We start from the raw sequence: 57,377 nt of genomic DNA on the forward strand, positions 1-57,377 counted from the left end.
CTCCGGCGGGTTGTGACGGGTGGTTGGTCGTTGTTTGAGAACTGCACAGTGGACGCGAGCATCTGTGGCCAAGTTTTTAAGGGCGCACGGTGGATGCCTTGGCACCAGGAACCGATGAAGGACGTGGGAGGCCACGATAGTCCCCGGGGAGTCGTCAACCAGACTTTGATCCGGGGGTGTCCGAATGGGGAAACCCGGCAGTCGTCATGGGCTGTCACCCATACCTGAACACATAGGGTATGCGGAGGGAACGCGGGGAAGTGAAACATCTCAGTACCCGCAGGAAGAGAAAACAACCGTGATTCCGGGAGTAGTGGCGAGCGAAACCGGATGAGGCCAAACCGCAGGCGTGTGAGACCCGGCAGGGGTTGCGCATGCGGGGTTGTGGGATCTCTTATTTCATGGTCTGCCGGCCATGAGGCGAGTCAGAAACCGTTGATGTAGGCGAAGGACATGCGAAAGGTCCGGCGCAGAGGGTAAGACCCCCGTAGCCGAAACGTCAACGGCTCGTTGAAGAGACACCCAAGTAGCACGGGGCCCGAGAAATCCCGTGTGAATCCGGCGGGACCACCCGTCAAGCCTAAATATTCCCTGGTGACCGATAGCGGATAGTACCGTGAGGGAATGGTGAAAAGTACCCCGGGAGGGGAGTGAAATAGTACCTGAAACCGTGTGCCTACAAGCCGTGGGAGCGTCGCGTCGGATGACTTGTCATCCGGCGTCGTGACTGCGTGCCTTTTGAAGAATGAGCCTGCGAGTTTGCGGTGTGTTGCGAGGTTAACCCGTGTGGGGAAGCCGTAGCGAAAGCGAGTCCGAACAGGGCGACGCAGTAGCATGCCCAAGACCCGAAGCGGAGTGATCTAGCCATGGGCAGGTTGAAGCGGAGGTAAGACTTCGTGGAGGACCGAACCCACCAGGGTTGAAAACCTGGGGGATGACCTGTGGTTAGGGGTGAAAGGCCAATCAAACTCCGTGATAGCTGGTTCTCCCCGAAATGCATTTAGGTGCAGCGTCGCGTGTTTCTTGCCGGAGGTAGAGCACTGGATAGGCGATGGGCCCTACCGGGTTACTGACCTTAGCCAAACTCCGAATGCCGGCAAGTGAGAACGCGGCAGTGAGACTGTGGGGGATAAGCTCCATGGTCGAGAGGGAAACAGCCCAGAGCATCGACTAAGGCCCCCAAGCGTACGCTAAGTGGGAAAGGATGTGGAGTCGCACAGACAACCAGGAGGTTGGCTTAGAAGCAGCCACCCTTGAAAGAGTGCGTAATAGCTCACTGGTCTAGTGATTCCGCGCCGACAATGTAGCGGGGCTCAAGCGTACCGCCGAAGTCGTGTCATTGCAGCTATAGGGCCAACGCCCGCTGTGATGGGTAGGGGAGCGTCGTCTGCCGGGTGAAGCCGCGCCGGAAGGCAGTGGTGGACGGTTGACGAGTGAGAATGCAGGCATGAGTAGCGATACACACGTGAGAAACGTGTGCGCCGATTGACCAAGGGTTCCTGGGTCAAGCTGATCTGCCCAGGGTAAGTCGGGACCTAAGGCGAGGCCGACAGGCGTAGTCGATGGATAACCGGTTGATATTCCGGTACCCGCTGTGAAGCGTCAAACATTGAATCGGGCGATGCTAAGTCCGTGAAGCCGTTCCGGACCCTTCGGGGAAAGGAAAGTGGTGGAGCCGACGAACCCAACCCGTAGTAGGTGAGTGATGGGGTGACGCAGGAAGGTAGTCCAGCCCGGGCGGTGGTTGTCCCGGGGTAAGGGTGTAGCCCGTCATCCAGGTAAATCCGGATGGCATAAGGGTGAGACCCGATGCCGAGCCGATTGTGGCGAAGTGGATGATCCTATGCTGTCGAGAAAAGCCTCTAGCGAGTTTCATGGCGGCCCGTACCCTAAACCGACTCAGGTGGTCAGGTAGAGAATGCCGAGGCGTTCGGGTGAACTATGGTTAAGGAACTCGGCAAAATGCCCCCGTAACTTCGGGAGAAGGGGGCCATGTCCGGTGATGAGGTTTTCCCTCTGAGCTGGGTGTGGCCGCAGAGACCAGCGAGAAGCGACTGTTTACTAAAAACACAGGTCCGTGCGAAGCCGTAAGGCGATGTATACGGACTGACGCCTGCCCGGTGCTGGAACGTTAAGGGGACCGGTTAGTCACTCTTCGGGGTGGCGAAGCTGAGAACTTAAGCGCCAGTAAACGGCGGTGGTAACTATAACCATCCTAAGGTAGCGAAATTCCTTGTCGGGTAAGTTCCGACCTGCACGAATGGCGTAACGACTTCTCGACTGTCTCAACCATAGGCCCGGTGAAATTGCACTACGAGTAAAGATGCTCGTTTCGCGCAGCAGGACGGAAAGACCCCGGGACCTTTACTACAGTTTGATATTGGTGTTCGGTTCGGCTTGTGTAGGATAGCTGGGAGACTTTGAAACTCGGACGCCAGTTCGGGTGGAGTCGTCGTTGAAATACCAGTCTGGTCGTGCTGGATGTCTAACCTGGGTCCGTGATCCGGATCAGGGACAGTGTCTGATGGGTAGTTTAACTGGGGCGGTTGCCTCCTAAAGAGTAACGGAGGCGCCCAAAGGTTCCCTCAGCCTGGTTGGTAATCAGGTGTTGAGTGTAAGTGCACAAGGGAGCTTGACTGTGAGACCGACGGGTCGAGCAGGGACGAAAGTCGGGACTAGTGATCCGGCGGTGGCTTGTGGAAGCGCCGTCGCTCAACGGATAAAAGGTACCCCGGGGATAACAGGCTGATCTTCCCCAAGAGTCCATATCGACGGGATGGTTTGGCACCTCGATGTCGGCTCGTCGCATCCTGGGGCTGGAGTCGGTCCCAAGGGTTGGGCTGTTCGCCCATTAAAGCGGTACGCGAGCTGGGTTTAGAACGTCGTGAGACAGTTCGGTCCCTATCCGCTGCGCGCGCAGGAGTCTTGAGAAGGGCTGTCCCTAGTACGAGAGGACCGGGACGGACGAACCTCTGGTGTGCCAGTTGTCCTGCCAAGGGCATGGCTGGTTGGCTACGTTCGGGAGGGATAACCGCTGAAAGCATCTAAGCGGGAAGCCTGCTTCGAGATGAGGACTCCCACCCACTTGATGGGGTAAGGCTCCCAGTAGACGACTGGGTTGATAGGCCGGATATGGAAGCACGGTAACGTGTGGAGTTGACCGGTACTAATAGGCCGAGGGCTTGTCCTCAGTTGCTCGCGTCCACTGTGTTGGTTCTGAAACCACGAACGACCCCATGTGCCACACATGGTGCGGTTGTCTGTTTCATAGTGTTTCGGTGGTCATAGCGTAGGGGAAACGCCCGGTTACATTCCGAACCCGGAAGCTAAGCCTTATTGCGCCGATGGTACTGCAGGGGGGACCCTGTGGGAGAGTAGGACGCCGCCGAACAATTCTTGCAGAGAAAGCCCCGTGCCATTGGCACGGGGCTTTCTGCGTTTAGGGTCGGGGTCATGCGCTATGACCTGGTTGTTTTCGACAATGACGGTGTCCTCGTCGACAGCGAGCCCATTTCCAACCGGCTCCTGGCCGGCTACCTCACCGAGCTCGGGCATCCGACGTCCTACGAGGAATCCATCCGGGACTACATGGGGTCCGCCATGCATCGGGTGCACGACCTGGTGGAGGAGCGGACCGGGCAGCGGTTGCCGGACGACTTCGACTCCGTGTTCCATGCACGCGTCTTCGCCGCGTTCGAGCGGGAGTTGAAGCCGGTGGCCGGTGCCGCCGATGTGCTGGAGGCGCTGGCGGCCGATGGAGTGCCGTACTGCGTGGCCTCGTCCGGGAGCCATGAGCGGATCCGGGTGGGGCACCGTACGACCGGGCTCGACCGGTGGTTCGACGACGAGCGGATCTTCAGCTCCCAGGATGTGGGGCGGGGCAAGCCGGCACCGGACCTGTTCCTGTACGCGGCGGAACGGATGGGCGTTGCGCCGGCGCGGTGTGTCGTGGTCGAGGACAGTCCGCTGGGCGTACAGGCGGCGGTCGCGGCCGGGATGGACGTGTACGGGTTCTCTTCGATGACACCCGCGGAGAAGCTGGCGGGGGTCACCCGGCTCTTCGCGGATCTGCGGGAGTTGCCGGAGTTGTGGGCGGGGTGACCCGCGTCCGCGGCTGACAAATGTCATGCGGAGCAGCGGACGTTCGTTTCTACCGCCGGGCCGGGGCCGGCCACGAGGCTGGGCGCATGACGACGCACTCGGTCACTCCCAGCAGCAGGCGCCGGACCTTTCTGCCGATCGTCCTCGACGTGGCGGCGCCGATCGGGGCGTACTACCTCCTCAGGAACGGGTTCGGGGCGAGCGAGTTCGTCTCGCTCGCGTGGAGCAGCGTCATACCGGCCGCGCGGACCGGGTGGGCGGCGGTGACGGAGCGGACGCTCAACGCCTTCGCCGCGCTCATCCTCTTCGTGAACGTGGTCTCGCTGCTGCTCGGCTTCGTCTCCGGGGACGCCCGGCTGATGCTCGTCAAGGAGAGTGCGGTGGGCAGTGTCATCGGCATCGGGGTGCTGGTGTCCGTGATGCTGGGCAAGCCGATGATGACCACGGGCATGAAGCCGTGGGTGACCAGGGGGCAGGCCACGCGGGAAGCGGCATGGACGCGGCTGGAGTCCGGGTCGGAGGCGTTCCGGCGAGCCGAGCGGAGGTTCTCCGTGGTGTGGGGCACGGCGCTGCTCGGCGAGTGTGTGGTGCGGGTCGTCGGGGCGTACTCCCTGCCGGTGGACACCATGGTCTGGCTCGGCACCGTCATCATGATCGTCACGATGGGCGGGGCGTTCCTGGTCGGTGGGGCGCTGGGGGCCGGTCCCATGCTGGCCATGGTCGCCGCCGAGGCGAAGACGGCCGGGGCTTGTGCACCCGCAGCCGATCCCGCCGTTGTTACCGCTCCCGTCGCCATCGACTCTCCCGAACTCCGTTGAAACTGAGCACAATTCACCTTCGGCCGGACCTACCCACCAGTACACCGGGGCCCTACGCTCGCCGCCATGACTGATGTGCTGCGGCGCGGCAGGGCCTCGCTGGCGTTCGCCTTCCTGGTGCAGGGAGTCGCCTTCGCTCTGCTCGTGACGCGGATCCCGGCCATCCAGGACCGGTACGGGGTTTCCGACGCGCTGCTGCCCGCCTTTCTCGCCGCGGTGCCGGTGCTCGCCGGTATCGGGAGCGTGGCGACGGAGCGGCTGGTGAAGGCGGTGCCGCCGAGCCGGGTGCTGCGGTGGTCGCAGCCGGTCGTGCTGCTGGCGCTGCTCGGGGTCGGGGCGGGGGAGCACATGGCCGGGCTGGCCGTGGCGCTGGCCGTGTTCGGGCTGGCCGTGGGGGCGCTGGACGCCTCGATGAACATGCTCGGGGTGAGCCTCCAACGGGCATACGGGCGCAGCATCATGCTGAGCTTCCACGCCGCCTACAGCCTGGGCGGAATCGCCGGGGCGTCGCTCGCGTGGGTGGGGGCGCACGGGCAGCTGGCGCTGTGGGTGTCGTATCTGCCGGTGGTGCTGGTGCTGATGCCGGCGGCGCTGATCGGGAGCCGGTGGTACGTGGACCAGGAGCAGCGGGAGGGCCGGGGCAAGGACCGGCATCAGGGTCATGTCTCCGGGCCGGCCGCCGAGGGTGAGGACAGGACCGGGCCCGTCGCCTTCAGGCTGCTGCTGCCGTTGTGTCTGGTGATGACGGTGGCGTACATCGGGGACTCGACGGTCTCGAACTGGAGCGCGAAGTACCTCCAGGACGTGCTGGGGAGTTCGGAACAGATGGCGACCGTTCCGTACAACGTCTACATGGTCACCACGCTGGTGGGGCGGACGATCGGGGACTTCGGGGTGCGGCGCTTCGGTGCTGTGGCGGTGGTGCGGGCCGGGGCGCTGGTGGCGGCGGCGGGGTTCGCCGTGGTCGCCGGGGCGTCGGGGGAGTGGGCGGGGATGCTGGGGTTCACGCTGCTGGGGCTGGGGCTCTGTGTGCTGGTGCCGCAGACCTTCGCGGCGGCGGGGCGGTTGTTCCCGGGGGCGTCGGACGCGGCCGTCGCGCGGCTCAACGTCTTCAACTATGTGGGGTTCCTGATCGGCTCCCCGCTGGTCGGAGTGATCGGGGACGTCTGGAGCTATCGCGGGGCGATGCTTGTGCCGATGGTGTTGGTCCTGGTGGCACTCGTGCATGCCAGGTCGTTCGCTCCTGAACCGGACCGATACGGTGGCGGGCATGAGCGGCCGCACACAGCTGATGTGGGACGAGGCAGTCACGGGCTATGACTTCGGCCGGGACCATCCGATGGACCCGGTCCGGCTCGTGCTGACCCGGAGTCTGGTGGACGCCCTGGGGCTGGACCGCGAGGTCTCGGTGGTCGCCGCGAAGACGGCCGGTGAGTCGACGCTGCGGCTGGTGCACCGCGAGGACTACATCGGCGCGGTCAGGGCGGCGTCGGCGGATCCGGCGTCCGCGGACCAGTCGTACGGGCTGGGGACGACGGACGATCCCGCCTTCGCCGGGATGCACGAGGCGTCGGCGCTGATCGCGGGGCAGTCGGTGGGCGCGGCGGAGGCCGTGTGGCGCGGGGAGGCGCTGCACGCCGTGAACTTCGCGGGCGGGCTGCACCACGCGATGCCGGGGGCGGCCTCGGGGTTCTGCGTGTACAACGACGCGGCGCTGGCCATCGCCCGGCTGCTGGAGCTGGGCGCCGAACGCGTCGCGTACATCGACGTCGACGTGCATCACGGGGACGGGGTGCAGGCGGCGTTCTGGGAGGACCCGAGGGTCCTCACGGTGTCGCTGCACGAGCACCCCCGGACCCTGTTCCCGCAGACCGGGTGGCCGGAGGAGACCGGGGCGGACAGCGCGCAGGGCAGCGCCGTCAATGTCGCCCTGCCTGCCGGGACCGGCGACGAGGGGTGGCTTCGGGCGTTCCACGCCGTGGTGCCGGAGCTGCTCGCGGACTTCCGGCCGCAGGTGCTGGTGACGCAGCACGGGGCCGACACGCACTTCGAGGATCCGCTGGCCCATCTGGCGGTGTCGCTGGACGCGCAGCGCGCGGTGCAGGTGGCGTGCCACGAGCTGGCGCACGAGTACGCCGACGGCCGGTGGGTGGCGCTGGGCGGCGGCGGTTACGCGGTGGTGGAGGTCGTCCCGCGGTCCTGGACGCATCTGGTGGGCATCGCGGCCGGGAAGCCGGTGGATCCGGTGACGATGATCCCCGAGGGCTGGCGGCAGGAGGTGTACGCCCGGACCCGGCAGCTGGGGCCGGTGCGGATGACCGACGGCCGGTGGCCCGTGTCCTGGGCCTCCTGGGAGGACGGCTACGACCCGGCGGACCGGCTGGACCAGGCGGTCCTGGCGACCCGGCGCGCGGTGTTCCCGCTACGAGGGCTGCTGCCCTAGGCCGTACCGGGCGGAGACGCTGCCTCAGGGAGTACCGGGCGGGGACGCGGCCCTGCTTCGTCGCTCCTGTGGTGTGGCTCCGGCGGTGCCGACGCCGCGCCCGGTGTTCGCTCCTGCGTGGTTACGCCGACCGTGCGGTGTTTCCCGGGTTCCCGGGGTGGCCCGGGACCGGATCGCGCACCATCGCTGCCGTGCCGACCACGACCGACCCGCCCGCCGACCCGCCCCTCGGCCTGTCCGCTGACCCGCCCCTCGACCCTTTCGCCGGTCTGCCCGCTGCCTCTCCCGCCGACCCTTTCGCCGGTCTGCCCGCCGCCCCTCCCGCCGACCCTCCCCCCGGCCTGTCCGCCGATCCGCCGGCAGGCCCGCCCGTCGTCCCGAGTGCCGCCGGTCTCCGTGCGCATCTGCTGGCCGCCCGGCTGTCCGGGACCGTGGCCACCACGAGGGAGGAGAGCCTGCGGAGCTACCGGCTCTTCGCCGCCCGGGACCCGCGCGCACTGATCGGCCTCGAGCCGGAAGGGACGTGGGGACAACGGGAATTGATCGAGCTGATGGCGGCCAGGTGTGGTGTTTCGGCCGATCCTCGGCACGTTTCCGGGCATGATGTGATCGACCCGGAGCGGACCCTGGTTGCCCTGGACGCCTGTTCGGAGCGGATCGCGGCCGCGGCCCGGAGCGGTGCGCCCGTGCTGCTCGGCACCGGTCACCCGCACCGGCTGCTCGGTTTCTACGCAGCTCTGGCAGACGCTCTGTCGGCGGCGGGATGTGAGGTCCTCACCCCCGCGCAGGGTCGCTGTGTCGACATAACGACCCGGTTCGGTCTACGCACGCACCACCTCGACTACGTACGAGGAGTCGCGCTGGTCCGGGGCGCACGTCCCGAACGTCCCGGTGGTGAACCCGGCGCACACACGCACTCCCCGCTCCCGGTTCGGACCGTGCTCGCCGCGGCCGCCGAGGCCGGCGGGCCGCTTCCCGAGCTGGTGATCGGAGATCACGGCTGGGCCTGCGGGGCAGGTCAGCTGGGGTTCGAGGCCATCGCGCTGGCCGACGTGAACGACCCCGCCCCGTTCGTGGGGGAGGCCGAGGGGTGCCTCTCGGTGGTCGTTCCACTCGATGACGGTGCGCGGTCCGCTTACTACCTGCCGCTGGCCCGCTACGTACTCAATCGAGCGTGTCTGTCACAGTAGGCCGCCGATGGGTGCACCTCTTCCCCACTCGCATCACCCGCCCCTACATTGGGGAGTGAGCACGCAACGACGAAGAGTCACCGGAAGGGGAAGCCGGTGCCCGTCGAGTGCGGAAGGTTCAGGTGTGTCATGGCTGCAGCTGGCGAGAGGCCTCTGAACGAGGTTCAGTTCCTTACCGTGGCGGAAGTCGCCTCGGTGATGCGAGTGTCGAAGATGACCGTGTACCGCTTGGTGCACAGTGGTCATCTGCCCGCGATCCGGGTGGGGCGGTCCTTCCGCGTCCCGGAGCAAGCGGTTCACGAGTACCTCCGCGAGAGCTATGTGGGGGTGGAAACAGCCTGACGGTGGGCCGGGGAGATCCGCACCAAGACACTCACGGGCCTCCCCGGCCGCCTCGATTACGACCTCAGCGCTCGGGCGGGTAGGCTGGCCCCTCGTAGGTCGTGTGGGCCCATGGCGCCCAAACACCGAGTGATGAGAAGTGAGCGAGGGTAGTCGTGGGCTCTGTTATCAAGAAGCGGCGCAAGCGGATGGCCAAGAAGAAGCACCGCAAGCTGCTCAAGCGCACGCGCGTTCAGCGTCGCAACAAGAAGTAAGCGACGACGCGGAAGCGTGTTCAGTGGCCCCCCACCGATGCGGTGGGGGGCCACTGTCATCACATGGGTCGGACTCGTGGCGAAGGCAACAGGAAGGCGCTCTCGTGGGGAAAGTCGTGCTGGTGACCGGAGTGGCCCGCCCGCTGGGGGGCCGTTTCGTCCGGAGGATCCAGCGTGATCCGGACGTGGACCGGGTCGTCGCCGTGGACGCGGTCAGGCCCGCGCACCACCTCGGTGGCGCCGAATTCGTCCAGACCGACATCCAGCAGCCCACCGTCGCGCGCGTGCTCGCCGAGGCCGGCGCCGACACCGTCGTCCACCTCGACGTCACGGGCACGCCGCTCGGCAGCGGCAGCAGCCGGACGGCGCTCAAGGAGACCAACGTCATCGGCACCATGCAGTTGCTCGGTGCCTGTCAGAAGTCCCCGACCGTCAAGCGGCTGGTCGTGAAGTCCAGTACGAACGTCTACGGCTCCGCGTCCCGCGACCCGGCGGTCTTCACCGAGACGACCCCGCCCAAGTCCCTGCCCAGCGGCGGCTTCGCGAAGGACGCCGTCGAGGTCGAGGGCTATGTGCGCGGCTTCGCGCGCCGCCGGCCGGATGTCGCCGTGTGCGTGCTCAGGTTCGCCAACATCCTGGGCCCCGCCGCGGACAGCCCGCTCGCCGCGTACTTCTCGCTGCCGGTCCTGCCGACCGTGTTCGGCTACGACCCGCGGCTGCAGTTCGTGCACGAGGACGATGTGATCGACGTCCTGCGCCTCGCCTCGCACGAACCCCGGCGCTCCACGCTCAACAGCGGCACCTTCAACATCGCCGGGGACGGCGTCCTGCTGTTGTCCCAGTGCTCGAGGCGGCTCGGCCGGCCGACCGTGCCCCTGCTCCTCCCGGCGGTCACTTGGGCGGGCTCGCTGGTGCGTACGCTGGGGATGTCGGACTTCTCACCCGAGCAGATCCGGCTGCTCACGCACGGCCGGGCGGTGGCGACGGACCAGATGCGCGAGACACTGGGCTTCACGGCGAAGTACACGACAGCAGAAACGTTCACGGACTTCGTGCGCAGCCGCGGCCCCGGGCTGCTTCCGCCGGAGGCCCTCGCGGGGGCCGTCGACCGGATCGCCGCGCTGCCCCTGCCGGGCACGGGCAGCGGTCACCCCTCGAAGCAGAGCGCCAACTGAGGAGCGCATCAACGATGGCGGACGCCAAGGTCATTCCGTTCGACGACGACCGCTCCCGTGGGGGAGCAGGAGGCGCCGGGGGCGCCGCGCAGCGCCCGGCGCGCCGCCGGGGTGCGGGAAGCCGACGACACGGCGCGGGGACCGCCGCGATGGGCGACGTCCAGCCCCTGCCGGGGCGGACGTCCGTCGGGGACGATGCTCCGGTGCCCCGGGAATCCCGTGCAGAGCACGACGGCGGTGCCGCCGCATCCGGCGCCGCCCCCGGCACGGAATCCGGTTCCGGGGACGAAGCCGGCGGCCTGGAGCAGCGGGTCGCGAGCGGGCTGGCCTTCCTGCGCCGCCGGCTCACCGGGGACTACGCGGTGGACGACTTCGGCTACGACGAGGAACTCACCGACCAGGTCCTGATGTCCCTGCTGCGCCCGATGTACGAGAAGTACTTCCGGGTCGAGGTGAAGGGCATCGAGAACATCCCCTCCGAGGGCGGCGCCCTGATCGTCGCCAACCACTCCGGGACGCTGCCGCTGGACGGTCTGATGATGCAGGTCGCCGTCCACGACAACCATCCCGCCGACCGGCATCTGCGACTGCTCGCGGCGGACCTGGTGTTCATGCTGCCGGTGGTCAACGAACTCGCCCGCAAACTCGGTCACACCCTGGCCTGCGCCGAGGACGCGGCACGGCTGCTGGAGCAGGGGGAGCTGGTGGGGGTGATGCCGGAGGGCTTCAAGGGCCTCGGCAAGCCCTTCGCCGACCGCTACAAGCTGCAGCGCTTCGGCCGCGGCGGCTTCGTGTCCACGGCGCTGCGCGCGCGGACGCCGATCATCCCGTGCTCGATCGTCGGGGCCGAGGAGATCTATCCGATGATCGGCAACGCCCGGACCGTCGCGCGGCTGCTCGGATTCCCGTACTTCCCGCTGACGCCGACCTTCCCGTGGCTCGGCCCGCTCGGCGCGATCCCGCTGCCGACGAAGTGGACCATCCAGTTCGGCGAGCCGATCCACACGGAGAGCTACCCGCCGGAGGCGGCCGAGGACCCGATGCTGATGTTCAACCTGACCGACCAGGTCCGGGAACAGATCCAGCACACCCTCTACAAGCTGCTGGTGCAGCGACGGTCGGTGTTCTTCTAGGAAGCCCCGTACGCGGTGTGGCGGGCCCCCGACGACCGGGGCCCGCCACACCGCGTGTTCCTGTTCTTCGGTTCTCCGGCTCTACAGCCTCCTGATCGGCGTCCTCACTCCGCGTCCTCGCTGTCGATGCCCAGTCCCGGGAGCAGACCGGGGAGGAGGGGCGGGAGGGTGACGTCGGGCCGGGCCGGCGCGGTCGCGCCGCCGCCGGCCGGCGGGGAGGTGCTGGTGTCGCCGCTCTCCGCGGGCGGGTCGAGCAGCCCACCGGTGTTGCCGCCGAGCAGGCCCTCGCTCCGGTCGCCGGAGTCGGCGGACCCGCTGGGGGCGCTGCTGCCGGTGCCGTCCTCGTCCGCGGTGCCGTCGGTGCCGGTGCTGGGCATCCGGGAGCGGTCCGTACCGGACGGGTCGCTCGGGGCGGGCCCGGAGTCGCCGCGCCGTCCCCTGCCGTCGCCGCCGCCCTCCCGGGACGAGGGCTCGGGGAGCAGGGACTGCAGCGGGGCGACGTCCTCGTCTATGGCGTCGAACACCGACGAGACCTGCTCGCTGACGTCACCGAGCTGCGGGGGCAGCCGGTCGCGGAGGGAGCCCCAGGCCTGCCGGTGCGTGTCCGAGAAGGAGGAGAGGGCCTGCATGGGGCGCAGGGAGTCCGGGTCGTGCCGGTACGCCTCGCGCAGCAGACGATGGCCCTCGGACGCGTCGTGCCGCATACCGGACAGGGCGCGGCGGATCTCGCCGAGGGATTCGTGGTCGAGAGGGCCGCTGCGGCTGCGCTCCATCAGTCGGCGGGCCTCGCCGAGGCGGGTGGAGGCATGGTCGAGGAAGACGCGGCCCCGCTCGTCGTTTCCGTCGGCCAGGCCGAGCTTGACGTCCTCTATGCCGCGCTTGAGACCGTAGAGCGAGTCGCCGGGCAGGGCGTCGGAGCTGGCAGCGGCGACTCCGCCGAAGGCGCCCGCGGCCACGGTGACGCCGAGTCCGCCCGCGGTGAGGCCCTTGGCCAGGCGCGAGCGCGGTCTCAGCTTCCCCAGCGGGGTGGCCCGGTGTGCGCCCCGGGCGCGGCGTGAACGCTGATCGGGTACGAACGAATCCGCTGCCTCGCCCGCGGCGGTGCCTTCTTGGAGCATGGCCTCGAACTCGGCCATCAGCCGGGCCCGATGGACGACCTTGACCTCGGGATCCAGCTCCGGCTTGGGCAGCTCGCCGAGACCGGCGGCCAGCGTGAGCAGCCGTGCCTGTTCGGTCTCCGCGGCGGCCGGGGCCGATCCTTCGGACTGCTCGGCCGCCGTGCCCCGGCCGGACTGCTCCTCCAGAGCCTGGGCGAAGGCGTTCGCCCGCCGGTGCGCCGATACGTTCGCGATCACTGGCGGCACCTCCTCTCATCGTGACGGTCGACTCCCCAGGGGGTCCTGAGGGTTCCACCCCCTGACCATGTCCACACGATCGGGTGATCGAAGTGGGTCGGGGGTTGACCACAGGGAGCCTGCATCCCGCACAACGAGCGGCCCGGTACTTGGGTTACGCACGCCGGTGGGCCGGTTCGCGAAGTCAACGCAGCGTCATTCACAGCGGGTCCGCCGTCACTGATGGTGATGCGTCAGCAGCGGATCCGTTCCGTTCGACGGGCCGCTCACCGCGTGTCCTCGGGAAGGAGCCGGGCGAGGGTGCGGACGGCCCGGTACTGGAGGGTCTTGATCGCTCCCTCGTTCTTGCCCATCACGCGGGCGGTCTCCGCGACGGAGAGACCCTGGAGGAATCGGAGCGTGACGCATTCGCGCTGTTGGGGGTTGAGACGTCGTACGGCATCGAGGAGGGCGGCATTGGACAGGTATTCGAGGACGGAGTCCTCGGGGGACCGCGCGACCTCGTTGGCGTCGAGCATCTCCCCGGTGGTGACCTCGAGGCGGAAGCGGCTGGACTTGAAGTGGTCGGCCACGAGATTGCGGGCGATGGTGACGAGCCAGGCGCCGAAGTCGCGCCCCTGCCAGGTGAAGGTGCCGATGCGGCGCAGGGCCCGCAGGAAGGTCTCGCTGGTGAGGTCCTCGGCGTTCGCCTTGCTGCCCACCCGGTAGTAGATGTAGCGGTACACGGTGTCGCTGTACTGGTCGTAGAGCCGTCCGAAGGCGTCGGCCTCGCCCGCCTGGGCGCGCTCCACGAGTTCCATCATCCTGGCGCTGTCACTGTCCGCGGCGGGACGGCGGGCGGTGGTGGCGCCGGACGCACGTCCGCGTCTGCCCGCCGTGGTGCTGTCCTCGGCGAGGGCGTAACAAGGACCGACGGGCGCGTCGGCGACGGTGGGGCAGGGGCCGGCGGGCGCGGTGGTGTAGGCGGGGACGGCGTATGCGGGGACGGCGTATGCGGCGGGGGCGAAGCCGCGCAGCAACTCCCGGGCCGCCGTGACTGCTGTGCGCAGTGCGGTCAGGCCCGGGTCGTCAACCCCGACGTGTGGGTACACGGGACTCCCAGAGGCAGAGCTTCCATCACGTGCAGTGCGGGACCTTTCACCCGTCGTAGCGACGGAAGGGCACCGGTTTGCGTCTGAGGAGAATAACGCTTCGTGCAGGCGCTGCTACGCCGAGTTGCTGAAATCGTCGATTGCGTCGTTTCCGTGACCTATTGACGACTGATCAAGCGCCTGACGGTGACCGAATGTTGACCGAAATGCTTCGCATTTAGGTTCGGTGCGGGATGTGTTGTGGCCGTGTGCAGCCAAGAGGGCTGGACAGCGGGGTTGCGGGGTGCGGCAGTTGGATTGGCCGGGTTTACGGGGGAGGCGCCACTTCTGTTCCCCGTTGATCGGACCGACAGCCGTACGGGTGTCCGTCGCCGCGGAGTTGACCGGCCGGCCCCGGCCGACCGGGGCGGACGGTGCGGCCGAGGCCGCCGGCGCCCGGAGTGTGCCGTGCGCCGGATGCGGCGCCGGATTCAGCGGCGGCGTCGGTGCATCGCGATGGCGGCCGCCGTGCCGCCGGCCACCGCGCCCACGCCCGCCGCCGCGGGGATGCCGACCTTCGCGGCCTTGCGCCCCGTGCGGTAGTCCCGCAGGCGCCAGTCCATGGCGCGGGCGTGCTTGCGCAGCTTGGAGTCCGGGTTGATCGCGTACGGGTGCCCGACCAGGGAGAGCATCGGGATGTCGTTGTGGGAGTCGCTGTACGCCGCGCAGCGGCTCAGGTCCAGGTTCTCCGCGGTCGCCAGCGCGCGTACGGCCTCGGCCTTCGCCGGGCCGTGCAGCGGCTCCCCGACCAGTTTGCCGGTGTACACGCCGCCGAGGGACTCGGCCACCGTCCCGAGCGCCCCGGTCAGGCCCAGCCGACGCGCGATCACCTGGGCGATCTCCACCGGCGCCGCCGTGACCAGCCACACCCGCTGGCCCGCGTCCAGGTGCGCCTGGGCCAGCGCCCGCGTGCCCGGCCAGATCCGCTCGGCCATGTACTCGTCGTAGATCTCCTCGCCGATGGACTTCAGCTCGGAGACCCGGTGTCCCTTGACGATGGAGAGCGCGGAGTCGCGCGCGTCCTGCATGTGCTCGGGGTCCTCGACGCCGGCCAGCCGGAACCACGCCTGCTGCCACGCGAACCGGGCGAGGTCGCGGGTCTCGAAGAACTTCCGCTTGTACAGGCCCTTGCCGAAGTGGAACAGGGCCGCGCCCTGCATCACGGTGTTGTCCAGGTCGAAGAAGGCGGCAGCCCGCTCGTCGCCGTGAACCGGGAAATCCGGTTCACGGTCGGAAACTTCCTGGGTGGACTTGCGTGCGGCCTCCGCCGAGGCCTCGCCTGCCAACACGCTCCGCGCCGTGGCGGAGCGCCTACGGGGGGTGAGCCATCCGAGAGCGGCCATGGCGTGAGCATAGCCAGTCCCCCCGGCGGTTCCGGAGTCGAGAGGTGGGGACACCGTGAACTCTGCACGTCCGTGTCGTTAAAGCACCCCTCCCGGCCCACCGGGAACCGGTGGCCGCAGAGGGGTTCCCCTGTCCCGTCGCAGGGTGAGAATGGCTGGCATGAGTCCGCTCTTCCGCCGCAAGGCTCCGCAGGATCGTCTCGTCACGCTCGTGGGCAAGCCCGACTGCCATCTGTGTGACGACGCCCGGGCCGTGGTGGAGAAGGTGTGCGGTGACCTCGGGGCCGCATGGGAGGAGAGGGACATCACCCAGGACCCGGAACTGCACGAGCAGTACTGGGAGCAGATTCCCGTCGTTCTCGTCGACGGCCGCCAGCACACGTTCTGGCGCGTCGACGAGGTCCGCCTCCGCAAGGCCCTGATCGACTGAGAGTGTGACTGACCGGCCAGTACAAAGCGACGGGAAAGTCGCTTAGGATCGATGGCGGTCAGGTCTCGGGGGCGGGATACACAGAGGAGAGTGTGCGGTTTTGCCCCCAGAACAAAGGGAGCGATGGTGCTCGCGCGCCGGTTCCATACGCGTGCGCCGGGGGCGCGTGACCCCGGTCACTTTGGGTGGGCAAAACGGACACTATCTTTGTGCACGCGTTCACAAAGACATAGCCTGCATTCGACGGGGCGGTCCGGGGACGTATGACCGCCTGAAGCCCCGCTCTACCCGCAGGAGCACCGTGGCAACTGGCCGAACTCACCGACCGGCGACCCGTAGCCGAGGAATTCCCGAGGCCACCGTCGCCAGACTTCCGCTGTACCTCCGCGCCCTCACCGCGCTCTCCGAGCGCTCGGTGCCCACAGTCTCCTCGGAGGAGCTGGCGGCCGCCGCGGGCGTCAATTCCGCGAAGCTGCGCAAGGACTTCTCCTACCTGGGCTCCTACGGGACCCGGGGTGTCGGTTACGACGTCGAGTATCTCGTGTACCAGATCTCCCGTGAACTCGGCCTGACCCAGGACTGGCCGGTTGTGATCGTCGGGATCGGTAACCTCGGCGCCGCGCTCGCCAACTACGGCGGGTTCGCCTCCCGCGGTTTCCGGGTCGCCGCGCTCATAGACGCCGATCCCGCGATGGCCGGAAAGCCCGTCGCCGGGATCCCGGTGCAGCACACCGACGAACTCGAGAAGATCATCCAGGACGAGGGCGTGTCGATCGGCGTCATCGCGACGCCCGCCGGTGCCGCCCAGCAGGTCTGCGAGCGTCTCGTCGCCGCGGGGGTCACCTCCATCCTGAACTTCGCGCCGACCGTGCTGTCCGTCCCGGACGGGGTCGACGTGCGTAAGGTGGACCTCTCCATCGAACTGCAGATCCTCGCCTTCCACGAGCAGCGCAAGGCCGGTGAGCTGGCCGCCGCCGGGACCGTCGTCCCGGCCGTCGCCGCCCGCCAGGAGTCCGCCGCCGCGCGCCGGGGCACTGCCGCCGGCCAGGAGTCCGTCGCCGACCAGGGACCCGACGGGGACGTACCCGCCGTGATGCCGACATGAGTCTCCTCGTCGTCGGACTGAGCCACCGCAGCGCGCCGGTCAACATGCTGGACCGGGCCTCGCTGAGCCTGGACGCGCAGACCAAGCTGCTGCAGGACACGGTCGCCGCCGAGCCGGCCACCGAGGCCGCGGTGCTCGCCACCTGCAACCGCATCGAGCTGTACGCCGACGTGGACAAGTTCCACGCCGGTGTCGCCGAGCTGTCCACGCTGCTGGCCCAGCACAGCGGGGTCGGCCTGGAGGAGCTCACTCCCCATCTCTATGTGCACTACGAGGACCGGGCCGTCCACCACATGTTCTCGGTGGCCTGCGGACTGGACTCGATGGTGGTGGGCGAGGGGCAGATCCTCGGCCAGATCAAGGACTCGCTGGCGCGTGCGCAGGGACTGCACACCGCCGGCCGGCTGATGAACGACCTGTTCCAGCAGTCGCTCCGGGTCGGCAAGCGTGCCCACTCGGAGACCGGCATCGACCGCGCGGGGCAGTCCCTGGTCACCTTCGGCCTGGAGCAGCTGGCCCTCGGCACGCCCGTCACGACCTGGGCGCAGGGCAGGAAGGCCCTGGTCATAGGCGCCGGTTCGATGTCGTCGCTGGCCGCGGCCACGCTCGCGCGGGCCGGTGTCGCCGAGATCGTGATCGCCAACCGCACCGCCGACCGCGCCGAGCGCCTCGCCGAGATCCTGACGGAGGACGACGGCACGGAGGTGCTGGCCCGCGCGGTACCGATGGAATCGGTGCCGTTCGAGCTGACACGTGCCGACGTCGTCGTTTCCTGCACGGGCGCGACCGGGCTCGTCCTCACCGCCGAGGCGATCGCCGCCGGTGTCGAGGGCCGGGTCGGGGCGCAGCCGGAGACCGTGCGCGGCGAGGTGCCGGAGGCGCGGACGGCGCCCCTGCCTCCCGTGAGCACCGGTGCCGACGAGGACTGTCCGCTGGACCTGGCCTCCGTGCAGCCCGGCTTCTCCGTGATGGGCGAGGCGGCTGTCGCCGGCATGGACGCGGCGACGCTGGAGCAGCACGCGGCGTGGGCCGCGGGCGGCACCGTCGACCGCCGCCGGGCCGCCCGGCGTGGCGGCGACGCGGACCGGGTGGACCCCGAGCTGATCGGCGCGCTGGCCGCGACCGCGGCGAGCGTCGGCCGGATCCCCGAGCGGCGCCGTCCGGAGTTGGTGGCCGAGCCGCCGCGCCCGGAACCCGTGCTGTACCTGCTCGACCTCGCGATGCCCCGCGACATCGACGCCGCCGCGCACCGCCTCGCCGGGGTGCGGCTGGTCGACATCGAGAAGCTCGCGGAGGCGTCCGCGGACGCTCCGATGGCTGCCGATGTGGACCAGGTCCGGCGTATCGTCTCCCACGAGGTGGCAGCGTTCGGAGCGGCACAGCGGGCCGCGCACATCACACCGACCGTGGTCGCCCTGCGCACCATGGCCGCGGATGTGGTGGCCGGTGAGATCGCCCGCCTCGAAGGCAGGCTGCCCGGCCTGGACGACAAGCATCGCGCGGAGATCACCCAGACCGTGAGGCGGGTGGTCGACAAGCTGCTGCACGCGCCGACCGTGCGGGTCAAGCAGCTCGCGGCCGAACCCGGCGGCGCCGGGTACGCGGACGCGTTGCGCACCCTGTTCGACCTCGACCCCGAGACGGTGGCCTCCGTCTCCCGAGCCGAGGAAAGCACCGAGAAGAACGCGAAGATCGCGGCGAACGCGAACATCGCAGAGAACCGAGGGCCGGCATGACTGGAAAGGCACTGAGGCTCGGGACCAGGCGGAGCAAGCTCGCCATGGCCCAGTCCGGGCAGGTGGCGGATGCCGTGAGCCAGGTGACCGGACGGCCTGTCGAGCTCGTCCCGGTCACCACGTACGGTGACACGTCGCGCGAGCACCTCGCGCAGATCGGCGGGACCGGCGTCTTCGTGGCCGCGCTGCGCGAGGCACTGGTGCGCGGCGAGGTGGACTTCGCGGTGCACTCGCTGAAGGACCTGCCGACCGCGCCGCACGACGAGCTGGTCCTGGCCGCCGTACCGGTGCGCGAGGACCCGCGGGACGTGTTGATCGCGCGGGACGCGCTCAAGCTCACCGACCTCCCGCGCGGTGCCCGCATAGGCACCGGATCGGCACGTCGCATGGCCCAGCTGAACGCGTACGCGGTCAGCCACGGCCTGGATTTCGAGACGGTGCCGATCCGTGGGAACGTCGACACCCGGATCGGGTACGTCACCAGCGGTGAGCTGGACGCCGTCGTGCTGGCCGCCGCCGGCCTGAACCGGGTCGGACGCAGCGACGAGGTGACCGACTTCCTGTCGGTCGACACGGTTTTGCCCGCCCCCGGCCAGGGGGCCCTGGCGGTCGAGTGTTCCGTGCGCGACACGGAGCTGATCGCCGCGCTCGCCGAGCTCGACGACCCGTTCACGCGGGCCGCCGTGACGGCCGAGAGGTCTCTGCTCGCCGCCCTGGAGGCCGGCTGCACCGCCCCTGTGGGGGCGCTGGCCGACCTGCTGACGGACGGGCCGATTGTCAAGGAAATGCGCCTGCGGGGCGTCGTCGGCACGACCGACGGCACCAGGCTGGTGCAGTTGTCCACCACCGGTCCCGTGCCCGAGACGCACGAGGCGGCGATGGCGCTCGGTCGCGACCTCGCCACCGAGATGCTCGCGCAGGGCGCGGCCGGTCTGATGGGGGAGCGAGCACTGTGAGCCCCACCACCCTTCCACCCCCTCCGGAACACGGGCACGTCACCTTCCTCGGTGCCGGACCCGGGGATCCGGGGCTGCTTACTCTGCGCGCCGTCGAGGCGCTGGCGAACGCGGACGTTCTCGTCGCCGAGCACGAGGTGCTCGACGTCGTACGCCGGCATGCCAGGCAGGGCGTCGCCGAGGTGCCCACGGAAACGGACTCGGCGGGTTCTTCCGCGCTGTCCGCTCCGGGCACAGGCACGCCTCAGCTCAAGGTTGTTGACGGAGCGTCAACAACCGTAGGCGCACCCGCGGTGCGGGATGCGGGACATCTTGTCATGGAGGCCGCGCGGGGCGGCAGGCGGGTCGTCCGCGCGGTGTCGGGTGATCCCGGCCTCGATGCGTACGCCGCCGAGGAGATGCTGGCGTGCGTGGCGGCCGGGGTGCCCTTCGAGGTCGTCCCCGGTGTCGCGGCCGCGGTCGGCGTGCCCGCGTACGCCGGTGTGCCGCTGCGGGACGCGCACGGCGCGGACGTGCGGTTCGTGGACGCGCGCACCGCGTCCGACCGGTGCTGGACCGAGGTCGGGGCGTCGGACGGCACGGTGGTCGTCTCCTCGACCCTCGACTCGGTGGGCGCGGCGGCGGGCGAACTGGTGTCCGCCGGTCGCAAGCCCGACACGCCGCTGACGGTGACCGTCGCGGGCACCACGACCCGGCAGCGCACCTGGACGGCGACGCTCGGCACGATCGCGCAGACGCTGAAGCAGGCGAAGGTGCTGCCGTCGCCCGAGGGCGGCCGGCCGGTCATAGCCGTGGTCGGTGAGCGTTCCGCACCCGCCCAGCGCGACCGGCTGTCGTGGTTCGAGTCCAAGCCGATGTTCGGCTGGAAGGTGCTCGTGCCGCGTACCAGGGAGCAGGCGGCGTCGCTCTCCGACCAGCTGCGCTCCTACGGCGCGGTGCCGCACGAGGTGCCGACCATCGCCGTCGAACCGCCGCGCACCCCGCAGCAGATGGAACGCGCGGTCAAGGGCCTGGTGACGGGCCGCTACGAGTGGATCGCCTTCACCTCGGTCAACGCGGTCAAGGCGGTGCGGGAGAAGTTCGAGGAGTACGGCCTCGACGCCCGCGCGTTCGCCGGGATCAAGGTCGCCGCGGTGGGCGACCAGACCGCCAAGGCGCTGATCGCCTTCGGCGTGAAGCCGGACCTGGTGCCGAGCGGCGAGCAGTCGGCCGCGGGGCTCCTGGACGACTGGCCGCCCTACGACCCGGTCTTCGACCCGATCGACAGGGTCTTCCTGCCGCGCGCCGACATCGCCACCGAGACCCTGGTGGCCGGTCTCATCGACCTGGGCTGGGAGGTCGACGACGTCACCGCCTACCGCACGGTGCGTGCCTCGCCGCCGCCCGCGGAGACCCGCGAGGCGATCAAGGGCGGCGGCTTCGACGCGGTGCTCTTCACCTCGTCGTCGACGGTACGGAACCTGGTCGGCATCGCGGGCAAGCCGCACAACGTGACGGTCATCGCCTGTATCGGCCCGGCGACGGCGAAGACGGCCGAGGAGCACGGGCTGCGCGTCGACGTCATGGCGCCGGAGCCGTCGGTGCACAAGCTGGCGGAGGCTCTGGCCGACTTCGGCACCCGCCGCCGCCTGGCCGCGCTGGAGGCCGGCGACCCGGTGACCCGGCCGAGCGAACGGCGTCCGGGGGCACGCAGGCGCCGGTCGACGACCTGAGGCGTCCGGCGGCGCCGGAACTGGTGATCGTCAGAGGCCCCGCTGTCCCGTACGGGACAGCGGGGCCTCGGTGCGTTCTGTGCGCCCAGTGCGGTGATGGGCCCGTGCGGGCCGCCGGGCCGGGGGCGGCCGACGCTCCCGGGACCCCGGCGGTGGCCGCGATGCCCAGGGCGAGGGCACCGGCGATGACCGCTTGTGCTGTCCGGCTCACCATGCGGACGAGCGGAGGAATTCCGCGATCTGGTGAGCAGCTGACACTCCCCAGTCATGGGGTGGTGCCAGCTCCTCCCTGGCCGGGGAGGCCGCCTTGCGGTGATCGACACGGGGGTTCCGGTGACCCGGCCCGGCGAAAGCCGGTTCGGGAGCCGTCGCCCTGCGGCTCCGGGTGCCGGTAGGCCTTGCGGAATCGATGACACTTACCGGCCGACTGTTGGGTATGTATACATATGAGCGGGATACGTACAGATCAGTGCTAAGTGCTCACGTCGAGCGAGGTGGGTGGCCGGGTGCTCGGCCCAGGCCTGATGTGTCAGTACCCGGAGGCGTAGGGGAGGAAGGACGCCCAGGTGGTGGGGGCGAGGGCTAGGCGGGGGCCGCGGGGGTTCTTGGAGTCGCGGACGTGGATGGTCGCCGGAGTGGTGGCGACCTCGACGCAGGACGGGCCGTCGTCCGAGCTGTGACTGCTCTTTATCCACTCCAGCTTGCCGTCGACTCCGTCAGAGGGCTTGAGGGTCATGACTCTCCCAGCACTTTTTCGATGAAGGCCAGCGACTCTCGTGGTGTGAGGGCCTGCGCCCGGATGATGCCATAGCGCATGTCGAGGACCGTGGTCTCTTTTGGGTCGGTGATCACGCGGTTGGTGAGCTGGACTTCGTTCAGACCCACGGCCGCTCCGTCCTTGAGCTTGAGCAGTCGGAAGGGGCCGCCGAGGCCTGAGTTCTCCTCCCGGCTCAGAGGCAACACCTGCAGGTCGACATTCCGCAGCCGGGCCACTTCCGACAGCCGTTCGAGCTGGTTGCGCATCACCATCTTGCCTCCGATCAAGCGGCGCAGCGTCGCTTCGCACAGCACAAAGCTGAAGAGCGGGCGAGCCGTTGGGGTGCAGAAGATCTCTTGGCGATCCAGCCGAGCGGCTACCCGCTGCTCCAACTCCTCTTCCGCGAACTGCGGTCGCCGAGAGCTGAACACTGCCCGCACGTATGCCTCAATCTGCAACAGCCCGTCGATGACACAGTTGTTGTAGGAGCAGATCTCGATGGCTTCCGCCTCCAGGCGCTTCACATCTCGCACCTTCTTCGGGTACCTGGCTTCCGCCACGTCCCCCTTCATCGCGGAGATCCTGCCGCCCGCCCCCAGCACCTCGTCCGCCGCGTCCAGGTACTCCGGCCGGGGAATCCGCCGCCCCCGCTCCACAGAGGAGACCATCTCTTCCCCGTACTGGATCGCCGCCCCGAACTCCGCCTGGGTGAGGCCGGCCGACTCCCGCCACAGCTTCAACTGCCGTACGACCGTCCGCATCACGGCCCCGGCCTCTTCGTCGTCCGGTCCCGCTTCCCACTCGTTCATGCCCGTCGTCCTCCCGTCGCGCGCCCTTCCCCGGACCAACTCCGACCGCCCGGGCTCGGTCACCCCGGTCAGCCCGGACGGAAATCGGACAGTCACGTACAGCGACCGGCCGTACGAACCGTCCGCCTTCACACGGTATGCGCGTGTGAACACACTGAGTGATGTGAATCCGGGAAACACCACACCACCGAGAAGGGACCCCCCCTGACGACGCTCACCCCCGAGGCCCCCTGGGCGCTGCGCCTGGTCACCGACCGGCTGCCGGTCGGGCCGCCGCCGTACGCGACGGTGACGCTCGACCCCGTCACGCAGACCGCCCGCTACACCGACGCGGCCGGGCGGCCGGTCGAGATGGGCAAGCACGGGACGTCGAGGACGACCGGCACCGCTTCTGTGTCCGGGGGCGGTGACGGGAACGGTCCGCAGTCCCAGAAGCAGGACGACAGCACCACCGACTACGAGTCGGACTGACCGATGACCTCCACCGTCCTGGTCGTCACCGCGCTGGAGGACGTCACCGCGGACTGGGTCGTCGCCGCGTTGAACGAGCGCGGGGTGCCCGTCGTCCGCGTCGACCCCGCCGACATCGGACCCGCCCTGACGTTCGGCTTCCGTATCGACGCGGACCGTTCGGCGTGGAGTGGGTGGCTGCGTACGGCGAGCCGGGAGGTGGAGGCGGGGGAGGTGGCGGCGGTGTACTACCGCCGTCCCACTCCGTACGGCACCCGGTTCGCGCATCTTCCCCGGCAGCAGCGGGACTTCGCCGTCGCCGAGGCGAGACACGGGCTCGACGGTGTCCTGAACGACCTGCCCGGCGCCCGGTACGTCAACCACCCGGCCGCGGTGGCCCGTGCGGAGTTCAAGCCCGCCCAGCTCCGGAGGTTCGCCGGACTCGGGCTGAGGATTCCTCCGACGCTGATCACCAACGACCCGAAGGCCGCGGCGGAGTTCGCCGCCGAGCACGGCCCCGTCGTCTGCAAGACGTTCCGCGGCCTGCCCGCCGCCGACGACGGGCACACCGGAGCGATCTGGACCCAGCGGGTCGACCCGGAGACTTTCGATGACACGCTCACCGTGACCGCCCACCTGTTCCAGGCGGAGATCCCCAAGACCGGTGACGTACGCGTCACCGTGGTCGGCCGCCGGGTCTTCGCACAGCAGATCGCCGCGCCCGACGGCGCGCTGGACTGGCGCCGGGGCGACTGGGGCGCCCTGCTCCACGCACCCATCAGCGTGCCGCCGCCCATCGAGGCGGCGCTGCACACCTACCTCAGCTCGTTCGGTCTGGTCTTCGGCTGCTTCGACTTCGCGCTCACCGACGACGGGGGCGACCCGGAACACTGGACGGCGATCGAGTGCAACCCGAACGGACAGTGGGGCTGGCTTCCCGACGCCGAGGACATCACCGAGGCGTTCGCCGACCTCCTCACCGTGGAAAGAGAAGGCCGTCCATGACGATGCCGTCGACCTCGAAACCGATGCCGCACGGCTGCGCGCAGTCATGGCGGAGGACCTCGCCGCACGCGGGTCGCTGGACGATCCAGCTTGGCGTGCGGCCGTGGAGACGGTGCCCCGGCACCGGTTCGTGCCCGGCTTCTACCTGCCCTCCGACGAGTGCGATGGACAAGGGCTGACCCTGTGGCAGCCGGTCACCGCCGCGCTCGACCGCGGGCGCTGGCTGGCCGCCGCGTACTCCGACGCCACGCTCATCACCCAGTTCGACGGTGACGAACCCGACTGGGAGGACCCGGCCGAGCGGTACGGAGGGGCCCCGACCTCGTCCTCCACCCTGCCGTCGCTCGTGCTGCGGATGTGGGCCGACGCCGATGTGCGGGAGGGGCACACGGTGCTGGAGATCGGCACGGGGACGGGCTACTCGACCGCGCTCGCCTGCGAACGCCTCGGTTCCGGCGGCGTCACGAGCATCGAGGTGGACCCGCGCCGGCTGGAGCGGGCCGCGAGCGCGCTGCAGGCCTGCGGTCACACGCCGACCCTCGCGGTCGCGGACGGGCTGTACGGGTACTGGCCCGAGGCGCGGTTCGACCGGATCGTGGCGGCCTGCTCCTTCCGTGCCGTTCCGCCGGCCCTGGTCGCCCAGACCCGGCCGGGCGGGAAGATCCTGCTGACGCTCTCGGGCTGGCTCTACGGGTACGCCCGCGTGCTGCTCACGGTGGCCAGGGACGGCACCGCCGAGGGGCGTTTACTGGGCGGCACCGTCTCCTTCATGTCGGCCCGTACGCACGCGGCGCCGGCCTTCGGCAACCCCGCCCACTGGGTGGCGGAGCTACCGGGAAGGCCGCGGGTCGCCAGGTACGGTCCCGAGCGGATCACCGCCGCGACCGAGGAGGCCTTCCACCTGCGCTTCCTCGTGCAGAGCGCGGTGCCCGACGCGCAACTGACCACCGTCGGCGACGTCGTGCACCTGGTCGACGTGGCCAGCGGATCGGCCGCCACGCTGACCCCGGACGGCGACGGCGACGGCGACGGTGGTTGGCGGGTGCGGGAGGGCGGGCCGCTCAGGTTGTGGGAGAGCGTCGAGCGGGTTCTCGACGTCTACGACTCGGCCGGACGGCCGGGACCGGAGACCTTCACCCTGTGCGTCCACGACGGCGGGCAGCACCTGCGGCACCCGCGGTTGCCCTGCCTGTCACTGCCGTCGCCCTGAGGGGTGAGAACCCCGCGCCGCCCGGTGCCCCGCCCCGCCGGGCAGCCCGGACGGGACCGGGCACACCACGGACAGCCGCCGGTCGCACGGGCCACTCGCCTTCACAAAGGGCGCGCGACTGAACACGCTGAGTGGCGTGGATCAGGAAACCGTCGCACCGCGCACCCCGCTGCATCAGTTCACCGTGCCGCTGTCCGCCACCCGCCGGGGTGCCCGTCTCGCCCGCCTGCTCGCCGCCGAGCAACTGGGCGCCTGGGGGCTGCCATTGGACCCGGCCCGGCTGATCGTCGCCGAACTCGCCACGAACGCCGTCGTGCACGGCCGTGTCCCCGGCCGGGGCTTCCGGCTCACCCTCACCGTCACCGCGCACGGGGTGCTGCGCATCGAGGTGACCGACCCCAGGGGCGAGAAGGCACCCGCGAGCGGGAGCGCCTCGCCGGAGCCCGCCGAGTCGGGTTACGGCCTGCTGCTGGTCGAGGAGTCGGCCGACGACTGGGGTGTGCTGTCGAAACCGTTCCCGTGCAAGACCGTGTGGGCCGAGCTGGAACTCGGCCGCTTCCGGTGACCTCAGCCGCAGAGGGCGTCGATGTCCTCGGCGAAGGCCGGGAACTCGGCGCGGGCCTCGGCGATGATGGCGCGGGCCGGGCGGCGGGGGGTGGTGGCGTGGCATTCGGCGAGTGCGGTGAGGGCCGCGTCGGGGCGTGACTCGTCGGCCCCGTACATCACGGCCTCGAAAGGCCCGCAGCCGTCGGCCAGCACCCACAGGAAGTCGGACAGGTTCCCGGCCACCACGCCGCACTGGCCCTCCGAGCCCATGAAGACCACGGGCTGTTCGGCGAGGGGCCGGCCGGGCCGTCCGTACCAGAGGGCCGCGAGGCCGCCGGTGCCGTCCTGACCGAACAGCCGGTAGGCGTCGCCGTCGAGCTCGGGGTTTCCGGTCCACTGGCGCAGCCGGTCGGTGGCCTCCTCGGCCGGGCAGAAGGCTTCGTAGAGCTCGAAGTCGATTCCGTCACCGTCGGCGTAGTCGATTCCGACGCGGGCCACGTCGGCGAGGGCGGGTGGAAGGCGGCGGTCGTCACCGGTCAACTCGTTCACGGGCGTACCGTAACTGCCCGCACTGACATGCGGCCTTCGCATCGGCGTGCCGGGCAGGGGGCCCGCCGACGCCCGGAAACACGGGACCCGGTGAGTCCCGCGCCACGACGACGGCCCAGGGCGACGCGCTGTCCGAGCCCCGCCCCATGGCGGACTGTGAGGGCGGATGCAATCGGGTCTTCCGCGCGCCATGGCCCGGGGCATGGTGCCGCGACTGCCGGGCCGCCGCACTCGCGGCCGGGCGGGTCCCGCCTGCGCCGCCCGGCACGGTCTGATGACGTCGGGCCCCGGCCGAGCGCCACTCCTCCTGTACGCGACTAGGAAGTGAGGACGACCAGTCGCTGGGTCGCCCGGGTCATCGCCACATAGCGGTCGACCGCTCCCTCGATGCCCTCGCCGAACCTGTCCGGGTCGACGAGGACGACCAGGTCGAACTCCAGGCCCTTCGACAGTTCCGGGGTCAGCGAGCGGATGCGGGGCGTCGAACGGAACGTGGGGTCGCCGATGACGCAGGCGATTCCGTTGCCGTCGGCGTGGGCGTCGAGCCAGGTGGCGAGGATCGAGTCCAGGTCGGCGACCGATCCGTGGACGACGGGGAGGCCGTTGCCGCGGATGGAGGTCGGGACGTTGGCGTCCGGGAGGGCGGCGCGGATGACCGGTTCGGCCTCCGTCATCACCTCCTGCGGGGTGCGGTAGTTGATGTTCAGGGTGGCGACGTCGATGCGGTCGAGGCCGATGCGCTGGAGCCGCTCCCGCCACGACTCCGTGAAGCCGTGCCGGGCCTGGGCGCGGTCCCCGACGATGGTGAAGCTGCGGGACGGGCAGCGCAGGAGGAGCATCTGCCACTGGGCGTCGGTGAGTTCCTGGGCCTCGTCCACGACGACGTGCGCGAACGGGCCCGCGAGGACGTCCGGTTCGGCCGTGGGCAGGGCGCTCCTGTCGATCAGGCTGTCCCGCAGGTCCTGGCCGTGCAGCATCGTCACCGCGCCCTCGCCGTCGTCGTCGGAGGCGATGACGTTGTCGATGACGCCGGCCATGCGTTCGCGCTGGGCGGCGACGGAGGCGTCGTGGCGGCGCTTGCGCAGGGATGACTTCGGGTCGCCGAGCCGCTGCCGGGCCGCGTCCAGGAGCGGGAGGTCGGACACCGTCCAGGACTGGGCGTCCTCGCCCTCGCGCCGCAGGCGCTTGACCTCGTCGGGGCCGAGCCAGGGGGCGCACATGCGCAGGTAGGCGGGGACCGACCAGAGGTCGGAGACGATGTCGGTGGGTTCGAGGAGAGGCCAGTGGTTGTTGAGGGTGGTGACCAGCTCGTGGTGGGCGCGCAGCGCGCGCTGGAACAGGTTCGGCGGGACGTCGTCGCCGTGTTTGTCCCCGAGGATCGTGACCAGCTCGTCCCAGATCTGCTCGCGCGCCTCATTGTGAGGAGTGCCCGGTTCCACCGCCTGGAACGCCTCGGCCCAGTCCTCGGCGCTCAGCGGAACGGTGGCCCAGGGGGTGGTCACCGCCATGCCCCGGGCGGGCGGATCCTCGTAGAACCGTACGGCCGTCTCGATCGCCCTCACCATGGCCGCGGACGACTTCAGGCGGGCCACCTCCGGGTCGGTCTCGGCCGCCGCCCCGGCCCCCTCGGGGACGAGGTCGCGCAGGGTGCAGGTCTGCACGCCCTCCTCGCCGAGGCTGGGCAGGACGTCGGCGACGTACGCCAGGTACGGCTGGTGCGGGCCGACGAACAGCACGCCGCCCCGGCGGTGACCGAGGCGGGGGTCGGAGTAGAGCAGGTACGCGGAGCGGTGCAGGGCGACGACGGTCTTGCCCGTTCCCGGGCCGCCGTCGACGACCAGGGCGCCGCGCGAGCCCGCGCGGATGATGGCGTCCTGGTCGGCCTGGATGGTGCCGAGCACGTCCCGCATCCGGGCCGACCGGTCGCCGCCCAGGCTGGCGACGAAGGCGGAGTGGTCGTCGAGCGCGGCGGCGTGCCCTTCGAGTCCGTCGGCGGTGAAGACCTCGTCCCAGTAGTCGCTGATCCGGCCGCCGGTCCACCGGTACCTGCGGCGGCTCGCCAGCCCCATCGGATCGGCGTGGGTCGCCGCGAAGAACGGCTCCGCGGCGGGGGAGCGCCAGTCGAGCAGCAGACGGCGGCCCGTGCTGTCGGTGAGGCCGAGGCGTCCGATGTACACGGGCTCGGGGTCGTCCGCGCTCACGATGTGCCCCAGGCACAGGTCCAGGCCGAAGCGGCGCAGGGCGCGCAGGCGGGCGGAGAGCCGGTGCACCTCCAGGTCCCGGTCCATCGCCTCCCGCCCCACGCCGCCGGGCGCCCTGAGCGTGGCGTCCCGGAGGTCGGACAGCTCGGCGATCGCCTGTTCCAGGCTCTCCGCGATGGCCGTGAAGTGCGCCTCGTCGCCGGAGATCAGCTTCGGGTCGGCCTTGGCGGAAAGACGCTCGGGGAGATCGAACACGCTGGTAGGGCTGATGGTCGGGTGGTTAGTCGGCTTCACGAGGATCGATTCTGCGCCATGCCGGGGGCCTTGCCGCAAGCCCCCCGGTGCGCTATAGGTTGAGAGTGGCAAGGAGTGGGTTCACCTCCTTGCCTTCTTGCGGCCCTCTCGCGGCGCTTCCTCGCCGGCTCTCGTCGCCGCCTCGATGGTCACCGCGGGTGGGCAGGCTCTCCTCGCCATGGCGCGGCGTCTCGGCGTGCCTCCTGTGCTCACGTCCTTCAGCGCTCGCTCCTCGACGTCTCCGGACAAGGCGCGCTCTGCGGCACCGGGGCCGGCCTCGGTGCCGCAGCCCGGGACCGGTCCGGCGACGCTTGCCGCCCCTGCCCCTGCGGAACCGGGTTGAGGAAAGGCATCCACCCCCCCGTGCCGCGCTGGCCCTGTTACTCACTTTCGGGTGAACGACAGGGTGGCGCGCGTGGTGGCGCACCAGGGCGTGACTCTGGCTGAACTGTGACGGACCTGGACAGACCATGGGTTGATGCGTGACGCATCTATTCGAACCATGTAATCGAATGATGTATGTGCATCTGGCAACCAAGTATTGCGGACATGTCCTGATTACGTATCCAGTGGGAGAGCTTCCTACGAAAGAACCCGCTACAGCGGCAGAGTGTGGGACCTCGGCAGTCAGCCGGGACGTACCACTCGGAGAGCGCCGCCCGTCCCTGCACCAGGTGGGCCGGCGCACTAATGCGAAGGGGACCACGTGTCTGCTTCTTCCGCCGCTCGCCGTCTGACCGCTGTCGCCCTGGTGACCGGTTCCGTCGTGGCGGCCGCCGCGCTGCCGGCGTCCGCAGTACAGGACAGGGGCCCCGACCGTCAGCAGGTCGTCATCAGCGACGTCCAGTACAACGCTCCCGGCCCGGACAGCCGCAGCAACCGTTCGCTGAACGGCGAGTGGGTGAACATCACCAACCGGTCCCGCCAGAGCGTCGACCTGAGGGGCTGGACCCTGCGCAACAGCGAGGGCGACAGGTACACCTTCCGCCACCTGCGGTTGAACGGCCGCTCGACGGTCAAGGTGCACACGGGAGCCGGCCGTGACACCCGCCACGACGTCTACCAGGACCGCCGTCAGCACATCTGGGACAACCGCTCCGACCGGGCCACCCTGTCGAACCGCCGTGGCTCGGTCGTCGACACCGAGAGCTGGGGCCGTTTCCGCGGCGACGACCGCGACGGCCGAGGCCACGACCGCAACGACCGTGGCGACCGCGACGGACGTGGCGACCGCGACGGCCGAGGCCACGACCGCGACGGACGTGGCGACCGCGACGGCCGAGGCCACGACCGCAACGACCGCAACGACCGTGGCGACCGCGGTAATGACCGCGGTAACGACCGCGGTAACCAGCAGCGCTGATTCACCGACCCGAGGGCGTGTCACGGCAGCCGGCCGTGACACGCCCTCCGGCGTTTCTCCGTTCCTCCGTCCCTCGGGCCGGCCTGTGCGGCGGGCCCGGACGGGCCGCCGCAGTGCCATGAGGAGCCCATGCCGGGGGAACAGATCCGGCTCACACAACGGTGCGGTGCCTCGGGCGTTCCTCCTGCACTCATGGCGTGGACCAGGAACGGGACCGACCGCCCTCGTCGCACTGCTGAGGCGCGACGACTGCTCCTGGCCTCACCTCACCGACCGGATCGAGACGGTCGGCAGTGCACCTGAAGTCCTACTGGGACACCGTGCGGATGAGCTTCTTGTTGACGAACTCCTCGGTGCCCGGGCGGCCGAGTTCGCGGCCGAAGCCGGAGCGCTTGATGCCGCCGAAGGGGAGTTCCGCGCCCTCGGCGCCGACGCCGTTGACGAAGACCATGCCGGCCTCGATGCGGTCGGCGACGCGCTCGGCCTGGGCGGGGTCCGTGGTGAAGAGGTAGGAGCCGAGGCCGTAGGGGGTGTCGTTGGCGATGCGCAGGGCGTCGTCCTCGTCGGCGGCCGGGAAGACCATGGCGACCGGGCCGAAGAGCTCCTGGCGGGCGGCCGCGTGGTCGGTGGTGAGGCCCGTGAGGACGCCGGCCGGGAAGTACGCGCCGCGCCGCTCGCCCTCGGTGTGCAGCGTGGCGCCCTCGGCGACCGCCGCGTCCACCTGGCGGCCCAGGTTCTCGGCCGCCGCCGCCGAGGACAGGGGCGCGCCGGTCGCGCCGGCCAGCAGGCGGGCGGTGAACTTCTCCACGAACGCGTCGTAGAGGTCCTGGACGACGACGAACCGCTTGGCCGCGTTGCACGCCTGACCGGTGTTGTCGAGGCGCGCGGCGACGGCGGAGTCGACGACCGAGTCCAGGTCGTCGGTGGACAGCACGATGAACGGGTCGGATCCGCCCAGCTCCAGCACGACCTTCTTCAGGTGGCGTCCGGCGATCTCCGCGACGGCCGAGCCGGCCCGCTCCGAACCGGTGAGCGAGACGCCCTGGACGCGCGGGTCGGCGATCACGTCGGCGATCTGCTCGTTGGTCGCGTAGACGTTGACGTACGCGCCCTCGGGGAAGCCCGCCTTCGTGAACAGCCGCTCCAGCAGCGCCGCGGTGGCCGGGCACTGCGGGGCGTGCTTGAGCACGATGGTGTTGCCGATGGCGAGGTTCGGGGCGGCGAACCGGGCCACCTGGTACGCCGGGAAGTTCCACGGCATGATGCCCAGCAGGACGCCCAGCGGGCTGCGCCGGACGACGGCGCTGCCGGGGCCGGAGGTGACGTCGAGCGGTTCGTCGGCGAGGAACTCCTCGGCGTGGTCGGCGTAGTAGTGGTAGATGTCGACGCAGAAGCCGACCTCGCCCTCGGCCTCCGCGAGCGGCTTGCCCATCTCGCGCACGATGCTCGCCGCCAGCTCCTCGCTGTGCTCCTGGTGCAGGTCGCCGATCCTGCGCAGCAGCGCCGCGCGCTCGGCCACGGTGCTCCTGCGGCCCCACGCGGTGGCCGCGTGGGTGGCGGCGGTCAGTGCCGCCTCGACCTCGGCGTCACTGGCGGTCGGGTAGAGCTCGGCGACTTCGCCGGTGGTGGGGTCGGTGACGGCGTACATCAGCGCTCCGGAGAGTGGGGTGCGGGTGGCGTGGCAGCGGTGCTGTGGGGCGGCTGAGGCCGCACATGTTGCTGTATGCCCCATTGTCTTATTGGCCACTCACTCAATAACATCCCCGGCATGACGTCAAGGGGCCCGGAAAAGCGTGTCCGCAAGGCGCCGGCCGAGCGCCGCGGCGAGATGGTCACCGCCGCCGCGCGGGTCGGGCTCGCGGAAGGACTGGAGTGCGTCACCCTGCGCCGGGTCGCCGACGAGCTCGGCGTCCGGTCCGGGCTCGTCGGCCACTACTTCCCCGCGGCGGACAGACTCGTCGCCGAGGCCTTCACCAGCGCCACCATGGCGGAGCTCGACAGCCTGCTGCCGGAGATGTCCACCGACCCCGGCCCCGGCGGTGCGGTGCGTGCGTTGCGGCGGCTCTTCTCGCTCACCTCGAGCGCCGACTTCGACGACGTCAGCAGGCTCTGGCTCAACGCCCGGCATCTGGCACGCTACCGGCCCGTGCTCCGGGATCACGTCATCGAGCAGGACATGCTCTGGTGCCGGCGTGTCGAGCGGGTCGTCGCCGCCGGGGTGGAGGCGCGGGACTTCCACTGCGCCGACCCCTGGGCCGCGGCCGTGCGCATCCTCGTCGCGATCGACGGGGCCAGCGCCTACGTCAACACCGGCGCCGGGCGCCGTGCCGCCCCGCTCGCCGACATGGCCCGTACCCTCGCGGAAGCCGAGCTGGGGCTGGCGTCCGGCGCCCTCCTCGCGCGGCCCTGACGGCGGGGCGGCGGTTCCGGCGCGGGCCGACTCGGCGTCGGTAAAGGCATGAGGCGGGCGGGCGTAGCGTGGGAGGTATGACGACGTACGGATCTTTTCCCGGTACCCGGCCCCGGCGTCTGCGGACCACCCCGGCCATGCGTCGGATGGTCGCCGAGACGCGGCTGCATCCCGCCGACCTCATCCTCCCGGCCTTCGTCCGCGAGGGGGTCACCGAGCCGGTGCCGATCGAGGCGATGCCGGGCGTGGCGCAGCACACGCGCGACTCCCTGAAGAAGGCGGCGGCCGAGGCCGTGGCGGCCGGGGTCTCCGGGATCATGCTGTTCGGCGTTCCGGAGGAGTCGAAGAAGGACGCCCTGGGCACGGCGGGCACCGACCCCGACGGGATTCTCCAGGTCGCCCTGCGGGACGTACGGGCCGAGGTCGGGGACGAGCTGCTCGTCATGTCCGACCTCTGTCTCGACGAGACGACGGATCACGGTCACTGCGGGGTGCTGGACGACCAGGGGCGCGTGGACAACGACGCGACGCTCGAGCGGTACGCCGAGATGGCGCAGGTGCAGGCCGACGCGGGCGCCCATGTCGTCGGGCCCAGCGGGATGATGGACGGGCAGGTCGGCGTCATCCGTGACGCGCTCGACCAGATCGGCCGCGAGGACGTCGCGATCCTCGCCTACACCGCCAAGTACGCCTCCGCCTTCTACGGGCCGTTCCGCGAGGCCGTCGGGTCGTCGCTTCGGGGCGACCGCAAGACGTATCAGCAGGACCCGGCCAACGTCCGTGAATCGATGCGGGAGTTGGCGCTTGACCTGGAGGAGGGCGCCGACCTGGTGATGGTCAAGCCGGCCGGGCCCTACCTCGACATCCTCGCCAAGGTCGCCGACGCCGTGGACGTGCCGGTGGTCGCGTACCAGATCTCCGGTGAGTACTCGATGATCGAGGCTGCCGCCGAGAAGGGCTGGATCGACCGCGATCGGGCGATCCTGGAGGCCCTGACCGGCATCAAGCGGGCCGGTGCGCAGAACATCCTCACCTACTGGGCCACCGAAGTCGCCCAGAAGCTGAGGCGTGACGCGTAGGGGGTTTCCGCTCCGCGCCGAGTAGGCATGGTCAAGTACCCCTGCTTACAGGGGACTTGATCGGCAATGATGTGGGCTGTGCCGTCGGGCCGTTCGGCGGCACGGCCCCTTTGTCGATCTGACCACCGACTCTTCAGGGAGAGCCATGCCCGGTGACGCGCTCAGCCAGGACCCCTCCGAGCTGCGGAGGAGGATCGACAGCGGCAAGGCCCATCCGGCCAGGGTCTACGACGTCTTCCTCGGGGGCAAGGACCACTACGAGGCGGACCTGGCCGCGGCGGCGGCCGCGCTGGCCGCGAACCCGCGCGGGTATCTCGACGTGCGGCACAACCGGGACTTTCTGCGGCGCGCGGTGAACACTCTGGCAGGGAAGGACGGCATCCGTCAGTTCCTCGACATCGGCGCCGGGCTGCCCACCGCGGAGAACGTGCACCAGATAGCCCAGCGCATCACCCCCGCGTCGCGGGTCGTGTACGTCGACAACGACCCGGTGGCGCTGGCGCACGCGCGCGCTCTGCTCAACAGCGGGCCCGAGGGGCGTACGGACTACATCGACGCCGACCTCAACGACCCCGCCCTCATACTCGAACAGGCGGCCGCGACACTGGACTTCGACCAGCCGATCGCCCTCTGCCTGGTCGCCGTGCTGCACTTCGTCGAGGACGAGCAGGCGTATCCGATCGTGCGTGAACTCGTCGAAGCGCTGCCGACCGGCAGCCGCGTGGTGCTCAGCCACATCACCGAGGACCTGAACCCGGAGAACGTCCGCGCGGTACAACGGACCTACACCGAGCGGGGGTTCACCTTCGTGCTGCGCACCCGTGCGGAGATCGAGCGGTTCTTCACCGAGCATGTGCTCGGCCTCGACGAGCCGGGTGTCGTCCCCGCCCACCACTGGCGTCCCGACCACGCGGCGCCCGCCCCCGAGCAGCCGGAGGCCGCCTATCTGGAGGGCCTGGACCCCATCGAACGGATCCGGTACGCGGACATCGACGACGCCACGGACGACGACATCAACGTCTACGCGGCGACGGGAACGAAGAAGTGAGGGCGGCGCCTCCTCCGTCGAGTGCGGGTGAGGGAAGAGGCGCTCAGGGCACGGTGGCCTCGTAGCACTCCGGTTCGTTCTGCCCCTCGGAGCGGAAGCAGGCCCGTACGACCGTGCCCGGACGGGTTCTCGTCATCAGGGTGTAGAGGTACGCCGTCGCGTCCAGGGCGTCCGTGACCTCGGCGGAGCGGGTCGGGCCGGCCGCGGTCAGCTCGATGCGGTCGCCCACCCGCGTGTCCCAGATGCGGCCCCAACTCGTCCCGCACGTGCGGCTGTAGCGCACCTGCAGGTGGGCTCCGGAGGCGGTGCGGTGCTCGACGAGGGTGTCCAGGCCGATCCCGCAGAGCATGTTCATCGGGTCCCGGCCCTCGCAGGCGTCGCCCTGGCAGCGGGGCGCAGGAGGGCCGGTCCCGGTTCCCGTCCCGGTCGCGGGCGGTCTGCGTGCGTCGTCGGGCGTCCGGGCCGCCGGCAGGAGAAGGGCGGTCGCGGTCACGCCGCCGGCGGTCACGGCCAGGACGGCCGCCATGACGGCGGTGGCCCGCCAGGACCGACGGTGGGTGGTCGCGGTGGTCGCGGTGGTCGCGGTGGTCGCGCGGTGCGCGGTCGCGGTGGTCGTGGTGGCCGTAGGGGGTGCGGGCCGGGGAGGGGCGGGGCCCCCGGCCTCGGGCCCCTCCTCCGGTTCTTTCGCCGGTTGCGGCTCCAGTTTCGGTTCCGGTGCGGTCTCCGGACGCGCCGGGGGCGGGGCCTGGGTCGCCCGGCCGCTGCTTTCCGACTCCGCGAGCTCCCACAGGGCCAGACAGCGGCCCTCCGGCTCGCCCGCCAGCCGGCACAGCTCCCGCACGGCCTCACGGGGTGGCAGGATCTCGCCCGTGAGGTAGCGGCCCCAGGAGGACTTGCTGAACGGGGTGCGTTCCCCCAGCCCGGTCAGGCTCAGGCCCGCGCGCTCCTTGAGGCTCCGCAGAGCGGCCGTCAGCCGGGCGCGCTCCGGCGACCTCATCTTCGCAAGGCCCCCCAGGTGTGCGGGCCGACGATGCCGTCCACCACCAGGTCGGCGTCCGTCTGCAGGCGTTTGACGGCCCGCTCGGTCATCGGGCCGAAGATGCCGTCGATGTCCCCCGGCGAGTAGCCCGCCCGGTCCAGCAGGCACTGCGCCTCGGCGACCTCCGGACCGGCGTAGCCGTTCGCCAGGATCTCGTCCCGGGTGGTACTCAGCCCCGCGTGCCAGAGGCCGTCGATCCGCTCCACCCGGCAGGTGTACGCGGGTACGGACCGCGGTGACGCCGCCGGTGCGGCCGACGGGGCGAGCGGCGCGACGGCACCGTGATCGCGGTCTGCGCCCGCCCTGTCGACCAGCACCGCCACCGCCGACACGGCCAGCACCACGGCGACCGCCCCGGCGGCGACCGCCACGTGGAAGGCCCGCCCGCGTGCCGGTTCGGCCCCGGGGCCGGCGGGACCGATCGGATCGAGGGGTTCGAGGGGTTCCGCCCTGCCGGGTTCCGCCGCCGGTTCCGGAGCCCGATCTCGGGCCACGGCCGGAGCGGCGCCCGCGATCGGACCCGCGGGCGCCGTCGCCGTGCGGCCGCTCCACGCCTCCGCCGCGACCTCCCACACGGCCAGCAGCCGGGTCGGCTCCTCGCCGGTGACCGACGCCAGCGCCTCGACGGCGTCCCGGGGCGGCAGCGCCCTGCCGCCGAGGTAGCGCTCCCACGACGAGGAGCTGTACCCGGTCTTCGCCGCCAGCTGACGAAGACTCAGCCCGCTGTGGTCCTTCAGGCGCCGTAATCGCACCACCAAGTTCCGCACGCTCGGGTCGAGTTCTGTGGGCAGGCCCTTCCAACGCGACATGTTCCCCCACTCGCGTGTGCACGGTTCCGTCCCCGTCGCATTGTGCAACAGCATCCACAGTGTGCCCGGTGACGCGGTTCCCGCACCCGCACCGATTCGGCCATCGCCCGTCCCGCCCCGTCCCGCTGCGCCGTCCCGGCGGGACGCGGTCCCGCAGGTCGCGGGGGAGGGTGTCCCATGCCGTCGTCACTTCGGCGGCAATCATGGCCGGACCCGGCCCCGACCCGGCAGTCTCGTCGTCGAGCCGGCCGCTCCGGCCGGCGCCGCCCATTCGAAGGGGGACAAGCATGCGAGCCATGACCAAGGCGCTCGTCAGCGTCACTACGGCCGTGGGGATCGCCGTCGGTGGCCTGGCCACCGCGGGCACCAGCTTCGCGGCCCCGACGCAGGACACCCAGGCCGTGGCGAGTGCCGAGGCGGTCGCTCCGCTCGCGGTGGTCAACCTCGGTCTGAACGCCACCCAGGCCAAGGGCGTCCAGCGCTGGCTGCGGGCGCACTGGAGCTACACCGACTCGATCGACGGCGAACTCGGCCCCAACAGCTGGAAGGCCTTCCAGCGCATGCTCAAGGCGCACCACGGCTACACCGGCGCCATCGACGGATCCGTCGGCAGCGGCACGGTCTCGGCGCTGCAGCGCTTCCTGAAGAACAACGGCTGGGGCTACACCGGCGCGATCGACGGAATCGCCGGCTCGGGCACCCAGGCGGCGTTCAAGACCTTCGCCAACTGGTGCGTCGACACGTACTAGGCACCACCGGCACCGACTCCCGCGGCCCGTCCTCCCAGCGGGGGAGAGGACGGGCCGCGGGCATGCGTCGTGCTTCCGGGCTCAGAGGCGCTCGGGCGTCCTGATGCCCAGCAGGGCCATGCCCCGGTGCAGCGTGCGGGCCGTGATGTCGCACAGGAACAGGCGGTTGGCCACCTGGTCCGGCGACTCGGCCTTCAGCACCGGGCACTTGTCGTAGAACGACGTGTACAGGGACGCCAGCTGGTACAGGTACGCGGCCAGCTTGTGCGGGGCGTACTCGCGTGCCGCGTCCGCCACCGTCTCCGCGAACGCGTCCACGTGCAGGCCCAGCGCCCGCTCAGCCTCGTGCAGGGCCAACTCCGGGTGCGCGGACGGGCGTACACCTTCGGGAGCCTTGCGCAGGATCGACTGGATACGGGCGTAGGCGTACTGGAGGTACACCGACGTGTCGCCGTTCAGCGAGACCATCTGGTCGAGGTCGAACTTGTAGTCCCGGTTCGCCGACGTCGACAGGTCCGCGTACTTCACCGCGCCGACGCCCACCTGGGTGCCCCGCTCGGCGATCTCCTCCTCGGACAGGTCCTGCGCCTTCTCCCGGACCACCGCGGAGGCGCGGTCGATCGCCTCGTCCAGCAGATCCACCAGCTTCACCGTCTCGCCCTCACGGGTCTTGAACGGCTTGCCGTCCTTGCCGAGGACCGTGCCGAACGCGAGCTGGATCGCCTTCACGTCGTCACCGAGCCAGCCGGCCCGGCGCGCGGTCTCGAAGACCATCTTGAAGTGCAGCGCCTGCCGGGCGTCCACCACGTACAGCAGGGTGTCCGCCTTCAGGCGGAACACGCGGTCCCGGATCGCGGACAGGTCGGTCGCCGCGTAGCCGTAGCCGCCGTCCGACTTCTGGACGATCAGCGGGACCTGCTTGCCGTCCGGGCCCAGGACGTCCTCGAAGAACACGCACAGCGCACCCTCGGAGCGGACCGCGACACCCGACTCCTCCAGCAGGCGGCAGGTCTCGGCGAGCATGTCGTTGTAGCCGGACTCGCCGACGATGTCCGCGTCCTGGATCTCCATGTCCAGCTTCTCGAAGACGGAGAAGAAGTAGATCTTCGACTCGTCGACGAACTTCTGCCAGATGGAGAGCGTGCGGGGATCGCCCGCCTGGAGGTCGACCACCCGGCGCCGGGAGCGCGTCTTGAACTCCTCGTCGGAGTCGAACAGCTTGCGCGCGGTCTTGTAGAGGCGGTCCAGGTTCGACATCGCCTCCTCGCCGGAGACTTCGCCCTCCTTGTGGTCCAGCTCGTGCGGGTGCTCGTCCAGGTACTGGATGAGCATGCCGAACTGGGTCCCCCAGTCGCCGATGTGGTGGCGGCGCACCACGTTCTCCCCGGTGAACTCCAGGAGCTGGACCACCGAGTCGCCGATCACGGCGGACCGCAGATGGCCGACGTGCATCTCCTTCGCCACGTTCGGCTGGGCGTAGTCGATCACCGTGGTGCCGGGGTGCGCGGTCACCGGCACGCCGAGGCGCTCGGTGTCCGCGTACCGCGCGGCGAGGTTCGCGGTGATCGCCCGGTCGGCGATCGTGATGTTGAGGAAGCCGGGGCCGGAGACCTCGACGTCCTTGATCAGCTCGTCACCGGTGACGACGTGCGAGACGACCTCGGCGGCCAGCTCCCGCGGGTTCGCCTTCGCCTTCTTGGCCAGCGCCAGGATGCCGTTGGCCTGGTAGTCCGCCCGGTCGCTGCGTCGCAGCAGCGGGTCCGCGCCGGCGGCCTCCGGCCGGGTGGCCGAGAGCGCGGACGCGAGATGCTGCTGGACGGAGTCGCTGAGGGACGTGACCGAGGCCATGGGGTGGCTGCCGTTCTGCTCGGGTTCCGGAGCTGTTGACTACTACAGGTGACTACTGCTGAAGCCGAGTATCCCACGCGGTGAAAAGCGGTTTTCGCGGATGCGGTCCGGGCTGGGAGAATGGAGAGGTCAGCCGTGCGACCGTACCGGCTGCCCGAGCAGAAAGAAGGACGTGCCGATCGTGGCTCAGAGCACCGAGACCACCGACTGGGTCTCCCGTTTCGCGGACGAGGTCATCGAGGAGTCGGAGCGTCGGGCCCCGGGCAAACCGGTCGTCGTCGCGTCCGGACTCTCCCCCTCGGGCCCGATCCACCTGGGCAACCTCCGCGAGGTCATGACCCCGCACCTGGTCGCCGACGAGATCCGCCGCCGCGGCCACCGGGTCCGCCACCTGATCTCCTGGGACGACTACGACCGGTACCGCAAGGTCCCCGCCGGGGTCGAGGGCGTCGACGAGACGTGGGCCGAGCACATCGGCAAGCCGCTCACCTCGGTCCCCGCCCCCAAGGGCTCCCCGTACCCGAGCTGGGCCGAGCACTTCAAGGCCACCATGGTCGAGTCGCTCGCCGAGCTGGGCGTGGAGTTCGACGGGATCAGCCAGACGGAGCAGTACACCTCCGGTGTCTACCGCGAGCAGATCCTGCACGCCATGAAGCACCGCGGCGACATCGACGCGATCCTCGACCAGTACCGCACCAAGAAGGCCCCGGCGAAGAAGCAGCAGCAGAAGGCGGTCGACGAGGCCGAGCTGGAGGCGGCGGAGGGCTCCGGCGCCGCCGCCGAGGACGACGGCAGCACCGGCTCCGCCGGCTACTTCCCGTACAAGCCCTACTGCGGAAACTGCGAGAAGGACCTCACCACCGTCACCTCCTACGACGACGGCACCACCGAGCTGACCTACTCCTGCACCGCCTGCGGCTTCTCCGAGACGGTCCGGTTGAACGAGTTCAACCGCGGCAAGCTGGTCTGGAAGGTCGACTGGCCGATGCGCTGGGCGTACGAGGGCGTGATCTTCGAGCCGAGCGGCGTCGACCACTCGTCGCCGGGCTCGTCGTTCCAGGTCGGCGGGCAGATCGTCGGCATCTTCGGCGGCGAGCAGCCCATCGGCCCCATGTACGCCTTCGTCGGCATCAGCGGCATGGCCAAGATGTCGTCCTCACGCGGCGGCGTGCCCACGCCCGCCGACGCGCTGAAGATCATGGAACCCCAGCTGCTGCGCTGGCTGTACGCGCGACGCCGGCCCAACCAGTCCTTCAAGGTCGCCTTCGACCAGGAGATCCAGCGCCTCTACGACGAGTGGGACCGGCTCGACGCCAAGGTCGCCGACGGCAGCGCCCTGCCCGCCGACATCGCCGCGCACTCCCGCGCGGTGGGCACGGCGGGCGGCGCCCTGCCCAGGACGCCCCGGCCGCTGCCGTACCGCACCCTCGCCTCCGTCGCCGACATCACCGGCGGGCACGCGGACCAGGCGCTGCGCATCCTCAGCGACTTCGACCCCGCCCACCCGCTCGCCTCGCTCGACGAGGCCCGGCCGCGCTACGACAAGGCCGAGGCGTGGATCTCCCTCCACGTCCCGGCCGACCAGCGCACCATCGTGCGGACGGAGCCGGACGAGGAGCTGCTGAAGTCCCTGGACGAGCAGGGCCGCCGGTCGCTGCGGCTGCTCCTCGACGGGCTGGCCGATCACTGGTCCCTGGACGGGCTGACCCACCACGTCTACGGCGTTCCCAAGGTCCAGGCAGGCTTCCCCGCCGACGCCACGCCCAAGGAGCTGCCCGCGGAGATCAAGACCGCGCAGCGGTCGTTCTTCGCCCTGCTCTACCACCTGCTGGTCGGGCGGGACACCGGCCCGCGTCTGCCCACCCTGCTGCTCGCGGTGGGCCAGGAGCGGGTGCGGCGGCTGCTCGGGGACTGATCGACGCGTAGGTATACGACGAGGGGCGCCCGGTGTTCTGCACCGGGCGCCCCTCGTCGTATGTCCACGTCCGCGTGGCGCGGGTCACGCGATGTGGTCCTCCTCCAGCTCCGCGAAGTGTTTTTCCTGGAAGTCCATGACCATGCGCTTGGCCTCGGCGTCCGGCAGGGTGCGGCCGTACGTCGCCTCGACGTTGGCGGCGAACTCGCGCGGAGTCGGGTAGCCGCTGCCGCTGATCGACTGCTTGAAGACCTGGTAGTAGGCCTCCTCGTCCGGGAGCGGGGCCTCCGGTGTGCCGCCGCCCTCGCCCAGCTCACGGGTACGGCCGGGGCCGACCGGGATGGGGAAGGTGCCGGTGTCCTCCGGGGACGGCTCCTGCACCGGGGGTGCCTCCTCGAACTGCCCGCGGTACTGCTCGGCCCGCTCCTGCTCCGCCGCCCACGCGGCGTACTGCGGGTCGTCGGCGGGGTCGTAGCCGCCGTGGTACTCGACGGACTGCGGGTCCCGGGCGTGCAGCCACGAGCTCTGGTCCGGGTCGGGCGGCTGCTGCTCGTACGGCGCGTTCGGGCCGTACTGCTCGTACGGGGGCATGACCTGCGCGTCCGGAACGTCCCGGGGGCCGCGGGTATGGCGGGCGTCGCGGAAGGCCCGGGGGGCCTGGGCCTCGCGATGGCCGCCGTCGCGGTGGTCCTCGTCGTACGCGCCGCCGTCGTTCTCGTCGCCGAAGGCGCCGTGGTTACCGCGGTTGCCGGGGCCGCCCGTCAGTTCGGGGCGCTGTTCGGCGGGCGGGGCCGCCTTCTGCAGGGAGAGCGCCGGTGCCGCGGCGGCCGGGCCGTCCACGGTGGCGGGGGCCGGCGGGATCACCGCCGGTTCGATACCGGCCGCCGCCAGCCCCGCCGGGGCCGTCTCGGCGAGGGGGACGCCGAACTTGGCCAGGCGCAGCGGCATCAGGGACTCCACCGGGGCCTTGCGGCGCCAGCTGCGGCCGAAGCGGGAGCGCATCCGGGCCTGGTAGACGAGGCGTTCCTGCTCCAGCTTGATGACCTGCTCGTAGGACCGCAGTTCCCACAGCTTCATCCGCCGCCACAGCAGGAACGTGGGTATCGGCGAGAGCAGCCACCGGGTGAGGCGGACGCCCTCCATGTGCTTGTCCGCGGTGATGTCGGCGATCCGGCCGACCGCGTGCCGGGCGGCCTCCACGGACACCACGAACAGGATGGGGATCACGCTGTGCATCCCCACGCCGAGCGGATCCGGCCAGGCCGCCGCACCGTTGAAGGCGATCGTCGCCGCCGTCAGCAGCCACGCCGTCTGACGCAGCAGCGGGAAGGGGATGCGGATCCAGGTCAGCAGCAGATCCAGGGCCAGCAGGACGCAGATGCCCGCGTCGATGCCGATCGGGAAGACGTAGCTGAAGTTCCCGAAGCCCTTCTGCAGGGCCAGTTCGCGGACGGCCGCGTAGGACCCCGCGAAGCCGATGCCGGCGATGACCACGGCTCCGGCGACGACCACGCCGATGAGAATCCGGTGCGTCCGTGTCAGCTGAATGGGCGCGGCCACCCGTGCTCCCCTCCTCAAGCGTGTTGTTGCGCGCAACAGAGTGGCACATGTGTGCGGAGAACGAGTGGCCGGTTCCCTATCGGAGCTTCACCGCACGTCTTCGGGCGCGTGCTGATCCCGTCTTCGTGCCCGTCCGGGGGGCACGTCGCCGTGGCCCCCGGACCTCAGTCCTTCGCCGGTGCCGGGGAGGACGCCGGCTTCGACGGCGAACCGCTCTCGGCGGCCCCGCCGGAGCTCTTGCCGTCCTTGGACCCGGTCACGGTCTTCACCGCTTCCTTCGCCGCCTTCTTCGCGTCCTTCATCAGGTCGTCGGCGCTCGGCGCCTTGTCGCCGGCGAGACCCGCCCCGTTGTAGTCGAGGGCGATGACGACGTTCTCGACGCGGGCCACGACCGTCTGCTGCTTGAAGGTGCCTTCCTTCTTCTTCAGGTCGTAGCGCACGGCCGTCGCCTCGTCGCCGGTGTCCGCGACGGGTTCGGACGTCGTGTTCTTGGCGCCCTCGGAGGCCTGGACCTCCTTGACCCGCTTGTCGTAGTAGTCCTTGGCCAGTTCGTCGCCCGCGCCCCGCGTGGTGTCCGACTCGAAGCGCAGCATCGACACGCTCAGCCAGCGGAACTGCGAACCGTCCACGCCCTTGCTGGCGAGGCTGTCCCAGGAGCAGCCGGCGCGCGTGGAGATGTCGTCGGACTGGCTCTCCTTGCCCGACTTCGCCTTCGGTACGAGGTCCTCCAGGGTCTTCTTCGACAGGACGTCGCACGCTTCCGGCAGATCCTTGTACACCGCGGCCCGCACTGTCGGGGACGGGCTGGCGGACGCGGACGCCGACGCCGAGCTGTCGGCCGCCTTGTCCTTGCCGTCGTCGGAGCCGGAGTCCGAGGAGCAGCCGGCGGCGATCAGCATCGCGGGGACGGCCGCCGCGCCGACAAGGACGCGGTGGAGGCGCTTCGCTCTCCCCCGCTGTCCGGACGACGTGGGTGGGGTCCCCCTGTCTCGCTGTGCTCGTCGCTGCATGCTTCCTTCACTCATGACGCTCGTGTTCCCTGCGGTCAAAACGGGCTCCAGGGGGTCACCGTACGCGGTGAGTCCACCGTGTGGTCTTCCTTCGGATGCTTCGCGCAGGGCCGTGAAGGAGGCGTGCGCGAGGATCAGCCGCCCAGCGAACCGGCCAGCAGAGAGGCCAGTTTCCGCGCCCTGTCCTGCATTTCCTTGCTGTCCGGGACGGTGCCGACGGTCGCCGGCTGCTCCGCGTACTCGATCGTCACGATCACGTTGGACGTGCGGAACGCCACAGTCACCGAGCGCTGCTTGACGGTGGATCCGGAGCTGCTCAGCTCGTCGTCGATGAAGGCCTCGTCGCCGAATTCGTCCAGCAGGCGGGGCTGGAGGTCGGCGGGCGGAACGGACGGTGACGCGGGGGAGGACCCGCCCTCGGACGGCGAGCCGGAGCCGGAGGTCTTGGTGGCCGCCGCGGCGTCGGCACCGGAAGGACCGGAGGTTCCGGAGGTTTCGGATGTTTCGGAGGGGCGGGCCGAAGGGGACGAGGACGCGTCCGGATCGGCGGACGCGCTGCCGCCGTCCTCGCCGGCGTCGTCGTCCGTGCCCGGGGAACCGGACTCGGTGGCCGTCGGCTCCGGAAGGCCCGCCGCCGTCCGCTTCGTCGCGAAGAGCTCCTCGGCCTGACTGTCGTCGCTGACGGCGTGGTCGTAGGAGACGACCCGCTCGAAGTCGATGACCAGGCGGTTGGTGGCCTCGGCCGACTCCACCTTCCAACTGCAGCCCACCTTGCGGTCGGTGTCGTACGTGAGCGTGGCCTCGCCCGCGTACGCCTTCGTCCGCTGGGCCTCGTCGGTCATCTCCCCGATGCCGGGCAGGAGTTCGTCGAGCGTCTTGGGGCCGACCGCGCCGCAGGGCTCCGGAAGCGTGGCGTACCTGCCGGGCTGGGCCGCCTGCGACGCCGTCCCGGCGCTGCCCGGGTTGGAGTTGTCCGACGGGCTCCCGTCGCCCGAACTGCCGGTACATCCGGCCAGCAGGGCCGCGAGGAGCGCGGCGACGCCGGGTACGTAGGCCCTCCGCTGCACGGCCGGGCTCCTCTCGACGGTGGGCGCGGACCTGGGCCCGCCGGGTCTACCAGTGTCCTTGCTGCTTATTCGCTTGCCGCACGGGGGCACCCCCGGCAGACAATGTGTATCGCACGCACTGCCGTGAACGCCGGTCCAAAGTCCCTTTCGTCGATCCTGGCGACGGTTTTTGCGCTTTCGCACTTCTGTTTGCTTTTCGGGGGAATGAGGAAAACATGTCGTACGTGGAGATGCCGGGCGCGAAGGTGCCGATCCGCCTGTGGACGGACCCGGCGTCGGTGGAGGAGGTCGCCCTCCAGCAGTTGCGGAACGTGGCGACCCTGCCCTGGATCAAGGGCCTCGCCGTGATGCCGGACGTGCACTACGGCAAGGGGGCGACGGTCGGCTCGGTCATCGCGATGCGGGGCGCGGTGTGCCCGGCGGCGGTGGGGGTCGACATCGGCTGCGGCATGTCGGCGGTGAAGACGTCCCTGACGGCGAACGACCTGCCGGGCGACCTGTCCCGGCTGCGCTCGAAGGTCGAGCAGGTGATCCCGGTCGGGCGCGGGATGCACGACACCCCCGTGGACCCGGCCCGCTTGCACGGGTTCGCGACCGGCGGCTGGGACGACTTCTGGGGGCGGTTCGACGGGGTGGCGGAAGCGGTCAAGTTCCGTCAGGAACGGGCCGGCAAGCAGATGGGAACGCTGGGCGGCGGAAATCATTTCGTCGAAATCTGCACGGACACGACCGGTTCTGTCTGGTTGATGCTGCACTCCGGTTCCCGGAACATCGGCAAGGAACTCGCCGAGCACCACATCGGCGTGGCCCAGAAGCTCCCGCACAACCAGGGCCTGGTCGACCGCGACCTCGCCGTCTTCGTGGCGGACACCCCGCAGATGGCGGCCTACCGGAACGACCTGTTCTGGGCGCAGGAATACGCGAAACGCAACCGCTCGATCATGATGGCGCTCCTGAAGGACGTGATCCGCAAGGAGTTCAAGAAGGCGAAGCCGGCCTTCGAGACGGAGATCAGCGCGCACCACAACTACGTGGCCGAGGAGCGTTACGACGGCATGGACCTGCTCGTCACCCGCAAGGGAGCGATCCGCGCGGGCTCCGGCGAGTTCGGGATCATCCCGGGCTCCATGGGCACGGGTTCGTACATCGTCAAGGGTCTCGGGAACGCCGACTCCTTCAACTCGGCGTCCCACGGCGCCGGTCGCCGCATGAGCCGCAACGCGGCGAAGCGGCGCTTCTCGACCAAGGACCTGGAGGAGCAGACGCGGGGCGTGGAGTGCCGCAAGGACTCCGGTGTCGTGGACGAGATTCCGGGCGCGTACAAGCCGATCGAGCAGGTCATCGACCAGCAGCGGGACCTCGTGGAGGTCGTGGCGAAGCTGAAGCAGGTCGTCTGTGTGAAGGGCTGACCGCGGGAGCCGGTGCCGCCTCAGCGCTCCCGGTGGATCTTGCTGTTCGACGCCTGGGCGCGCGGGCGGACGACCAGCAGGTCGATGTTGACGTGGCTGGGGCGGGTCACTGCCCAGGTGATGGTGTCGGCGACGTCCGCCGCGGTGAGGGGCTCGGCGACGCCCTCGTACACCTGGGTGGCCTTCGCCTCGTCGCCGCCGAAGCGGGTGAGGGCGAACTCGTCGGTCTTCACCATGCCGGGCGCGATCTCGACGACGCGGACGGGCCGGCCGACGATCTCCAGGCGCAGGGTCTCGGCGAGGACGTGGGCGCCGTGTTTGGCGGCGACATAGCCGGCGCCGCCCTCGTAGGTGGCGTGCCCGGCGGTCGAGGACACGACGACGACCGTGCCGTCGCCGCTCGCCTCCAGCTTGGGCAGCAGGGCCTGGGTGAGGTGCAGGGTGCCGATGACGTTGGTCTCGTACATCCGGCGCCAGTCCTCCGGGTCGCCGGTCGCGACCGGGTCGGCGCCCAGCGCGCCGCCGGCGTTGTTGACCAGGACGCCGATGGTCCTGAACGCGGTGGCGAACTCGTCGACGGCCGCGCGGTCGGTGACGTCGAGCGGGTACGCGGTCGCCGTGTGGCCCGCCGCGTGCAGCTCCTCGGCGAGCGCCTCGATCCGGTCCTTGCGGCGGGCGGTGAGGACGACGCGGTAACCGGCCTCGGCGAGTCCGCGTGCCGTGGCGGCCCCGATCCCGCTGCTCGCGCCGGTGACGACGGCGATACGCGACGCTGCGGACGGTGGTGCGGCGGCCATGGGGTTCCTCCATGCGGGCGACTGCGGTGCCGGGCCCGGCCAGGATATGCGGGAGCGGGCGGTCCGCCGGGGCGGCCCCGGCCCGCGCGGGCGCACGGGTGCGGGGACGCGGTGGCCGCGGGGGTGCGGTGGATCCGGTGGGGGTCAGCCGTGGCGCGGGGCCCACATGATCACGGCCATCCCGGCCAGGCAGATCAGCGCGCCGGCGATGTCCCAGCGGTCCGGGCGGTAGCCGTCCGCGACCGCGCCCCACAGAAGCGAACCGGCGACGAAGATGCCCCCGTACGCGGCGAGGACGCGGCCGAAGTGCGCGTCGGGCTGGAAGGTCGCGACGAATCCGTACGCGCCGAGGGCGAGGACGCCGCCCGCCGCCCACATCCAGCCGCGCTGGTCCCGTACGCCCTGCCAGACCAGCCAGGCGCCGCCGATCTCCAGGATCGCGGCGAGGACGAACAGGGCGGCGGAGCGGGCGATCAGCATGCGGGCAGCTTCGCACGCGGGGTTTCGGAATAACGGGAGCAGGGGCCCTGTTCATGGGTATAGTTGAACCGTCAACAACCTGGAAGGTGAGTGGCCATGCAGTTCGGGATCTTCAGCATCGGTGACGTCACGCCCGACCCGACCACGGGGCGTACCCCCACCGAGCGCGAGCGGATCAAGGCCATGGTCGCCATCGCGCTGAAGGCGGAAGAGGTGGGCCTGGACGTGTTCGCCACCGGCGAGCACCACAACCCGCCGTTCGTGCCGTCCTCGCCGACGACCATGCTCGGCTACATCGCCGCCCGCACGGAGAAGCTGATCCTCTCCACCTCGACCACGCTGATCACCACCAACGACCCGGTGAAGATCGCCGAGGACTTCGCGATGCTCCAGCACCTGGCCGACGGCCGGGTGGACGTGATGATGGGGCGCGGCAACACCGGGCCGGTCTACCCCTGGTTCGGCAAGGACATCCGCGAGGGCATCAACCTCGCCATCGAGAACTACGCCCTGCTGCACCGCCTGTGGCGCGAGGACGTCGTCAACTGGGAGGGCAAGTTCCGCACCCCGCTGCAGGGCTTCACCTCCACGCCCCGCCCGCTGGACGACGTACCGCCGTTCGTCTGGCACGGGTCGATCCGCTCGCCCGAGATCGCCGAGCAGGCCGCGTACTACGGTGACGGCTTCTTCCACAACAACATCTTCTGGCCGGCCGACCACACCAAGCGGATGATCGAGCTGTACCGGGCCCGGTACGCGCACTACGGGCACGGCACGCCCGAGCAGGCGATCGTCGGCCTCGGCGGCCAGGTGTTCATGCGGAAGAACTCGCAGGACGCGGTGCGCGAGTTCCGTCCGTACTTCGACGTCGCCCCCGTCTACGGGAACGGGCCCTCGCTGGAAGAGTTCACCCGGCAGACCCCGCTGACCGTGGGCTCCCCGCAGCAGGTCATCGAGAAGACGCTGTCCTTCCGCGACTACGCGGGCGACTACCAGCGCCAGCTGTTCCTCATGGACCACGCGGGCCTGCCGCTGAAGACCGTGCTCGAGCAGCTCGACCTGCTCGGCGAGGAAGTCGTGCCGGTGCTGCGCAAGGAGTTCGCCAAGGACCGCCCGGCCGACGTGCCGGACGCCCCGACCCACTCCTCGCTGCTGGCCGGCCGGGAGGTGACCACGGTATGAGCGTCGTCGTCGTATCGGCCGGGCTGAGCGTGCCGTCGTCCACCCGGCTGCTCGGGGAACGGCTGGCCGCCGCGGCCACCGGGCAGGCCCCGTCCGACGTGCGGGTGATCGAACTGCGGGACCTCGCGGTCGACATCGCGCACAACTTCACCAGCGGTTTCCCGGCGCCGGCGCTCGCCGAGGCGATGGACGCCGTGACCGGCGCGGACGGGCTGATCGTGGTCACGCCGGTGTTCTCGGCGTCGTACAGCGGGCTGTTCAAGTCGTTCTTCGACGTGCTCGGCGTACGGGACCGGGAGGCGCTGGCCGGCAAGCCGGTGCTGATCGCCGCGACCGGGGGCACGCCCCGGCACTCGCTGGTGCTGGAGCACGCCCTGCGCCCCCTCTTCGCCCACCTGCGCGCGGTCGTCGTCCCCACGGGGGTGTACGCCGCGTCCCAGGACTGGGGCGACAAGGGCCTGGACGCCCGGATCGAGCGGGCGGCGGGCGAGCTGGCCGCCCTGACGGGCGCGCTGTCGGCCGCTTCCGGCGGTACGGACGACGGTACGGGCGGCGGCGCGGACGGTGGCGGCGCGATCAGTGTCACGCGCGGGGGCGCGGCCGACGACAAGTTCGACGCGCGCAACGTGGTGCCGTTCGAGGAGCAGCTGGCCGCGCTGCGGTCGGCGGGCTGAACGCACCGGGGCGCTGCACGCGCCGCACGCGCCGAAGGCGCTGAGTACAGAACTCCCGGCGGTCTCCCTGGACAGCGGCCGTCGGGTGAGGCGACCGGTTCCGTCCGGTTCCGGTCGCTCGCGAGGATCCGGTCGCGGGTGGGGACGCCTGCGACCGGACCGCGGGCAGGGCCGTGCGCCGGACCGTGACCTGATCACGGCCGGATCGCGGATCGCACGGCAGTCCGGGTGAGAGGGCGGGCGGACGAGAAGGCGGCGGGGTGTCCGGGCCACCGGTCGTTCGCCGGGGCGGCGGTCCTTGGCAGACTGGCACCGTGCCCCCTACCGCGTCCCACACCCCCACCGTGCTGCTCGCCGAGGACGACCGTGCCATCCGCAACGCCCTGGAACGCGCCCTGATCCTGGAGGGCTACCGGGTCACCGCGGTCGCCGACGGCGTCGAAGCGCTGGCGCAGGCCCACCGCAGCCGGCCCGACGTCCTCGTGCTGGACGTGATGATGCCCGGCATCGACGGGCTCCAGGTGTGCCGGATGCTGCGCGCCGAGGGCGACCGCACCCCCGTACTGATGCTGACGGCGCTGGTGGAGACCGCCGACCGGATCGCGGGGCTGGACGCGGGCGCCGACGACTACGTCGTCAAGCCGTTCGACGTCGAGGAGGTCTTCGCCCGGCTGCGCGCCCTGCTGCGCCGGGCGGCCCCCGCGCCCGCCCCCGAGTCCGTCGAGTCGCCGACGAGGGAGCCGGGGCCCAAGACCTCAGGAACACCCAGGAACTCCGGGACACCCGGGACGACGGACGGGCGGCCGGGCGACCCGGCGGCCGGGCGGTTCGTCGAGGCGGCCGGGCTGCGCATGGACCCGCGGGCGCGCCGGGCCTGGCGGGGCCGGCGGGAGCTGGAGCTGACCCGGACCGAGTTCGAACTGCTGGAGCTGCTGATCCGCAACGCGGGCGTCGTCCTCGACCACTCGACCATCTACGACCGCATCTGGGGCTACGACTTCGGCCCGGGTTCCAAGAACCTCGCCGTCTACGTCGGCTATCTGCGCCGCAAACTCGACGAACCCGGGGCACCGCAACTGATCCACACGGTGCGCGGGGTGGGTTACGTGCTGCGGGAGGACTGAGTGGCGCGCGACACCGTCGGCGCCCCGGGCGCCTCATCCAGCCCGGGCGTCTCACCTACCCCGGGCGTCTCATCCGCTCTGGGCGTCTCACGTGCCCCGGGTACGTCGCGTGCCTCGGGTACGTCGCGTACTCCGGGCGCATCGCGTACTCCAGGTATCCCGGCCGGGCGGCGTCGGCTGCGGCTGCTGTCGCTCGGCACCAAGTTCGCGGTGGCCTTCGCCGCCGTGACGGCCACGGTCACCGTCCTGATCGGCATCCTGTCGTACGGCGCCGCCGCCCGGCTGCTGCGGGTGGACCAGCAGATGGTGTTCGACGAGGTCGTGCAGGACCTGCGCGGCGAGGTGCGGGCGAACCGGATGTCACCGGTCGACTTCTCCTCCGCCGCCCCCGGCCACGACCTGGTGCGGCCCGCCCGGACGGACGTCCAGGTGCTCGGGCCGGACGGCCGGATCGTCGACCCGGGCGACCCGGGGCTGCCGGTGGTCGCCGCCGACCGCGCGGTCGCGGGCGCCGCCACGGCGGGGCGGGTGGTCGAGCACGCGGACGTCGACGTCGGCGACGACATCTACCGCGTCGCGACCGTCGCGCTGGGCGACGGCCGGGGCGCGGTGCAGGTCGCGCAGGAGTTCAGCGACACCGAGGACCTGCTGCGGACCCTCCAGCGGCGCACGCTCGTCCTGATGGCGGCGGTGGTGACCGCGGCCGGTCTGTTCGGCTGGTGGCTGGCCCGGCGGATCACCCGCCGTCTGGTCGTCCTCACCGCCGCCGCCGAGGACGTCGCCCGCACCCGCAGGCTCGGTATCCAGGTGCCCGTCACCGGTCACGACGAGGTGGGGCGGCTCGGCCGTGCCTTCGACCGGATGCTCGGCCGGCTCGCCCAGTCCGAGGACGACCAGCGCCGGCTCGTCCAGGACGCGGGCCACGAACTGCGCACCCCGCTCACCTCCCTGCGGACCAACATCTCCCTGCTGCGCCGTATCGACGAGCTCCCGCCCGACACTCGCGAGGAACTCGTCGCCGACCTCGCCCAGGAGGCCCGTGAACTGACCGATCTGGTCAACGAACTCGTCGAACTCGCGGCCGGCCAGTCCGACACCGAGCCGCCGTGCCGGGTCGACCTCGCCGACATCGCCGAGGGCGTGGCCGCACTGGCACGGCGCCGAGGCGGACGCGAGATCACCGTCCACGCGAGCGGCGACACCACGACCGACGGACGGCCCGGCATGCTGACGCGGGCGGTGTCCAACCTGGTCGAGAACGCCGTCAAGTTCGACCGGCACGGCACCGCGCCCATCGACATCACGGTCGCGGGGCCCGCCCGGCCGGGCACGATACGGGTGGAGGTCCGCGACCGGGGGCCCGGCATCGCCGCAGGTGATCTGGTCCGCGTCTTCGACCGCTTCTTCCGCGCCGCCGACGCCCGCTCCCTCCCCGGTTCGGGCCTCGGTCTGTCCATCGTCCGCGAGGTGGCCCTGACCCACGGGGGCGCCCCGTACGCCGTCCGCCGGCCCGGCGGCGGAACGGTGATCGGCTTCACGGTGGGCGGCGGCCCGCTGACGGACCCCGCCGACGAGGACCTGGGCCCCTGACGCGCCGGTGCCAGTGCCTCCGGTGCCGGTGCCGGTGTCAGTGACCGGTCCCATGCCGCCGTCGCCGTCGCCGCCCCCGCCGCCGCGTACGGACCGTCGGAGGTGAGCATGTATGCGAGCGGGGGCGCTCCGTACGCGCCCCGGAAGGGGAGGAGCGACGACGTGCTGACCGATGAGGAGACCGCCGCGCTGGCGGCGATCGACGAGGCGGCCCTGGGTCGGACCCTGCTGGAGCTGATCGGTGTGCCGAGCGTGACCGGGAGCGCCGCCGAGTCCGAACTCCAGCACCAACTGGCCGGCCGGCTGGAGTGGCTGGGGATGGAGGTCGACCTGTGGTCCATGGACCTGACCGCGCTGCGCGCCCACCCCGGCTTCCCGGGCATGGAGGTGCCCCGTGAGGAGGCGTGGGGCCTGGTCGGAACCACCCCCGACGGCGGTGACGGGCCCACCCTGATCCTCCAGGGCCACGTCGACGTCGTACCGCCCGGCGACCTCGAGGCCTGGGGGGACGGCGACCCGTTCGTCCCGCGGGTGACCGGGGACGTCGTGCACGGGCGCGGCGCCTGCGACATGAAGGCGGGGCTCGCCGCGCACCTCGCCGCCCTCGCCGCGATACGGGCGGCCGGGATACGCCTGCGCGGCCGGGTCGCCGCCCACTTCGTCGTCGGCGAGGAGGACGGCGGCGTCGGCGCGTTCGGCACCCTGGAGCGCGGGCACGGGGGCGACGCCTGCGTCATCGCCGAGCCCACCGCCGGCACCCTGATCACCGCGAACGCGGGCGCGCTGACGTTCCGGCTCGCGGTGCCCGGCAAGGCGGCGCACGGCAGCACGCGGGAGCAGGGGGTGAGCGCGGTCGACGCGTATCTGCCGCTGCACCGGGCGCTCGCCGACCTGGAGGCCGAGCGGAACCGGGACCCGTCCCCGCTGCTCGCCGAGTACCCGATCCCGTACGCGCTGTCGGTGGGCACCGTACGGTCCGGGGACTGGGCGAGCAGTGTGCCGGACCTGCTGGTCGCCGAGGGCCGGCTCGGTGTACGCCTCGGCGAGGACCCGGCCGAGGCGCGCGCCGACCTGGAGCGGTGCGTGGCCCGGGCCTGTGCCGCCGACCCCTGGCTGCGCGACCATCCGGCGACGGTGACCTGGCCGGGCGGCCTGTTCGCGAGCGGCCGGCTGGAGGAGGGACACCCGCTGCCGGACGTCGTCGGCGCCGCGTACACGGACGCCACGGGCGGCCCGGCTCCCCGGCAGCGCGGGGCGACGTACGGCAGCGACCTGCGGCACTACACCGGCGCGGGGATACCGACGCTGCAGTTTGGGCCGGGGGACATCGCGGTGGCGCACAGCGCGCGCGAGCAGGTGTCCCTGCGGGAGACGGTGGCGGCGGCCCGGACCCTGGTGCTCACGGCGCTCAGGACGGTGGGGACCAAGTGAGGCGGACGGTGACGGCGCTCACTGTCCCGCACGGGGCGCTGTGCCACACTCGCCCCGTCGTGGTCGAACGCGCGTACGTGCAGGGGGGTTCGCGCGTGCTGGAATGACTCCCGCGCTTTTTGTTATCCGGCCCTCGGCGACGGCTCTCCTCTTGTGACAGCGCAGTACGAGCCAGGACCGAGAAGGAGCGTGGACGAGCGTGGCAGCGAGCAGCGAACCCGGCAGGGAGACGGTCGAGGCCGCACGGCGCGGCGACATGCGGGCCCAGGACGAACTCGTCGCCGCCCACCTCCCGTTGGTCTACAACATCGTGGGCCGGGCCCTGAACGGGCACCCCGACGTGGAAGACGTGGTGCAGGAGACCATGCTCCGCGCCCTCGGCTCGCTCGCCACGCTGAAGGACCCCGGCAGCTTCCGGTCCTGGCTGGTCGCCATCACCATGAACCAGATACGCCACCACTGGCGCAGCGAGAGCCACGGCGGGGCGGCGCCGGTCCGTTCGGGCCTGCACGACGCGTACGAAGTCGCCGACCCGGGCGCCGACTTCGTGGACCTGACGATCCTGCGGCTCGGACTGGAGGGCCAGCGGCGCGAGGCCGCCGAGGCCACCCGCTGGCTGGACCCCGACGACCAGGCCCTGCTGTCGCTGTGGTGGCTGGAGGCGGCGGGCGAGCTGACGCGGGCGGAGGTCGCCGCCGCGCTGGAGCTGCCGCCGCAGCACACCGCGGTGCGCGTGCAGCGAATGAAGGCCCAGTTGGAGACGGCCCGGCTGGTGGTGCGGGCACTGTCCGCACAGCCGCGCTGCGTCCTGCTGGACGACATCACCGAGGCCTGGGACGGCGTCCCCTCGGCCCTGTGGCGCAAGCGCATCGCACGCCACGCCCGGGACTGCACCGTCTGCGCGGGTTTCCAGTCGGGGCTGGTCCCGGCGGAGGGCCTGCTGGTCGGGCTGGGCCTGGTGCCGGTGGCGGCGGGCCTGCTCACCGCTCTCGGCGCCGGGACGGCGGAGGCGGCGCCGATGTCCTTCGCGGGCCGTGCGACGGCGGAGCCGGGGGACACGCCGACAGTGTCGTACGGGGACACGCCTACGGAGCCGTACGGAGACACGGCGACAGAGCCGTACGGGGACACGGACGGGCCGGCGCCCGCCGACTCCCCGGCCGAGAACCTCGGGACGGTGGAGATGGGCCGGCGCCGTACGAACCGCAGCGCAGGCGACCGCACTCGCGGCCGTACGAACGGCCCCGCGGGCAGCCGCGCGCAGAACCGCGCACGGAAGAGGCGGAGCAGGAACATCGCGGCCGTGGCCGCGGCGCTGCTGGTCACCGGCGGCGCGATATCCGGGTGGGCCCTCCTGACACCGGACGGCGAAGCGGACAAGGTGCAGTCGGCCTCCACCGGCCGTCCCGGATCCACCGCGTCCGAGCCCGCGTCACCGAGCCCTTCCCCCTCCGCATCCGCCGCTGCCTCCGCTTCCACGTCGTCCTCACCCTCACCCTCGGCCTCGGCCTCCGCCTCGCCGGACGCCTCGCGCAAGCCGAAGCCCTCGGCCACACCGAGCTCCGAGGCGACCCGTACGAAGTCCGCCGTCGCGGCCCCCGCACAGCCGGAGAAGACGTCGGCGCGCCCCGAGCCGGCGCCGCCCACCGCGCCCGCGGCCGCTCCGGGAGGCACCCAGGCCACCCAGGTCCTGGCCCTCACCAACACCGAACGGGCCGCGGCGGGCTGCTCACCGGTGACGCTCGACAACCGCCTGAACAAGGCGGCCCAGCTGCACAGCGAGGACATGTCCGCCAACGACTACTTCTCGCACACCGGGCAGAACGGCAGCAGTTTCGTCGACCGCGTCACGGCACAGGGCCACCCGAGCCCGGGTGCCGAGAACATCGCCCGCGGCCAGAGCTCCGCCGAGAGCGTCATGGAGGCGTGGATGAACTCCGAGGGCCACCGCGCGAACATCCTCAACTGCTCGCTCAAGACGATGGGCATCGGCGTGGTCACGAGCGACTGGACCTGGACCCAGGTGTTCGGCCGCTGACCGGGTTCGCCGACCACCGGATGGACTGCCGGCCCGGCATCGTCGCGGTACAGGACAGGACGGAGCGAAGCCGCACGCTCAGTGCCGGGACGGCGGCAGATGGACGCGCTCTCCCTGGGGGCGAACACGGTGAGCACTTCCGCGGGCCGGTTGTCGGCGCTGCCGGTCCAATGCGGCACGCGGGTGTCGAACTCTGCGGCCGCACCGACGCCGAGCCGAAGATCTCGCTCGCCGAGCACGAACCGGCCGTTCCGTGGAAACACTGGTGCTCACGTCGCTTCCCGGCCCTGCGGGGAACCCGGAGGAAAGGGGAGGACGTGAGCACCTGGCATTGCGTGCTTCAGCGTGGTTTGCTGCGAAATTTCGCTCCTGTGGCGAGCGGGGGCGGGCTCAGCGTGTGGTGCCCCGGTTGAAGAGGGAGCGTGACCACGCGTACCCGACGAGTGCGAGGGCGGCGCACCAGGCGAGCGCGATCCACGCGTCGTTCCCGATGGCGGTGCCGGTGAGCAGACCGCGCAGCGTCTCGATCATCGGCGTGAACGGCTGGTACTCGGCGAACCAGCGCAGCCCCGGCGACATCGAATCGGCCGGCACGAACGCGGAGCCGATGAACGGCAGGAACTGGATGATCAGCGGTTTGTTGCTGGCGGCCTCGACCGTCTTGGAGATCAGGCCGAGTGCGACCGACAACCAGGTCAGGGCGAAGGCGATGGCCACCAGCAGCCCGGTCGCGGCCAGCCACTCCAGGACGTTCGCGTCCGGCCGGAACCCGATCGCGAGCGCCACTCCGACGACCACCGTCACACCGAACATGGTCTGGATGACGCTGCCGAGCACATGTCCCGTCATGAACGACGAGCGCGTGATGTTCATGGTGCGGAAGCGGTTGATGATGCCCTCGGTCATGTCGGAGCAGACGGCGATCGAGGTGGACATGGACCCGGCCGCCACCCCCATGATCACGATGCCGGGCGTCAGATACTCCAGGTAGACGTCCCTGCTGGCGCCCGCGCCGCCGATGCCGCCGCCGATCGAGTCCCCGAAGGCGTACACGAACAGCAGCAGCATCATCACCGGAAGGGCGGCCGAGCCGAGCGACACGGACGGGTAGCGGATCGCGTGCTTCAGGTTGCGCCGCAACATGGTCGCCGAGTCGTGCACGGCGTAGGTGAGCGAGCTCATCGCAGGGTCTCCTTGGTGTGAAGGGGAGCGGCGGCGCCGTCGTCGCCGGTCAGGGCGAGGAACACGTCGTCGAGGTCGGGGGTGTGCACGGACAGGTCGGCGGCCCGCACCCGGGCGTCGTCGAGCCGGTCGAGCAGGGTGCGCAGGGAACCGATGCCGTTGTCGCCGGGGATGCGCAGTGCGAGCGCCTCGGCGTCGCGGGCCGCGCCCGGGAAGACGGCCGCCGCCCGCTCGTACTCGCTTTCGTCCGTGAACCGCAGCCGCACATGGCTGCCCGGGATACGGGACTTGAGTTCGTCGGCGGTGCCCTCGGCGACGATGCGCCCGCCGTCGAGCACGGCGATCCGGTCGGCGAGTTGGTCGGCCTCCTCCAGGTACTGCGTGGTGAGGAAGACCGTGACCCCGCCGGCCACCAGGCCGCGCACCGTCTCCCACATGGTGCGGCGGCTGCGCGGGTCGAGCCCGGTCGTCGGCTCGTCCAGGAAGATCACCTCCGGGTCGCCGACCAGCGTCATGGCGAGGTCGAGGC

The 57,377-nt window shown here is 70.7% G+C and carries 49 protein-coding genes, 2 rRNA genes and 1 pseudogene (1 of these 52 cut by a window edge); 33 read left to right on the forward strand and 19 right to left on the reverse strand.

Annotated elements, in window-relative coordinates:
• The first annotated feature begins 66 nt into the window (after positions 1-66).
• From OHB56_RS23915 to OHB56_RS23965, 11 genes are all read left to right on the forward strand, one after another.
• Positions 67-3,190, forward strand: a 23S ribosomal RNA gene (locus tag OHB56_RS23915).
• Positions 3,191-3,274: 84 nt separating this feature from the next.
• Positions 3,275-3,391 (forward strand): 5S ribosomal RNA (gene rrf / locus OHB56_RS23920).
• Positions 3,392-3,453: 62 nt separating this feature from the next.
• A complete protein-coding gene (locus OHB56_RS23925) occupies positions 3,454-4,101 on the forward strand; it encodes an HAD family hydrolase (protein WP_406355558.1) in 648 nt (215 codons plus the stop codon).
• An 86-nt stretch (positions 4,102-4,187) separates the two neighbouring features.
• Positions 4,188-4,919 (forward strand): VC0807 family protein, encoded by a 732-nt coding sequence (locus OHB56_RS23930; RefSeq protein ID WP_406355560.1) that lies wholly within the window; start codon positions 4,188-4,190, stop codon positions 4,917-4,919.
• Positions 4,920-4,985: 66 nt separating this feature from the next.
• Positions 4,986-6,239, forward strand: a complete 1,254-nt coding sequence (locus tag OHB56_RS23935; RefSeq protein WP_406355562.1) for an MFS transporter — start codon at positions 4,986-4,988, stop codon at positions 6,237-6,239.
• Entirely contained in the window at positions 6,190-7,362 is a 1,173-nt protein-coding gene (locus OHB56_RS23940) for an acetoin utilization protein AcuC (RefSeq protein ID WP_326754079.1), read from the forward strand. Before OHB56_RS23935 ends, OHB56_RS23940 begins: the two co-directional genes overlap by 50 nt.
• 341 nt (positions 7,363-7,703) lie before the next feature.
• On the forward strand, positions 7,704-8,552 hold the full coding sequence (locus OHB56_RS23945; RefSeq protein ID WP_406359203.1) for a phosphatase: 849 nt from the start codon (positions 7,704-7,706) through the stop codon (positions 8,550-8,552).
• A gap of 129 nt (positions 8,553-8,681) precedes the next feature.
• The gene (locus OHB56_RS23950) at positions 8,682-8,894 is read left to right on the forward strand and encodes a helix-turn-helix domain-containing protein (protein WP_004984898.1); all 213 of its coding nucleotides are present in this window, start codon (positions 8,682-8,684) and stop codon (positions 8,892-8,894) included.
• Between the two features lie 155 nt (positions 8,895-9,049).
• Positions 9,050-9,148, forward strand: a complete 99-nt coding sequence (locus OHB56_RS23955; RefSeq protein ID WP_003948845.1) for a 30S ribosomal protein bS22 — start codon at positions 9,050-9,052, stop codon at positions 9,146-9,148.
• A 104-nt stretch (positions 9,149-9,252) separates the two neighbouring features.
• A complete protein-coding gene (locus OHB56_RS23960) occupies positions 9,253-10,323 on the forward strand; it encodes an NAD-dependent epimerase/dehydratase family protein (RefSeq protein ID WP_326754080.1) in 1,071 nt (356 codons plus the stop codon).
• 14 nt (positions 10,324-10,337) lie between these two features.
• Positions 10,338-11,456, forward strand: coding sequence for a lysophospholipid acyltransferase family protein (locus OHB56_RS23965; RefSeq protein WP_406355565.1), 1,119 nt, complete (start codon positions 10,338-10,340; stop codon positions 11,454-11,456).
• A gap of 104 nt (positions 11,457-11,560) precedes the next feature.
• On the opposite strand, the gene OHB56_RS23970 is transcribed toward OHB56_RS23965, so the two are convergent.
• From OHB56_RS23970 to OHB56_RS23980, 3 genes are all read right to left on the reverse strand, one after another.
• Positions 11,561-12,811 (reverse strand): DUF5667 domain-containing protein, encoded by a 1,251-nt coding sequence (locus tag OHB56_RS23970; protein ID WP_406355567.1) that lies wholly within the window; start codon positions 12,809-12,811, stop codon positions 11,561-11,563.
• Positions 12,812-13,077: 266 nt separating this feature from the next.
• Positions 13,078-13,902, reverse strand: a complete 825-nt coding sequence (locus OHB56_RS23975) for an ECF subfamily RNA polymerase sigma factor, BldN family (RefSeq protein ID WP_364739490.1) — start codon at positions 13,900-13,902, stop codon at positions 13,078-13,080.
• 470 nt (positions 13,903-14,372) lie between these two features.
• Positions 14,373-15,284, reverse strand: a complete 912-nt coding sequence (locus OHB56_RS23980; protein WP_055592122.1) for an HAD family phosphatase — start codon at positions 15,282-15,284, stop codon at positions 14,373-14,375.
• Between the two features lie 151 nt (positions 15,285-15,435).
• Here OHB56_RS23980 and OHB56_RS23985 point away from each other — a divergent pair, with 151 nt between their 5' ends.
• The 5 genes from OHB56_RS23985 to OHB56_RS24005 all read left to right on the forward strand — a co-directional run bounded on the left by OHB56_RS23985 (position 15,436) and on the right by OHB56_RS24005 (position 21,223).
• A complete protein-coding gene (locus OHB56_RS23985; RefSeq protein ID WP_406355570.1) occupies positions 15,436-15,714 on the forward strand; it encodes a glutaredoxin family protein in 279 nt (92 codons plus the stop codon).
• Positions 15,715-16,015: 301 nt separating this feature from the next.
• Positions 16,016-16,819 (forward strand): redox-sensing transcriptional repressor Rex, encoded by an 804-nt coding sequence (locus OHB56_RS23990; RefSeq protein WP_326754084.1) that lies wholly within the window; start codon positions 16,016-16,018, stop codon positions 16,817-16,819.
• Positions 16,816-18,555 carry a glutamyl-tRNA reductase gene (locus tag OHB56_RS23995; protein ID WP_406355571.1) on the forward strand — a complete coding sequence of 580 codons (1,740 nt, stop codon included), beginning with the start codon at positions 16,816-16,818 and terminating at the stop codon, positions 18,553-18,555. The genes OHB56_RS23990 and OHB56_RS23995 overlap by 4 nt, the downstream gene beginning before the upstream one ends.
• Positions 18,552-19,511, forward strand: a complete 960-nt coding sequence (hemC, locus tag OHB56_RS24000) for a hydroxymethylbilane synthase (protein ID WP_326754086.1) — start codon at positions 18,552-18,554, stop codon at positions 19,509-19,511. Before OHB56_RS23995 ends, hemC begins: the two co-directional genes overlap by 4 nt.
• Entirely contained in the window at positions 19,508-21,223 is a 1,716-nt protein-coding gene (locus OHB56_RS24005; RefSeq protein WP_326754087.1) for a uroporphyrinogen-III synthase, read from the forward strand. Before hemC ends, OHB56_RS24005 begins: the two co-directional genes overlap by 4 nt.
• 529 nt (positions 21,224-21,752) lie before the next feature.
• Here OHB56_RS24005 and OHB56_RS24010 read toward each other — a convergent pair.
• Together OHB56_RS24010 and OHB56_RS24015 are read right to left on the reverse strand one after the other, a co-directional pair.
• Positions 21,753-21,959: a DUF397 domain-containing protein gene (locus OHB56_RS24010; RefSeq protein ID WP_406355574.1), complete on the reverse strand. Its 207-nt coding sequence runs from the start codon at positions 21,957-21,959 to the stop codon at positions 21,753-21,755.
• Positions 21,956-22,789 (reverse strand): helix-turn-helix transcriptional regulator, encoded by an 834-nt coding sequence (locus OHB56_RS24015; protein WP_406355575.1) that lies wholly within the window; start codon positions 22,787-22,789, stop codon positions 21,956-21,958. The genes OHB56_RS24010 and OHB56_RS24015 overlap by 4 nt, the downstream gene beginning before the upstream one ends.
• 237 nt (positions 22,790-23,026) lie before the next feature.
• Here OHB56_RS24015 and OHB56_RS24020 point away from each other — a divergent pair, with 237 nt between their 5' ends.
• The 4 genes from OHB56_RS24020 to OHB56_RS24035 all read left to right on the forward strand — a co-directional run bounded on the left by OHB56_RS24020 (position 23,027) and on the right by OHB56_RS24035 (position 26,019).
• Entirely contained in the window at positions 23,027-23,260 is a 234-nt protein-coding gene (locus OHB56_RS24020; protein WP_406359204.1) for a putative ATP-grasp-modified RiPP, read from the forward strand.
• A gap of 3 nt (positions 23,261-23,263) precedes the next feature.
• The gene (gene tgmB / locus OHB56_RS24025) at positions 23,264-24,244 is read left to right on the forward strand and encodes an ATP-grasp ribosomal peptide maturase (protein WP_406355576.1); all 981 of its coding nucleotides are present in this window, start codon (positions 23,264-23,266) and stop codon (positions 24,242-24,244) included.
• 46 nt (positions 24,245-24,290) lie between these two features.
• Entirely contained in the window at positions 24,291-25,454 is a 1,164-nt protein-coding gene (gene tgmC / locus OHB56_RS24030; protein WP_406355578.1) for an ATP-grasp peptide maturase system methyltransferase, read from the forward strand.
• 136 nt (positions 25,455-25,590) lie between these two features.
• Complete coding sequence (locus OHB56_RS24035; protein ID WP_406355579.1) at positions 25,591-26,019, forward strand: ATP-binding protein; 429 nt, start codon at positions 25,591-25,593, stop codon at positions 26,017-26,019.
• 2 nt (positions 26,020-26,021) lie between these two features.
• Here OHB56_RS24035 and OHB56_RS24040 read toward each other — a convergent pair whose 3' ends face one another.
• A complete protein-coding gene (locus OHB56_RS24040) occupies positions 26,022-26,549 on the reverse strand; it encodes an SMI1/KNR4 family protein (protein ID WP_406355581.1) in 528 nt (175 codons plus the stop codon).
• 317 nt (positions 26,550-26,866) lie between these two features.
• Positions 26,867-29,044, reverse strand: a complete 2,178-nt coding sequence (gene helR, locus OHB56_RS24045) for an RNA polymerase recycling motor ATPase HelR (protein ID WP_406355583.1) — start codon at positions 29,042-29,044, stop codon at positions 26,867-26,869.
• A 706-nt stretch (positions 29,045-29,750) separates the two neighbouring features.
• Here helR and OHB56_RS24050 point away from each other — a divergent pair.
• Positions 29,751-30,407 (forward strand): lamin tail domain-containing protein, encoded by a 657-nt coding sequence (locus OHB56_RS24050; protein WP_406355585.1) that lies wholly within the window; start codon positions 29,751-29,753, stop codon positions 30,405-30,407.
• Between the two features lie 307 nt (positions 30,408-30,714).
• Here OHB56_RS24050 and OHB56_RS24055 read toward each other — a convergent pair whose 3' ends face one another.
• Positions 30,715-32,055 carry an NAD-dependent succinate-semialdehyde dehydrogenase gene (locus OHB56_RS24055; protein ID WP_406355586.1) on the reverse strand — a complete coding sequence of 447 codons (1,341 nt, stop codon included), beginning with the start codon at positions 32,053-32,055 and terminating at the stop codon, positions 30,715-30,717.
• Between the two features lie 120 nt (positions 32,056-32,175).
• Here OHB56_RS24055 and OHB56_RS24060 point away from each other — a divergent pair, with 120 nt between their 5' ends.
• From OHB56_RS24060 to OHB56_RS24070, 3 genes are all read left to right on the forward strand, one after another.
• Positions 32,176-32,817, forward strand: a complete 642-nt coding sequence (locus OHB56_RS24060; protein ID WP_326754096.1) for a TetR family transcriptional regulator — start codon at positions 32,176-32,178, stop codon at positions 32,815-32,817.
• A 77-nt stretch (positions 32,818-32,894) separates the two neighbouring features.
• On the forward strand, positions 32,895-33,896 hold the full coding sequence (gene hemB / locus OHB56_RS24065) for a porphobilinogen synthase (protein ID WP_406355588.1): 1,002 nt from the start codon (positions 32,895-32,897) through the stop codon (positions 33,894-33,896).
• A 145-nt stretch (positions 33,897-34,041) separates the two neighbouring features.
• Positions 34,042-34,944, forward strand: coding sequence for an SAM-dependent methyltransferase (locus tag OHB56_RS24070; protein WP_406355589.1), 903 nt, complete (start codon positions 34,042-34,044; stop codon positions 34,942-34,944).
• A 43-nt stretch (positions 34,945-34,987) separates the two neighbouring features.
• On the opposite strand, the gene OHB56_RS24075 is transcribed toward OHB56_RS24070, so the two are convergent.
• Positions 34,988-35,941, reverse strand: coding sequence for a helix-turn-helix domain-containing protein (locus tag OHB56_RS24075; RefSeq protein ID WP_406355590.1), 954 nt, complete (start codon positions 35,939-35,941; stop codon positions 34,988-34,990).
• Positions 35,938-36,792 (reverse strand): peptidoglycan-binding protein, encoded by an 855-nt coding sequence (locus OHB56_RS24080; RefSeq protein ID WP_406355592.1) that lies wholly within the window; start codon positions 36,790-36,792, stop codon positions 35,938-35,940. Before OHB56_RS24080 ends, OHB56_RS24075 begins: the two co-directional genes overlap by 4 nt.
• A gap of 287 nt (positions 36,793-37,079) precedes the next feature.
• Here OHB56_RS24080 and OHB56_RS24085 point away from each other — a divergent pair, with 287 nt between their 5' ends.
• A complete protein-coding gene (locus OHB56_RS24085; protein WP_406355594.1) occupies positions 37,080-37,541 on the forward strand; it encodes a peptidoglycan-binding protein in 462 nt (153 codons plus the stop codon).
• An 81-nt stretch (positions 37,542-37,622) separates the two neighbouring features.
• Here OHB56_RS24085 and argS read toward each other — a convergent pair whose 3' ends face one another.
• Complete coding sequence (gene argS / locus OHB56_RS24090; RefSeq protein WP_055625566.1) at positions 37,623-39,389, reverse strand: arginine--tRNA ligase; 1,767 nt, start codon at positions 39,387-39,389, stop codon at positions 37,623-37,625.
• 172 nt (positions 39,390-39,561) lie between these two features.
• Here argS and lysS point away from each other — a divergent pair, with 172 nt between their 5' ends.
• Positions 39,562-41,304 carry a lysine--tRNA ligase gene (lysS, locus tag OHB56_RS24095; protein WP_406355596.1) on the forward strand — a complete coding sequence of 581 codons (1,743 nt, stop codon included), beginning with the start codon at positions 39,562-39,564 and terminating at the stop codon, positions 41,302-41,304.
• A gap of 84 nt (positions 41,305-41,388) precedes the next feature.
• Here the strand turns inward: lysS and OHB56_RS24100 are convergent, their stop codons facing one another.
• From OHB56_RS24100 to OHB56_RS24110, 3 genes are all read right to left on the reverse strand, one after another.
• Positions 41,389-42,864 carry a DUF2637 domain-containing protein gene (locus OHB56_RS24100; RefSeq protein WP_406355598.1) on the reverse strand — a complete coding sequence of 492 codons (1,476 nt, stop codon included), beginning with the start codon at positions 42,862-42,864 and terminating at the stop codon, positions 41,389-41,391.
• Between the two features lie 164 nt (positions 42,865-43,028).
• Complete coding sequence (locus OHB56_RS24105) at positions 43,029-43,874, reverse strand: DUF3558 family protein (RefSeq protein ID WP_406355600.1); 846 nt, start codon at positions 43,872-43,874, stop codon at positions 43,029-43,031.
• A 134-nt stretch (positions 43,875-44,008) separates the two neighbouring features.
• Complete coding sequence (locus OHB56_RS24110; protein ID WP_406355601.1) at positions 44,009-44,941, reverse strand: DUF3558 domain-containing protein; 933 nt, start codon at positions 44,939-44,941, stop codon at positions 44,009-44,011.
• A 215-nt stretch (positions 44,942-45,156) separates the two neighbouring features.
• Between OHB56_RS24110 and OHB56_RS24115 the strand changes: the two genes are divergently transcribed.
• Positions 45,157-46,350: an RtcB family protein gene (locus tag OHB56_RS24115; RefSeq protein ID WP_406355603.1), complete on the forward strand. Its 1,194-nt coding sequence runs from the start codon at positions 45,157-45,159 to the stop codon at positions 46,348-46,350.
• 20 nt (positions 46,351-46,370) lie between these two features.
• Here OHB56_RS24115 and OHB56_RS24120 read toward each other — a convergent pair whose 3' ends face one another.
• Both OHB56_RS24120 and OHB56_RS24125 read right to left on the reverse strand, forming a co-directional pair.
• The gene (locus OHB56_RS24120) at positions 46,371-47,147 is read right to left on the reverse strand and encodes an SDR family NAD(P)-dependent oxidoreductase (RefSeq protein ID WP_326754107.1); all 777 of its coding nucleotides are present in this window, start codon (positions 47,145-47,147) and stop codon (positions 46,371-46,373) included.
• Positions 47,148-47,291: 144 nt separating this feature from the next.
• Positions 47,292-47,627, reverse strand: coding sequence for a YnfA family protein (locus OHB56_RS24125; RefSeq protein WP_326754108.1), 336 nt, complete (start codon positions 47,625-47,627; stop codon positions 47,292-47,294).
• 96 nt (positions 47,628-47,723) lie between these two features.
• Here OHB56_RS24125 and OHB56_RS24130 point away from each other — a divergent pair, with 96 nt between their 5' ends.
• From OHB56_RS24130 to OHB56_RS24155, 6 genes are all read left to right on the forward strand, one after another.
• Positions 47,724-48,809, forward strand: a complete 1,086-nt coding sequence (locus tag OHB56_RS24130; protein WP_326754109.1) for an LLM class flavin-dependent oxidoreductase — start codon at positions 47,724-47,726, stop codon at positions 48,807-48,809.
• Entirely contained in the window at positions 48,806-49,483 is a 678-nt protein-coding gene (locus OHB56_RS24135) for an FMN reductase (RefSeq protein ID WP_406355606.1), read from the forward strand. The genes OHB56_RS24130 and OHB56_RS24135 overlap by 4 nt, the downstream gene beginning before the upstream one ends.
• A gap of 314 nt (positions 49,484-49,797) precedes the next feature.
• Positions 49,798-50,607 carry a response regulator transcription factor gene (locus OHB56_RS24140; RefSeq protein ID WP_406355608.1) on the forward strand — a complete coding sequence of 270 codons (810 nt, stop codon included), beginning with the start codon at positions 49,798-49,800 and terminating at the stop codon, positions 50,605-50,607.
• A 156-nt stretch (positions 50,608-50,763) separates the two neighbouring features.
• Positions 50,764-52,197 (forward strand): ATP-binding protein, encoded by a 1,434-nt coding sequence (locus OHB56_RS24145; protein ID WP_406359205.1) that lies wholly within the window; start codon positions 50,764-50,766, stop codon positions 52,195-52,197.
• Between the two features lie 162 nt (positions 52,198-52,359).
• Positions 52,360-53,628 carry an ArgE/DapE family deacylase gene (locus OHB56_RS24150; RefSeq protein ID WP_406355610.1) on the forward strand — a complete coding sequence of 423 codons (1,269 nt, stop codon included), beginning with the start codon at positions 52,360-52,362 and terminating at the stop codon, positions 53,626-53,628.
• 256 nt (positions 53,629-53,884) lie between these two features.
• Positions 53,885-55,666, forward strand: a complete 1,782-nt coding sequence (locus tag OHB56_RS24155) for a sigma-70 family RNA polymerase sigma factor (RefSeq protein ID WP_406359206.1) — start codon at positions 53,885-53,887, stop codon at positions 55,664-55,666.
• A gap of 78 nt (positions 55,667-55,744) precedes the next feature.
• Here the strand turns inward: OHB56_RS24155 and OHB56_RS24160 are convergent.
• The 3 genes and pseudogenes from OHB56_RS24160 to OHB56_RS24170 form a co-directional block, all read right to left on the reverse strand.
• Positions 55,745-55,911, reverse strand: a pseudogene (locus tag OHB56_RS24160) (XRE family transcriptional regulator); the annotation flags it as partial.
• A gap of 145 nt (positions 55,912-56,056) precedes the next feature.
• Entirely contained in the window at positions 56,057-56,848 is a 792-nt protein-coding gene (locus tag OHB56_RS24165) for an ABC transporter permease (protein WP_406355611.1), read from the reverse strand.
• On the reverse strand, positions 56,845-57,377 hold the 3' portion of the coding sequence (locus OHB56_RS24170; protein WP_406359207.1) for an ATP-binding cassette domain-containing protein. Its footprint extends 457 nt past the window's final position; only the last 533 of its 990 coding nucleotides appear in the window; its start codon lies off the right edge, out of view — the gene reads right to left on this strand; its stop codon occupies positions 56,845-56,847. The genes OHB56_RS24165 and OHB56_RS24170 overlap by 4 nt, the downstream gene beginning before the upstream one ends.

Origin of the sequence: Streptomyces sp. NBC_01635 (assembly GCF_045209715.1) — a bacterium.
Lineage (GTDB): Bacteria > Actinomycetota > Actinomycetes > Streptomycetales > Streptomycetaceae > Streptomyces > Streptomyces hirsutus.

What these genes read in the sequence shown, in the direction of transcription:
- OHB56_RS24165 (WP_406355611.1), bottom strand. Translation starts at nt 56,848, where the DNA reads ATGAGCTCGCTCACCTACGCCGTGCACGACTCGGCGACCATGTTGCGG.
- OHB56_RS24130 (WP_326754109.1), top strand. Translation starts at nt 47,724, where the DNA reads ATGCAGTTCGGGATCTTCAGCATCGGTGACGTCACGCCCGACCCGACC.
- hemB (WP_406355588.1), top strand. Translation starts at nt 32,895, where the DNA reads ATGACGACGTACGGATCTTTTCCCGGTACCCGGCCCCGGCGTCTGCGG.
- OHB56_RS23935 (WP_406355562.1), top strand. Translation starts at nt 4,986, where the DNA reads ATGACTGATGTGCTGCGGCGCGGCAGGGCCTCGCTGGCGTTCGCCTTC.
- OHB56_RS24060 (WP_326754096.1), top strand. Translation starts at nt 32,176, where the DNA reads ATGACGTCAAGGGGCCCGGAAAAGCGTGTCCGCAAGGCGCCGGCCGAG.
- OHB56_RS24120 (WP_326754107.1), bottom strand. Translation starts at nt 47,147, where the DNA reads ATGGCCGCCGCACCACCGTCCGCAGCGTCGCGTATCGCCGTCGTCACC.
- OHB56_RS23925 (WP_406355558.1), top strand. Translation starts at nt 3,454, where the DNA reads ATGCGCTATGACCTGGTTGTTTTCGACAATGACGGTGTCCTCGTCGAC.
- OHB56_RS23965 (WP_406355565.1), top strand. Translation starts at nt 10,338, where the DNA reads ATGGCGGACGCCAAGGTCATTCCGTTCGACGACGACCGCTCCCGTGGG.
- OHB56_RS24010 (WP_406355574.1), bottom strand. Translation starts at nt 21,959, where the DNA reads ATGACCCTCAAGCCCTCTGACGGAGTCGACGGCAAGCTGGAGTGGATA.
- OHB56_RS24085 (WP_406355594.1), top strand. Translation starts at nt 37,080, where the DNA reads ATGCGAGCCATGACCAAGGCGCTCGTCAGCGTCACTACGGCCGTGGGG.
- OHB56_RS24105 (WP_406355600.1), bottom strand. Translation starts at nt 43,874, where the DNA reads ATGCAGCGACGAGCACAGCGAGACAGGGGGACCCCACCCACGTCGTCC.
- OHB56_RS23930 (WP_406355560.1), top strand. Translation starts at nt 4,188, where the DNA reads ATGACGACGCACTCGGTCACTCCCAGCAGCAGGCGCCGGACCTTTCTG.
- tgmC (WP_406355578.1), top strand. Translation starts at nt 24,291, where the DNA reads ATGGCGGAGGACCTCGCCGCACGCGGGTCGCTGGACGATCCAGCTTGG.
- hemC (WP_326754086.1), top strand. Translation starts at nt 18,552, where the DNA reads ATGACTGGAAAGGCACTGAGGCTCGGGACCAGGCGGAGCAAGCTCGCC.
- OHB56_RS23980 (WP_055592122.1), bottom strand. Translation starts at nt 15,284, where the DNA reads ATGGCCGCTCTCGGATGGCTCACCCCCCGTAGGCGCTCCGCCACGGCG.
- OHB56_RS24125 (WP_326754108.1), bottom strand. Translation starts at nt 47,627, where the DNA reads ATGCTGATCGCCCGCTCCGCCGCCCTGTTCGTCCTCGCCGCGATCCTG.
- OHB56_RS24155 (WP_406359206.1), top strand. Translation starts at nt 53,885, where the DNA reads ATGCGGGCCCAGGACGAACTCGTCGCCGCCCACCTCCCGTTGGTCTAC.
- OHB56_RS23995 (WP_406355571.1), top strand. Translation starts at nt 16,816, where the DNA reads ATGAGTCTCCTCGTCGTCGGACTGAGCCACCGCAGCGCGCCGGTCAAC.
- OHB56_RS23940 (WP_326754079.1), top strand. Translation starts at nt 6,190, where the DNA reads ATGAGCGGCCGCACACAGCTGATGTGGGACGAGGCAGTCACGGGCTAT.
- tgmB (WP_406355576.1), top strand. Translation starts at nt 23,264, where the DNA reads ATGACCTCCACCGTCCTGGTCGTCACCGCGCTGGAGGACGTCACCGCG.
- OHB56_RS24015 (WP_406355575.1), bottom strand. Translation starts at nt 22,789, where the DNA reads ATGAACGAGTGGGAAGCGGGACCGGACGACGAAGAGGCCGGGGCCGTG.
- OHB56_RS24080 (WP_406355592.1), bottom strand. Translation starts at nt 36,792, where the DNA reads ATGTCGCGTTGGAAGGGCCTGCCCACAGAACTCGACCCGAGCGTGCGG.
- argS (WP_055625566.1), bottom strand. Translation starts at nt 39,389, where the DNA reads ATGGCCTCGGTCACGTCCCTCAGCGACTCCGTCCAGCAGCATCTCGCG.
- OHB56_RS23985 (WP_406355570.1), top strand. Translation starts at nt 15,436, where the DNA reads ATGGCTGGCATGAGTCCGCTCTTCCGCCGCAAGGCTCCGCAGGATCGT.
- OHB56_RS24070 (WP_406355589.1), top strand. Translation starts at nt 34,042, where the DNA reads ATGCCCGGTGACGCGCTCAGCCAGGACCCCTCCGAGCTGCGGAGGAGG.
- OHB56_RS24115 (WP_406355603.1), top strand. Translation starts at nt 45,157, where the DNA reads ATGTCGTACGTGGAGATGCCGGGCGCGAAGGTGCCGATCCGCCTGTGG.
- OHB56_RS24075 (WP_406355590.1), bottom strand. Translation starts at nt 35,941, where the DNA reads ATGAGGTCGCCGGAGCGCGCCCGGCTGACGGCCGCTCTGCGGAGCCTC.
- OHB56_RS24135 (WP_406355606.1), top strand. Translation starts at nt 48,806, where the DNA reads ATGAGCGTCGTCGTCGTATCGGCCGGGCTGAGCGTGCCGTCGTCCACC.
- OHB56_RS23950 (WP_004984898.1), top strand. Translation starts at nt 8,682, where the DNA reads ATGGCTGCAGCTGGCGAGAGGCCTCTGAACGAGGTTCAGTTCCTTACC.
- OHB56_RS24055 (WP_406355586.1), bottom strand. Translation starts at nt 32,055, where the DNA reads ATGTACGCCGTCACCGACCCCACCACCGGCGAAGTCGCCGAGCTCTAC.